This is a genomic window from Acinetobacter sp. XH1741 (genome assembly GCF_041021895.1).
Lineage (GTDB): Bacteria > Pseudomonadota > Gammaproteobacteria > Pseudomonadales > Moraxellaceae > Acinetobacter.
Genome location: NZ_CP157428.1, coordinates 2,995,533 through 3,053,203 on the forward strand (window position 1 = coordinate 2,995,533; position 57,671 = coordinate 3,053,203).

At 39.5% G+C, this 57,671-nt stretch carries 54 protein-coding genes, 1 tRNA gene and 1 pseudogene (2 of these 56 cut by a window edge); 25 read left to right on the forward strand and 31 right to left on the reverse strand.

What is annotated here, in order from left to right; genetic code table 11:
• Positions 1-943: the 5' portion of an ATP-dependent RNA helicase RhlB gene (rhlB, locus tag ABLB96_RS14300; protein WP_348896381.1), read on the reverse strand. The gene continues 209 nt to the left of window position 1, outside the view; 943 of the gene's 1,152 nt are visible here — the first part of the coding sequence; the start codon lies at positions 941-943; its stop codon lies beyond the left edge, outside the window.
• A 109-nt stretch (positions 944-1,052) separates the two neighbouring features.
• Positions 1,053-1,265: a cold-shock protein gene (locus ABLB96_RS14305; protein WP_000126912.1), complete on the reverse strand. Its 213-nt coding sequence runs from the start codon at positions 1,263-1,265 to the stop codon at positions 1,053-1,055.
• 376 nt (positions 1,266-1,641) lie between these two features.
• Here ABLB96_RS14305 and ABLB96_RS14310 point away from each other — a divergent pair, with 376 nt between their 5' ends.
• The 5 genes from ABLB96_RS14310 (at position 1,642) to ABLB96_RS14330 (ending at position 4,374) form a co-directional block, all read left to right on the forward strand.
• Positions 1,642-1,887 (forward strand): sulfurtransferase TusA family protein, encoded by a 246-nt coding sequence (locus ABLB96_RS14310; protein WP_348896380.1) that lies wholly within the window; start codon positions 1,642-1,644, stop codon positions 1,885-1,887.
• Between the two features lie 133 nt (positions 1,888-2,020).
• A complete protein-coding gene (gene rpoH, locus ABLB96_RS14315; protein ID WP_348896379.1) occupies positions 2,021-2,887 on the forward strand; it encodes an RNA polymerase sigma factor RpoH in 867 nt (288 codons plus the stop codon).
• A 111-nt stretch (positions 2,888-2,998) separates the two neighbouring features.
• Complete coding sequence (locus tag ABLB96_RS14320) at positions 2,999-3,364, forward strand: DUF423 domain-containing protein (protein WP_348896378.1); 366 nt, start codon at positions 2,999-3,001, stop codon at positions 3,362-3,364.
• Positions 3,365-3,377: 13 nt separating this feature from the next.
• Positions 3,378-3,575, forward strand: a complete 198-nt coding sequence (gene thiS / locus ABLB96_RS14325) for a sulfur carrier protein ThiS (RefSeq protein WP_348896377.1) — start codon at positions 3,378-3,380, stop codon at positions 3,573-3,575.
• A gap of 13 nt (positions 3,576-3,588) precedes the next feature.
• Positions 3,589-4,374, forward strand: a complete 786-nt coding sequence (locus ABLB96_RS14330) for a thiazole synthase (RefSeq protein ID WP_001154366.1) — start codon at positions 3,589-3,591, stop codon at positions 4,372-4,374.
• A 116-nt stretch (positions 4,375-4,490) separates the two neighbouring features.
• Here ABLB96_RS14330 and ABLB96_RS14335 read toward each other — a convergent pair whose 3' ends face one another.
• Both ABLB96_RS14335 and yaaA read right to left on the reverse strand, forming a co-directional pair.
• On the reverse strand, positions 4,491-5,123 hold the full coding sequence (locus ABLB96_RS14335) for a metal-dependent hydrolase (protein ID WP_348896376.1): 633 nt from the start codon (positions 5,121-5,123) through the stop codon (positions 4,491-4,493).
• A 19-nt stretch (positions 5,124-5,142) separates the two neighbouring features.
• Positions 5,143-5,916, reverse strand: a complete 774-nt coding sequence (gene yaaA / locus ABLB96_RS14340; RefSeq protein ID WP_348896375.1) for a peroxide stress protein YaaA — start codon at positions 5,914-5,916, stop codon at positions 5,143-5,145.
• A gap of 125 nt (positions 5,917-6,041) precedes the next feature.
• On the opposite strand from yaaA, the gene ABLB96_RS14345 reads away from it, so the two are divergent.
• Positions 6,042-6,674 carry a hydrolase gene (locus tag ABLB96_RS14345; RefSeq protein WP_348896374.1) on the forward strand — a complete coding sequence of 211 codons (633 nt, stop codon included), beginning with the start codon at positions 6,042-6,044 and terminating at the stop codon, positions 6,672-6,674.
• A gap of 56 nt (positions 6,675-6,730) precedes the next feature.
• Here the strand turns inward: ABLB96_RS14345 and rtcR are convergent, their stop codons facing one another.
• The gene (gene rtcR, locus ABLB96_RS14350; protein WP_348896373.1) at positions 6,731-8,332 is read right to left on the reverse strand and encodes an RNA repair transcriptional activator RtcR; all 1,602 of its coding nucleotides are present in this window, start codon (positions 8,330-8,332) and stop codon (positions 6,731-6,733) included.
• Positions 8,333-8,399: 67 nt separating this feature from the next.
• Between rtcR and ABLB96_RS14355 the strand changes: the two genes are divergently transcribed.
• From ABLB96_RS14355 to rtcA, 5 genes are all read left to right on the forward strand, one after another.
• Positions 8,400-9,365 (forward strand): ribonuclease Z, encoded by a 966-nt coding sequence (locus ABLB96_RS14355; RefSeq protein ID WP_348896372.1) that lies wholly within the window; start codon positions 8,400-8,402, stop codon positions 9,363-9,365.
• 261 nt (positions 9,366-9,626) lie between these two features.
• On the forward strand, positions 9,627-10,895 hold the full coding sequence (locus tag ABLB96_RS14360) for an RtcB family protein (RefSeq protein WP_348896370.1): 1,269 nt from the start codon (positions 9,627-9,629) through the stop codon (positions 10,893-10,895).
• A 2-nt stretch (positions 10,896-10,897) separates the two neighbouring features.
• On the forward strand, positions 10,898-11,281 hold the full coding sequence (locus ABLB96_RS14365; RefSeq protein ID WP_348896369.1) for a hypothetical protein: 384 nt from the start codon (positions 10,898-10,900) through the stop codon (positions 11,279-11,281).
• A 12-nt stretch (positions 11,282-11,293) separates the two neighbouring features.
• On the forward strand, positions 11,294-11,752 hold the full coding sequence (locus ABLB96_RS14370) for a DIP1984 family protein (protein ID WP_199964505.1): 459 nt from the start codon (positions 11,294-11,296) through the stop codon (positions 11,750-11,752).
• A 259-nt stretch (positions 11,753-12,011) separates the two neighbouring features.
• Complete coding sequence (gene rtcA / locus ABLB96_RS14375) at positions 12,012-13,058, forward strand: RNA 3'-terminal phosphate cyclase (protein ID WP_348896368.1); 1,047 nt, start codon at positions 12,012-12,014, stop codon at positions 13,056-13,058.
• A 35-nt stretch (positions 13,059-13,093) separates the two neighbouring features.
• Here rtcA and ABLB96_RS14380 read toward each other — a convergent pair whose 3' ends face one another.
• From ABLB96_RS14380 to ABLB96_RS14405, 6 genes are all read right to left on the reverse strand, one after another.
• Complete coding sequence (locus ABLB96_RS14380; RefSeq protein ID WP_348896367.1) at positions 13,094-14,554, reverse strand: aminoacyl-histidine dipeptidase; 1,461 nt, start codon at positions 14,552-14,554, stop codon at positions 13,094-13,096.
• 171 nt (positions 14,555-14,725) lie between these two features.
• Positions 14,726-15,109, reverse strand: a complete 384-nt coding sequence (locus ABLB96_RS14385; RefSeq protein WP_348896366.1) for a hypothetical protein — start codon at positions 15,107-15,109, stop codon at positions 14,726-14,728.
• Between the two features lie 127 nt (positions 15,110-15,236).
• A complete protein-coding gene (locus tag ABLB96_RS14390; protein WP_348896365.1) occupies positions 15,237-17,483 on the reverse strand; it encodes a bifunctional prephenate dehydrogenase/3-phosphoshikimate 1-carboxyvinyltransferase in 2,247 nt (748 codons plus the stop codon).
• A 108-nt stretch (positions 17,484-17,591) separates the two neighbouring features.
• Positions 17,592-18,701: a prephenate dehydratase gene (gene pheA, locus ABLB96_RS14395; protein WP_002049199.1), complete on the reverse strand. Its 1,110-nt coding sequence runs from the start codon at positions 18,699-18,701 to the stop codon at positions 17,592-17,594.
• A gap of 351 nt (positions 18,702-19,052) precedes the next feature.
• Complete coding sequence (locus ABLB96_RS14400; protein ID WP_348896363.1) at positions 19,053-20,198, reverse strand: acyl-CoA dehydrogenase family protein; 1,146 nt, start codon at positions 20,196-20,198, stop codon at positions 19,053-19,055.
• 159 nt (positions 20,199-20,357) lie between these two features.
• A complete protein-coding gene (locus tag ABLB96_RS14405) occupies positions 20,358-21,713 on the reverse strand; it encodes a dicarboxylate/amino acid:cation symporter (RefSeq protein WP_348896361.1) in 1,356 nt (451 codons plus the stop codon).
• Positions 21,714-22,212: 499 nt separating this feature from the next.
• Here ABLB96_RS14405 and ABLB96_RS14410 point away from each other — a divergent pair, with 499 nt between their 5' ends.
• Positions 22,213-23,208: a glycosyl transferase family protein gene (locus tag ABLB96_RS14410; RefSeq protein WP_348896360.1), complete on the forward strand. Its 996-nt coding sequence runs from the start codon at positions 22,213-22,215 to the stop codon at positions 23,206-23,208.
• A 38-nt stretch (positions 23,209-23,246) separates the two neighbouring features.
• On the opposite strand, the gene ABLB96_RS14415 is transcribed toward ABLB96_RS14410, so the two are convergent.
• From ABLB96_RS14415 to ABLB96_RS14425, 3 genes are all read right to left on the reverse strand, one after another.
• Complete coding sequence (locus tag ABLB96_RS14415; RefSeq protein WP_348896359.1) at positions 23,247-23,654, reverse strand: hypothetical protein; 408 nt, start codon at positions 23,652-23,654, stop codon at positions 23,247-23,249.
• Between the two features lie 62 nt (positions 23,655-23,716).
• Positions 23,717-23,989, reverse strand: coding sequence for a YeaC family protein (locus ABLB96_RS14420; RefSeq protein WP_004643467.1), 273 nt, complete (start codon positions 23,987-23,989; stop codon positions 23,717-23,719).
• The gene (locus ABLB96_RS14425) at positions 23,986-24,894 is read right to left on the reverse strand and encodes an NAD(+) kinase (protein WP_348896358.1); all 909 of its coding nucleotides are present in this window, start codon (positions 24,892-24,894) and stop codon (positions 23,986-23,988) included. Before ABLB96_RS14425 ends, ABLB96_RS14420 begins: the two co-directional genes overlap by 4 nt.
• A gap of 185 nt (positions 24,895-25,079) precedes the next feature.
• On the opposite strand from ABLB96_RS14425, the gene mrcB reads away from it, so the two are divergent.
• Positions 25,080-27,476 carry a penicillin-binding protein 1B gene (gene mrcB / locus ABLB96_RS14430; RefSeq protein WP_348896357.1) on the forward strand — a complete coding sequence of 799 codons (2,397 nt, stop codon included), beginning with the start codon at positions 25,080-25,082 and terminating at the stop codon, positions 27,474-27,476.
• 20 nt (positions 27,477-27,496) lie between these two features.
• Positions 27,497-28,048: a tetratricopeptide repeat protein gene (locus ABLB96_RS14435; RefSeq protein WP_348896356.1), complete on the forward strand. Its 552-nt coding sequence runs from the start codon at positions 27,497-27,499 to the stop codon at positions 28,046-28,048.
• 22 nt (positions 28,049-28,070) lie between these two features.
• Here the strand turns inward: ABLB96_RS14435 and ABLB96_RS14440 are convergent, their stop codons facing one another.
• Positions 28,071-28,973 carry a thiamine phosphate synthase gene (locus ABLB96_RS14440; protein ID WP_348896355.1) on the reverse strand — a complete coding sequence of 301 codons (903 nt, stop codon included), beginning with the start codon at positions 28,971-28,973 and terminating at the stop codon, positions 28,071-28,073.
• Between the two features lie 136 nt (positions 28,974-29,109).
• Between ABLB96_RS14440 and hemP the strand changes: the two genes are divergently transcribed.
• Positions 29,110-29,280 (forward strand): hemin uptake protein HemP, encoded by a 171-nt coding sequence (gene hemP / locus ABLB96_RS14445; protein WP_000993416.1) that lies wholly within the window; start codon positions 29,110-29,112, stop codon positions 29,278-29,280.
• Between the two features lie 65 nt (positions 29,281-29,345).
• On the opposite strand, the gene ABLB96_RS14450 is transcribed toward hemP, so the two are convergent.
• From ABLB96_RS14450 to ABLB96_RS14460, 3 genes are all read right to left on the reverse strand, one after another.
• A complete protein-coding gene (locus ABLB96_RS14450) occupies positions 29,346-30,704 on the reverse strand; it encodes an ATP-binding protein (protein ID WP_348896354.1) in 1,359 nt (452 codons plus the stop codon).
• Positions 30,701-31,363 (reverse strand): response regulator transcription factor, encoded by a 663-nt coding sequence (locus ABLB96_RS14455; RefSeq protein ID WP_348896353.1) that lies wholly within the window; start codon positions 31,361-31,363, stop codon positions 30,701-30,703. The genes ABLB96_RS14450 and ABLB96_RS14455 overlap by 4 nt, the downstream gene beginning before the upstream one ends.
• A gap of 104 nt (positions 31,364-31,467) precedes the next feature.
• Positions 31,468-33,225 (reverse strand): ATPase, T2SS/T4P/T4SS family, encoded by a 1,758-nt coding sequence (locus ABLB96_RS14460; RefSeq protein WP_348896352.1) that lies wholly within the window; start codon positions 33,223-33,225, stop codon positions 31,468-31,470.
• A gap of 288 nt (positions 33,226-33,513) precedes the next feature.
• Between ABLB96_RS14460 and ABLB96_RS14465 the strand changes: the two genes are divergently transcribed.
• Positions 33,514-34,797, forward strand: a complete 1,284-nt coding sequence (locus ABLB96_RS14465) for a DUF4010 domain-containing protein (protein ID WP_348896351.1) — start codon at positions 33,514-33,516, stop codon at positions 34,795-34,797.
• Here ABLB96_RS14465 and tsaA read toward each other — a convergent pair.
• The gene (gene tsaA, locus ABLB96_RS14470) at positions 34,794-35,525 is read right to left on the reverse strand and encodes a tRNA (N6-threonylcarbamoyladenosine(37)-N6)-methyltransferase TrmO (protein ID WP_348896350.1); all 732 of its coding nucleotides are present in this window, start codon (positions 35,523-35,525) and stop codon (positions 34,794-34,796) included. The two genes, ABLB96_RS14465 and tsaA, sit on opposite strands and share 4 nt — an antisense overlap.
• Before the next feature lie 101 nt (positions 35,526-35,626).
• Here tsaA and ABLB96_RS14475 point away from each other — a divergent pair, with 101 nt between their 5' ends.
• Entirely contained in the window at positions 35,627-36,406 is a 780-nt protein-coding gene (locus ABLB96_RS14475; protein ID WP_004791202.1) for a ferredoxin--NADP reductase, read from the forward strand.
• Between the two features lie 361 nt (positions 36,407-36,767).
• Complete coding sequence (gene abeS, locus ABLB96_RS14480; RefSeq protein WP_348896349.1) at positions 36,768-37,097, forward strand: multidrug efflux SMR transporter AbeS; 330 nt, start codon at positions 36,768-36,770, stop codon at positions 37,095-37,097.
• Positions 37,098-37,170: 73 nt separating this feature from the next.
• Here the strand turns inward: abeS and ABLB96_RS14485 are convergent, their stop codons facing one another.
• The 5 genes from ABLB96_RS14485 to ABLB96_RS14505 form a co-directional block, all read right to left on the reverse strand.
• Complete coding sequence (locus ABLB96_RS14485) at positions 37,171-37,947, reverse strand: ATP-binding cassette domain-containing protein (protein ID WP_348896348.1); 777 nt, start codon at positions 37,945-37,947, stop codon at positions 37,171-37,173.
• Positions 37,948-37,956: 9 nt separating this feature from the next.
• Positions 37,957-38,670 carry an ABC transporter permease gene (locus ABLB96_RS14490; protein WP_348896347.1) on the reverse strand — a complete coding sequence of 238 codons (714 nt, stop codon included), beginning with the start codon at positions 38,668-38,670 and terminating at the stop codon, positions 37,957-37,959.
• Positions 38,667-39,356 carry a histidine ABC transporter permease HisQ gene (locus ABLB96_RS14495; RefSeq protein ID WP_348896345.1) on the reverse strand — a complete coding sequence of 230 codons (690 nt, stop codon included), beginning with the start codon at positions 39,354-39,356 and terminating at the stop codon, positions 38,667-38,669. Before ABLB96_RS14495 ends, ABLB96_RS14490 begins: the two co-directional genes overlap by 4 nt.
• A 91-nt stretch (positions 39,357-39,447) precedes the next feature.
• Positions 39,448-40,233, reverse strand: coding sequence for an ABC transporter substrate-binding protein (locus tag ABLB96_RS14500; RefSeq protein WP_348896344.1), 786 nt, complete (start codon positions 40,231-40,233; stop codon positions 39,448-39,450).
• Between the two features lie 175 nt (positions 40,234-40,408).
• Positions 40,409-41,437 (reverse strand): LysR family transcriptional regulator, encoded by a 1,029-nt coding sequence (locus ABLB96_RS14505; RefSeq protein WP_348896343.1) that lies wholly within the window; start codon positions 41,435-41,437, stop codon positions 40,409-40,411.
• A 197-nt stretch (positions 41,438-41,634) separates the two neighbouring features.
• Between ABLB96_RS14505 and adeF the strand changes: the two genes are divergently transcribed.
• The 3 genes from adeF to ABLB96_RS14520 are packed head-to-tail and all read left to right on the forward strand — an operon-like array spanning position 41,635 to position 47,502.
• Positions 41,635-42,855, forward strand: coding sequence for a multidrug efflux RND transporter periplasmic adaptor subunit AdeF (adeF, locus tag ABLB96_RS14510; protein WP_348896342.1), 1,221 nt, complete (start codon positions 41,635-41,637; stop codon positions 42,853-42,855).
• Positions 42,856-42,861: 6 nt separating this feature from the next.
• Entirely contained in the window at positions 42,862-46,041 is a 3,180-nt protein-coding gene (gene adeG, locus ABLB96_RS14515; protein ID WP_348896341.1) for a multidrug efflux RND transporter permease subunit AdeG, read from the forward strand.
• 12 nt (positions 46,042-46,053) lie between these two features.
• A complete protein-coding gene (locus tag ABLB96_RS14520) occupies positions 46,054-47,502 on the forward strand; it encodes an efflux transporter outer membrane subunit (RefSeq protein ID WP_348896340.1) in 1,449 nt (482 codons plus the stop codon).
• A 40-nt stretch (positions 47,503-47,542) separates the two neighbouring features.
• On the opposite strand, the gene glyA is transcribed toward ABLB96_RS14520, so the two are convergent.
• On the reverse strand, positions 47,543-48,796 hold the full coding sequence (gene glyA / locus ABLB96_RS14525) for a serine hydroxymethyltransferase (protein ID WP_191028968.1): 1,254 nt from the start codon (positions 48,794-48,796) through the stop codon (positions 47,543-47,545).
• A gap of 60 nt (positions 48,797-48,856) precedes the next feature.
• Here glyA and ABLB96_RS14530 point away from each other — a divergent pair.
• Positions 48,857-48,934: pseudogene (locus ABLB96_RS14530) on the forward strand (hypothetical protein); the annotation flags it as partial.
• A 108-nt stretch (positions 48,935-49,042) separates the two neighbouring features.
• Here the strand turns inward: ABLB96_RS14530 and ABLB96_RS14535 are convergent.
• Entirely contained in the window at positions 49,043-50,272 is a 1,230-nt protein-coding gene (locus tag ABLB96_RS14535; protein ID WP_348896339.1) for an alpha/beta fold hydrolase, read from the reverse strand.
• Between the two features lie 246 nt (positions 50,273-50,518).
• On the opposite strand from ABLB96_RS14535, the gene ABLB96_RS14540 reads away from it, so the two are divergent.
• The 3 genes from ABLB96_RS14540 (at position 50,519) to ABLB96_RS14550 (ending at position 52,167) form a co-directional block, all read left to right on the forward strand.
• Positions 50,519-51,205, forward strand: a complete 687-nt coding sequence (locus ABLB96_RS14540) for a 3'-5' exonuclease (protein ID WP_348896338.1) — start codon at positions 50,519-50,521, stop codon at positions 51,203-51,205.
• Between the two features lie 148 nt (positions 51,206-51,353).
• Positions 51,354-51,989 (forward strand): hypothetical protein, encoded by a 636-nt coding sequence (locus tag ABLB96_RS14545; RefSeq protein WP_348896337.1) that lies wholly within the window; start codon positions 51,354-51,356, stop codon positions 51,987-51,989.
• 101 nt (positions 51,990-52,090) lie between these two features.
• Positions 52,091-52,167, forward strand: a tRNA-Arg gene (locus tag ABLB96_RS14550).
• 81 nt (positions 52,168-52,248) lie between these two features.
• Here the strand turns inward: ABLB96_RS14550 and ABLB96_RS14555 are convergent.
• The 5 genes from ABLB96_RS14555 to ABLB96_RS14575 all read right to left on the reverse strand — a co-directional run.
• Positions 52,249-52,440 carry a hypothetical protein gene (locus ABLB96_RS14555; RefSeq protein WP_005119941.1) on the reverse strand — a complete coding sequence of 64 codons (192 nt, stop codon included), beginning with the start codon at positions 52,438-52,440 and terminating at the stop codon, positions 52,249-52,251.
• A 124-nt stretch (positions 52,441-52,564) separates the two neighbouring features.
• On the reverse strand, positions 52,565-53,119 hold the full coding sequence (locus ABLB96_RS14560; RefSeq protein WP_000208715.1) for a lysozyme: 555 nt from the start codon (positions 53,117-53,119) through the stop codon (positions 52,565-52,567).
• Positions 53,109-53,327 (reverse strand): hypothetical protein, encoded by a 219-nt coding sequence (locus ABLB96_RS14565; protein ID WP_001083663.1) that lies wholly within the window; start codon positions 53,325-53,327, stop codon positions 53,109-53,111. The genes ABLB96_RS14560 and ABLB96_RS14565 overlap by 11 nt, the downstream gene beginning before the upstream one ends.
• The gene (locus tag ABLB96_RS14570; protein ID WP_348896407.1) at positions 53,324-53,680 is read right to left on the reverse strand and encodes a hypothetical protein; all 357 of its coding nucleotides are present in this window, start codon (positions 53,678-53,680) and stop codon (positions 53,324-53,326) included. The genes ABLB96_RS14565 and ABLB96_RS14570 overlap by 4 nt, the downstream gene beginning before the upstream one ends.
• A gap of 49 nt (positions 53,681-53,729) precedes the next feature.
• Positions 53,730-57,671, reverse strand: partial view of a phage tail protein gene (locus ABLB96_RS14575; RefSeq protein ID WP_348896336.1) — the 3' portion only. The gene runs 1,869 nt beyond the window's last position; the window shows 3,942 of its 5,811 coding nt (coding positions 1,870-5,811); its start codon lies beyond the right edge, outside the window; its stop codon occupies positions 53,730-53,732.

Here is a 57,671-nt window from a genome sequence, read left to right on the forward strand (position 1 = left end):
TACCACGGCCAGCCACATCAGTTGCAATCATGATGTTATGCTTACCTTGTTTGAACTGCTCTAACATTTTCATACGTTTATCTTGAGCAATTTCACCAGATAACATCCCTACTTTATACCCGTCTTTTTTCAAATGATCGTAAAGACGACGCACTTGATCACGACGATTGGCAAAGATCATGACCTTATCAATCGGTTCTTCGCGCAAAATATCTTGTAAAAGACGATATTTATCTTGTTTAGCCACAACGTAAACACGTTGTTCAACATCGTTATTGGTCTTTTGTTCAGGTTCAATTTCAACAGTTACAGGTTCAAATAACCACTGTCTTGCCAAATTTAAAACATCGTAGCTAAATGTTGCTGAAAACATGAGGGTTTGGCGTTGTTCCTTACGCGCTGAATAACGAACAATACGCTTTACCGAAGGAATAAAGCCCATATCTAATAAACGGTCAGCTTCATCAATGACTAAAAATTCAATTTGATCGAGCCAAACTTCTTTTTGTTCTACAAAATCAATTAAACGTCCAGGTGTAGCGACAATAATATCAACAAAATTAGCATCGAGTTGCTTCTTCTGCTTATCAAAATCAACACCACCCAATAGGGTCACGACATGTAAATTAGAGAATTTCGTGAGAAATTTCGCATCACTTTCAATTTGCAATGCCAACTCACGAGTAGGTGCTAAGATTAAAGCACGAGGCTCGCCACGAAAGCGTTGCTCTTGAACCGGATTATTGAGTAAATCATTAATTACACTAATCAAGAAGGCAGCTGTCTTACCAGTTCCTGTCTGTGCTCGCCCAATTGCATCATGCCCGGCTAATGTATATTTTAAAACCTTTTGCTGAATTGGGGTCATTTGAGTAAACCCTAAAGCATCAATCGCCTTTTTAAGTTGCGGATGTAAATTCAAGGTTTCAAAACCAGATGTCATAAATACGTGCTCTAACAAACAATCTCTCGAATGAGAAGATCATTATAAACAAAAACGCTCCAATTCAAAAATTGGAGCGTCCATGATTCATCAAAAAGATGAATTATTCTTAGTCTAAAGGCTGAACGTTTTCAGCTTGAAAACCTTTTTGACCTTGTACAACGCTAAACTCTACACGTTGACCATCACGTAAAGAACGGTGACCGTCACCTACGATTGCACGGAAATGAACGAATACATCGTCGCCGCCGTTACGTTGAATAAAACCAAAGCCTTTAGTGTCATTAAACCACTTTACTACGCCTTGTTCACGAGCTGTCATAAGTCAATCCTCAGATGATGAAAAAAGGACCTTCCGGTGTTGCAAACAGCAGAGCAAACAAGGTTTTAAAATTTTTATAATCTTAAAGCTTGTAATCATTCTGTAAAACTATCAACAATTTCCGGTTACATCCATTTGTTATAGGTTATTAAAACAATTTAACTGTGTGGTAATCCCTAAAACGGTTCGAGCTTAACACGGGTTTATGACAATTAATAGAATTTTTTTCAAATATTTCCCCTATTTTTTAGCTCTTTTTTTAAACAGCTTATTACAATAATTTTTATAATAATCATTTACCTCTTAATTTTTATAAAACCGGTAGAGTTCATAAAAAAATTTGTTAAAATAATTTTTTTAGTTGTTTTTATAATGAATGAGCACAACCTCTTCTGCTGTAGCGCCTATTGAAATTAATGCCCTTGGTCAACCATGTCCAATGCCATTATTAATGTTGAAACGTGAACTTAAGAAAGTATCAGGAAAGCAGCTATTTTTATTAAAATCGTCTGACCCCCATAGTGAAATTGATGTAACGCGTTACTGCAATTTACATCATTTTATGTGTCAAACTATGCAGATTTCGGAAAGAGAATTTCACTATTTAATTGAAACTCAATGATTCTTTGATAAAATAAAAGATTAGAAACTGCATAAAATTTTACATTTTTCTACCCAATTTTCCTTAATTATGAAGCCGATTCAAATTAAGATGAATTTATTGGTTAATCCATCCTATCCTATAAGGAGAACTCATGAGTGACAGCAGCAATCAATTGATGCCCCTGTCATTGTCTGCGCCCGGTGTAAACCTTGGTGCATATATCAGTACTGTCAATCAGATTCCTATATTAACGGCCGAGCAAGAAAAAGAACTTGCTGAGCGTTATTATTATGACCAAGATCTTGATGCCGCAAAAATGCTGGTAATGTCGCATTTACGTTTTGTCGTTCATATTGCGCGCAGCTATGCAGGTTATGGCCTCCCTCAAGGCGACCTTATTCAAGAAGGTAACTTAGGCTTAATGAAAGCCGTAAAACGTTTTGACCCAAATATGGGTGTACGTCTTGTTTCTTTTGCCGTCCATTGGATTAAGGCAGAAATCCACGAATATGTTATTCGTAACTGGCGTATTGTAAAAATCGCTACAACTAAAGCTCAGCGTAAACTTTTCTTCAACTTACGTAGTTTAAAAAAATCGAGTAAAAAATTAACGCTCGAAGAAGCTAAATCGATTGCTAACGACTTAAATGTAACTCCAGAACAAGTTTTGGAAATGGAAGGTCGTTTAACGGCTTATGATGCTGCTTTTGAAGCTCAAGGTGACGATGATGACGATACGCCACATACTGCGCCTGCGTTGTATCTTGAAGATAACCGCTACGACCCTGCTCGTTTAGTTGAAAATGAAGATTGGGAAGAACAAAGTACATCTGCATTACATGATGCAATGGACCAGTTAGATGACCGTTCACGTAATATTTTGCAGCGCCGTTGGTTAGATGATGATAAATCTACCCTACACGAACTTGCTGCTGAATATAATGTTTCTGCTGAGCGTATTCGTCAGCTTGAAAAAAATGCGATGGAAAAAATTAAAGTCGCAATGTCAGCAAGCTAAACTAAATGAAAAAAATAAAAGGGCGATAAGCCCTTTTGTTTTATCTGGCTATGTTTAGCCAACCTATTCTATGGTAACGTTGCCTTTCATTATTCAGTTGCGTTTTTTGTTATGTGGATTGCCATTTCAGCCCTTAATCTTGCTTTTGCAGTCATGTTGGGTGCTTTTGGAGCACATGGTCTTAAAGCTCACGCGAGTCCTGAGCAACTTACTTGGTGGCATACTGCTACCGACTACTTTTTTTATCATGCTCTAGGCTTATTAGCACTTGGTATTTTAAGTAAAGTTCTTCCTGATTTCCCAATTAAAATGTCTTTCTTGCTTATCCAAATTGGTATTTTCTTTTTTTGTGGTTCGCTTTATATCATGGCATTGGGTTTACCACGAATATTAGGTGCGATTACTCCAATTGGGGGAGCATTGATGATTGCTGGGTGGCTAGTCTTGGCTTGGAATGCTTTCAAATACGCAAAATAATCGGAATGTGATCATGCAAATTTATTTAAATGGCGAATTAACGGACACGCCTAGTCAAAACCTGTTGCAACTCATTCAGGAACTGGCACTTGAAGGAAAACGTTTTGCTGTCGAACACAATCAACAAATCGTTTCTAAAAGCAAATTAGAGCAAATCAATATTGCTCAACATGACCGTATCGAAATTATTCACGCTGTTGGCGGCGGCTAAGTCGGAGTTATCCATGCAAGACACCCCTCTCATTATTGGTTCACGTTCTTTTCAATCTCGTTTATTGGTAGGAACAGGCAAATATAAAGACTTAAATGAAACGGATTTAGCCATTCAAGCCAGTGGTGCAGAAATCGTAACTGTCGCAATCCGCCGTGTGAATATTGGACAAAATCCAGATCAACCAAACTTATTGTCAGTCATCCCACCAGAAAAATATACAATTTTGCCAAATACCGCAGGTTGTTTTGATGCTGACAGCGCGGTACGTACTTGTATGTTAGCGCGTGAGCTACTTGATGGTCATAACCTAGTAAAACTTGAAGTGCTAGGCGATGAGAAAACCTTATATCCAAATGTGACCGAAACTTTAAAGGCAGCGCGTACTTTAATTGATGACGGTTTTGAGATTATGGTCTATACCTCTGATGATCCGATCATCGCTCAAGAACTTGAAAGTATGGGCTGTGTTGCGATTATGCCATTAGGCAGTCTGATTGGTTCAGGTTTAGGTATTTTAAATCCTCACACCATTTCAATTATTAAAGAAAATGCGAAAGTTCCTGTGTTAGTAGACGCAGGCGTTGGTACAGCAAGTGATGCCGCTATTGCGATGGAACTTGGTTGTGACGGCGTACTCATGAATACTGCAATTGCAGCTGCTCAAAATCCTATTTTGATGGCTTCTGCAATGAAAAAAGCTGTTGAAGCAGGACGCGAAGCATTTTTAGCTGGTCGTATGCCACGTAAACGCATGGCAAATGCAAGCTCGCCAGAAACAGGTTATTTCTTTAAATAATCTCTTTCCAAGGAACCACTGTGTCTTCAGTGGTTCCTCTCTCCTCTCGTATAAGCATTTTTTGCTTTTTTAAAGTTGTATCTCTTTATTCAATTCACAGATTTCAATTCTTATATTTAACTTAGGCTATTCAATATCTGTCTTAAATTTTGCTTGGCGTTTAATTCAAAATTCTTTTGGAAATATGCAGTTTGATAAAGTGGCTCAGACTGATAAAAATGCAATAAAACTTCTTTTCTTTTGATTGAATATACTTCTGGATCAACCCACGCATACTCCTGCTGAATTTGTTGTTCATATTGTATGAAACGTTCAGGTGGTGCTGCCAAAATAGCTAAATCGATATCCAACAAAAATTGCAAATCTGTTTCATCGGTTGATGCATGCCTTTGGGTCGCAAGAATCCAGCGCTTTATTTTCTCTAAAGTATCGACCTGTAAATCTTGAGCCATCAATTGTTCAAATAACTCAGCACTTTTAAGCTCATTATCTGGTGCTTGAGGGTTATAGATCGCATCATGAAACCAGAGAGCCAATGCGACAGCAGAAGGATCATTTAATTCGGACTGAATCGATTGGTGCAAACTCAAACATTCATATAAATGCTGCACGCTATGGTAGGCTCGCTGCTTCTCTCCATAAGCTGCAATGAGTTCATCCAAGATTTTTTGAGGCTCAGAAAAGTGATAGTGCCGATGCAGCTCAAACCAAAAATTTTCAAGTTTTGACAAATAAAGCTGCATCATCACCTATTAACCACGTTTAAGATTATTGCTCATCGCGTTTAAATACGAGTTCTTTTGCCGATGAGTTATCTGCATCGAAATAGTAACCTTCGGTATTGAACGCTTTAATATCCTCAGCTTTATTTAATTGGTTTTCAATAATAAAGCGAGCCATTAAACCACGTGCTTTTTTTGCATAAAAACTAATGACTTTATATTTACCATTTTTCTGATCAAGGAAAACAGGCTTCACAATTTCAGCCTTAATTTTCTTTTCATTGACAGATTTGTAATATTCATCCGAAGCTAGATTTACTAGTAATTCAGATTTAATTGCTGCCAAGTCTTCATTAATCTGGTTGGTGATAATTTCACCCCAGAATTCATACAAATTATGGCCACGCGTATTTTTTAATTTAGTACCCATTTCTAGACGATAAGGCATCATCAAATCTAAAGGGCGCAATAAGCCATATAGACCAGAGAGCATACGCAAATGCTGCTGTGCAAAATCTATATCTTTGTCTTTTAAATGATAAGCATCTAAACCGGTATAAACATCCCCTTTAAATGCATAAATCGCTTGGCGAGCATTTGAGAAATTAAATTCGGGATTCCAGTCTCTGAATCGATCTGCATTTAGTGTGGCAATTTTTTCACTCACACTCATTAAACTCGCAATTTCTGAAGCAGAAAGTTTGCGACAAACATCAATTAATTGTGCTGAGTTTTCTAACAAGCGAGGCTGAGTAAACTCATCTGTAGGTAACGCTGTTTCATAATCTAAAGTTTTTGCAGGAGAAATTAAAGCAAGCATAGACAACCTGAAAAAATTATTCTTAATACCAACTATAACAGTAGATATTTTTTAATGCTAACCCGTGTTTTCAATGACGACTATCGGTAAAATAGAAATACGTATTGTTATTTATCGATTCTTATATGTCTGAGCAAATTTTCATTCAGGGTCCAGTAGGTAAAATTGAACTTTTTGTAGACCGCCCTGAAGGTGAAATCAAAGGCTTTGCGGTTGTTTGCCATCCGCACCCATTGCAAGGTGGAACTCCTCAACATAAAGTCCCTGCTCTTTTAACCCAAATCTTTAATGAATATGGTTGTATCGTTTACCGCCCTAGTTTTCGTGGTCTTGGCGGTAGTGAAGGTGTTCATGATGAAGGTCATGGCGAAACTGAAGACATTTTAGCTGTAATTGAACATGTTCGTAATCTTCATAAAGGCTTACCGTTCTATGCAGGTGGTTTTAGTTTCGGTTCACATGTTTTAGCAAAATGTCATGCACAGCTTAGCCCCGAACTACAACCAGTACAGTTAATTTTGTGTGGCTTACCAACAGCGACTGTAGTGGGTTTACGACACTATAAAACTCCTGAAATTCAAGGTGATATATTACTCATTCATGGTGAGCAAGATGACATTACCTTACTTTCAGATGCAATTGCCTGGGCAAAACCGCAGAAGCATCCAATTACGATCTTACCGGGTGCTAACCACTTCTTTACTGGCTACTTAAAACAGCTTCGTCAAATTATTACACGCTTTATTATTATGAAATAAACTGTAATTTGATGGGCATAACTTGAGAGTATGCCCATCATTTTTAAGCCATGTCCTTATTGAAAATTATTCCAACTTAACCCAAAACGAGCTAAATATTTTTTTACTCGGTCACTATCATTTGTTGTATTACGTTGTTGGCGAGATACTGAAAAGAGTTGCCTTCCCGCCTCTGCCATTGATTTTGAATTTTCGCAGACTTTGAGCACACCTCGTAATTGAATCTGATCAAATTCATCTATTTGCTCTAATTGTTCAAAACTCAAATAGTTCAACAAGATATCTGTATTTTTATCATTGTAAGATTCATTCTGAATAAGCCAAAGTTGCTTTAGGCGTTGAATTTCTTTCTCTACAGCTTCACGACGAATTAACTCACCTTGCGATAAAGTTGCTAAACGAGTCACGCTCGCTGCTAAATCTCTAAAATTTCCTTGCCATGAAGCATCTGCTGATTTAGCAAATTTTAAATATATTTCTAAAGCATCACGTTGAAAATGCAGTTGCCTTTGATGCATTGCAGCAAAACGCTGTAGCTCAAAATCAATATTGGGCGCAATATCTTCTACACGATCTTTTAAATTGGGCAAAAAGAACGTCCACGTATTCAAACGAGCCCATAAATCTTCACGGAATCGGCCAGCTTGAACTTCATTACGCAAATCACGATTAGTACCCGCTATTAGCTGAAAATCGGCCTGAATTTCCTTATCACTCCCAACAGGGAAAAAGCTTTTATCTTCTAGCGCTTTTAGTAGCATGGCTTGCTCATCAAGCCCTAACTCACCAATTTCATCTAAAAACAAAATGCCTTGGTCAGCACTTTTTAATAAACCAGCACGAGAAGCAGCCGCCCCCGTAAAAGCACCTTTTATATGACCAAATAAAGTCGACATGGCACTATCACCACGTAAGGTCGCACAGTTAACATCAATAAAACGGCCGCTTAATTGAAATTTATCTTTCTTTAACTGAAAAATTTGTTTTGCCAAATGAGACTTACCAACACCTGTTGCACCCATAATTAAAATAGGTGCGCTAGAACGAGTTGCAACTAACTCAACCTCCTCAATAAGCTGATTAAACGCTTTATTATGAGTAGAAATATTGGCTTTAAGCTGTTGCCAGTTTTGCTTTTGCTCATCATCGAAGCGCTGTTTTAAAACATCGTATCGAGACAAGTCCAAATCAATAATTCTATATTCACCTTCTGGTGTCTTTTGTTGATTAGGTGAACTTTGAATGAGCTGAGCTGGTAAATAATGCGCATCTACCAATAAATACCAACAAATTTGAGCAACATGCGTTCCCGTTGTGATATGCAATAAATAGTTATTTTTTTCCACATCAAACGGATAGGTTTTTACAAAATCATAAAGTGCCCCATAAACTTCAGCAAAATCCCAAGGGTCTTTAATGCTAACTTTATGTCCAGAAACCTGTGTTTGGGGAGAAATTTCTTCTGCGTCTGATGCTATAGATTTAACTAAATTATGATGCTGCCTGTCATGAAGTAACACCAACTCATCTACAAGCAAATCTTCATGCATTAACAAACTAATTGTGGGACGCCAACGTTGCCAACGATCTGGCTTTCTCCCCTGATCAAGCGTAGAACCGACAAAGCCAATAACGACTGTTTTCTTTGCATCCGCCATAATTTCTATAAAATTTTATAAGTGTCTATAATATACAATACGCATTTGATCAAAAAATTCCAAGAATATGCTTCATTTTACTTTTTTAGGCACATCTTCAGGTGTACCGACTCTGACACGTAATGTTTCAGGACTAGCAGTTCGTAACAGCAAAAATAAGGACTGGATTTTAATTGATGCCGGCGAAGGTACACAGCACCGCATTCAACAAGCTAAACTTTCATTACAAAACCTAGTTGCCATTTGTATTACACACGTTCATGGCGACCATTGCTATGGTCTTATTGGTTTATTGGCAAGTGCTGGTATGAATGCCCGTGGCAAACCCTTAATCGTGATTGCACCAAAAGAAATTCAGCAATGGTTTGAAATCACAGCCCAGCTTACAGATTTACACTTACCCTATTCATTGCAATTTATTGATGTGAATGAAGCAATGCAGCCTCAGCAGATCACCAATGAGTTCATCATTCAAGCACATCCACTAAGCCATCGCGTTCCAAGTTTTGCATTTAGCATTTATATCAAATCTATTCAGAAAAAATTAGATACCCAAGCTCTAACTCAGCTTGGCATACCTCAAGGCGATATGTGGGGTCATTTAAAACGAGGCTACGATGTTGAGTTTGAGGGACAAACTTTAAAGGCTCAAGATTTTATTCAAATTCAAACTCAGCAGGTTCATGCAATTATAGGTGGTGATAATGACCAACCTGAACTATTAGCTGATGCTTGCAAAGATGCTCAACTTCTTATTCACGAGTCAACTTACTTGCAAACAGTTTTAGATAAAGTCGGCAAAGGTCCAATGCATAGCTCAGCAAAAATGGTGGCTGAATTTGCAGAACAGCAATCTTTAAGTAATTTAATTCTGACGGATTTTAGCCCTCGTCATCAGGATAAAGCTGGGCAACAGGCTATTGCAGAAGAAGTTCGCCAGTTTTATAAAGGTCATTTTTATTTAGCCAATGATTTTGATGAATTTACTTTAAATGAAGCTGGACAGCTTTTAAAAGTCGAAAAGAAATTTTAGAGTCAACCCAATATATCCAAAAAGATACTTAAATATATTTTTAGATATCTTTTAAATGTTAAAATTTCCAACAGAAATTAGTTACACAGAAAGAATAATTATTTTTATATATTATTTTCAACAACTTATATTCAAAATTAAGTGTATTTTTAAAAGTTGGCACATTCAGTGCAATAGTAAAAAGCACACAACATCATTCGGATGTTATGAATAACACCTGCCTGCAAACGCTTGGCAGGCAGGCTTTGAAAGGAAAAGAAAATGTCTGTCATTGAAGAAATTAACCAACAAGCTCAGTTTGAACAAAAGCAGCAACAACGTTCTTATGAAGTTCTGCAAAATGAAAAAAGTATGCCAGTCAAAATGTGGACTAAAGGCGTGCTTGTTGATGACAACTCAAAACAACAATTATTGCAAACTGCACAAATGCCTTTTATTTATAAATGGATGGCTGTAATGCCAGACGTACACTTCGGTTTAGGAGCAACTATTGGTAGCGTAATTCCAACCAAAGGCGCAATTATTCCTGCTGCGGTAGGTGTAGATATTGGCTGCGGAATGATGGCAACCCGTACCAGTTTAACTGCTTCAGATTTACCAGATAGCTTACATGCTTTACGTACTGAACTTGAACATTTAATTCCACATGGAATGACAAAGCGCGGACGTGATCGCGGCTCATGGGAAACTCCACCAGAAACGGTAGATCAAGCTTGGGCCGATCTGGTTGCAGATTTTGAATACATTTGCGCAAAACATCCACGTTTAAAAAACACCAACAACCGCAAGCATTTGGGAACGTTAGGTACTGGAAACCACTTTGTCGAAATCTGTTTAGATGAGCATGATCATGTTTGGATTATGTTGCACTCAGGTTCTCGTGGTGTAGGAAATGCTATCGGTAATCATTTTATTGAACTTGCACGTAAAGACATGCAAAAGCATTTCATTAACTTACCCAATAAAGATTTAGCATATTTAGTTGAAGGTACCGAACACTTTGATGACTATTGGTTTGCTGTGGGTTGGGCTCAACGCTTTGCCATGAAGAACCGTGAGATCATGATGCAATCTGCAATTAAAGCCTTGGCTACCATTGTACCAAAGCCTTTTCAGGCACGTTTGGAGGCCGTGAACTGTCACCATAACTATGTGGAAAAGGAAGAACACTACGGTGAAGAAGTGATGGTAACTCGTAAAGGTGCGGTTCGCGCACGTTTAGGTGAATATGGAATCATTCCGGGTTCAATGGGTGCGAAGTCATTTATTGTACGTGGACTTGGAAATCAGGAATCTTTCTGTTCATGTTCACATGGCGCAGGTCGTGTGATGAGCCGTACTGAAGCAAAACGACGTTTTACTGTTGAAGATCAGATTGCACAAACTGAAGGTGTAGAATGCCGTAAAGATGCCGCTGTTATTGATGAAATTCCATCGGCTTATAAACCCATTGAAGATGTAATGAAAGCACAAAGCGATTTGGTTGAAGTGGTTTATACATTAAGACAAGTGGTGTGTGTTAAGGGTTAATCATGGAAAAAGATTGTTTAGATATTCGAAGCTATAGAATCAGGGCAAATGAAGAAAAGCATCTTGCTCTACCTGAGCAATCTTATTACATCATCCTGGCTGTCAATACTGATCAAATTCTGTCTCAATGGCGTAATTGGATTTGTAAGCAGATTGTCTATTCCAAACACTGTATTCAAGCGATGGTTACAGGACATGAGAGTTCTATTTGGGATGATGTTTTAGATGAAACGTATCTAGCTTTTTATAACTATCAACCACCAGTCGATCACTGCTTCATGACCACTTGGCATGAAGATGAAACTTTAGAACATATTACTGAATGTGCAAAATTTAGTATGCAATTGGAAGATATTTCGAAATTAGTTATTGTACATATTGAATAAAAGGTAAATAAAATGAAACTCGCAGAAGCACTTTTACTGCGAAGCGATCAACAAAAAAAGCTCGCTTCGTTAAAACAGCGAATCAATACCAATGTATTGGTACAAGATGGCGATGAACCTAGTGAAGATCCAAATGAACTGATCAAACAGGTATTTGCCCTAACCCAAGAAAGCAATGAATTAATTTATTGTATTCATCTAACCAATGCACAAGCAAAGCTAGAAGATGGGAAAACGCTATTATCACTATTGAGCTTAAGAGATAACTATGCCGAACAGCATAAAGTTTTAATCGATGCGATTGCAAATACAAATCGTGAGCCTGATCGTTATAGTTCACGTGAAATTAAGTGGAAGAAAGTTATTCCAGTTTCCAGCTTACAAAAACAGGCTGATGATATCAGTGCGAAACTCCGCGATTTAAATATCAAGATTCAAGCCGCCAACTGGCAAATTGATTTAATCAAATAAACACTAGATTTTGTGAAATCATTTTCACAATCACAGTTTGGGCATACTGGGCGAGTACAAGATCCTGCTTTTCACCGATCTGAGGGATTGAAAATAATTCAGGCGGCTATGGCAGCATGTGAGCCGTGCATCGATATTCACTTATCAGGTTCAGCACCATGCACCTAGCAAACCTTTGTCTAAAGCAAAGTTACACGTTACTTCGCATTACCATGTACTGACAGTATGTTCATTAAATTAAAAAACAAGGAAAATAGAAGTGAATACAGTTTTGGCAAATATGCCAAAAGCCATTCAAATTGATGGATCACAAGGTGAAGGTGATGGACAGATTTTAAGGACTGCCCTTGCCCTTTCAATGATTACGGGTCAAGCATTTGAATTAATCAACATTCGTGCAGGCCGTAAAAAACCGGGTTTAATGCGTCAACATTTAGTTTGTGTACAGGCATCTCAACAAATTAGCCAAGCTTATGTTGAAGGTGCTGAATTACATAGCCAACGTTTATATTTCGCACCTCAACATGTTCAAAATGGAAAGTATCAATTCCAAATTGGTTCCGCAGGTAGTACAACGCTGGTTTTACAAACGCTTCTGCCTGTTTTGTTATTACAAAATGAAGGCAGCGAACTTACTATTTCAGGGGGTACACATAACCCACTTGCGCCAACAGCAGATTTTATTGAACACTGCTTTTTACCTGCTCTAGCGAAAATTGGAATTAACGTCGTTTTTAAATTAAATAAGGCAGGCTTCTTTCCGATAGGTGCAGGTGAAATACAAGTCACCGTTCAGCCATGGCAACATCGAAACCGCTTAAATTTATTAGATCGTGGTGTTTTGCAAAATAATGAAGCTTTTGCAGCAGTATTAAATCTCTCAGAAGAAGCGCAAATTGCACAACGTGAATTAACCACATTAACTAAAAAGCTAAACTTAAGCTCTCAGCAACAATTTCATTTAAATGGAATTAGCCAAGGCAATACCGTTTACGTAAAAGTCACCCATCAACATCACACTCAACTGTTTACGGCTTTGGGTGAAATGCGCAAAAGTGCCGAACAAATAGCTGAACATTTAGCGAAAGATGTAAAGCTATATTTAGCGTCACAGGCTGTAGTAGATGAGTATTTGGCAGACCAGTTACTGCTACCTTTAGCTTTAGGTCAAGGTGGTGAATTCACCGCACAATGTATTAGCGAACACACTCGTACTCAAGCAGCCATGATTGAAAAATTTATTGATTGTGAAATCGAATTGATCGAATTAAAACCAGATCATTTCCATGTAAAAGTAAAAGTTTAAGAAGCTCATGACTGAGCTTCTTATTTCTAAAAAAATTACTCTACAGATGCTAAAGCTGTCACTAACAACTTCCAGCATTTCTCTACAGTGTCTACTTTGACTCGTTCACCTGGCGCATGAGCACCCTGAATATCCGGTCCAAAAGATACCATTTGTAAGTCTGGATAATGCTCAGCAATAATCCCACACTCTAAGCCTGCATGAATCACTTTGAGATTTGGTTCAATGTTAAATGCCTTTTGATAGGCTTGCTGTAAGCACTTTAAAGCCGCCGAATCTGGGTTTGGCGTCCATCCCGAAACCAATGGCGTGAGTGTAGAGCTGATATTAAATTGACTAAAATGTGCCTGAATCTTTTCTGCAAAATCTTGAGCTTCTTGGTTCACCATTGAGCGAACCATTAAGACAGCTTTTCCGCCCTCTCGATTTAGTTTTACAACCCCCAGATTATTTGAAGTCTCAACTACATCCGGGAGAGCTTGACTCATACTTGCAACGCCATAAGGGCTTGTTGCTAAAGCTTGCAACCATTCGTTTTGCTGTTGTTGAGTAATAACTTCAGTCACTTTAGCGCTATTGGGTTGAATAGTTAATTGCAGATTGTCATCTACGCCCTGTAGTTGTTTTTTCCATGCTGTTTGATATTCAGAGAGTAACTTTTCTAGTTCAGTTAACTGGTTAGGTGAAATTGCAATAGTTGCCACTGCTTCTCGCGGTAAAGCATTACGAGCCGTACCACCTGTAAACTCAACAAGATGCCCACTAAGCTTTGCTAAATACTCATTTAAAAAACGAGCTAAAATAACGTTGGCATTACCACGTCCTAAATGAATATCTACACCAGAATGCCCTCCTTTAAGGCCAGCAACCTGAATATTCACAATCGTTAAGTTTTCAGGGATTGGTTCATAAGTAAGTGCTTGTTCGACTTCAACATCAATACTACCAGCACAGCCGAGATATAACTCGCCCCACTCTTCTGTATCAATATTAAATAACCATTTCCCTTTTAGTACGCCAGCCTGTAAAAGTCGTGCACCACTCATCCCTGCTTCTTCGTCCACTGTTAACAGAACTTCAATAGGTCCATGAGCAATATCATTTGAGTCTAAAACTGCCAAAGCTAAAGCCACTCCTATACCATTATCAGCACCTAAAGTGGTGTCTTTGGCAACTAACCAGCCGTCTTCAAGAACTGGGCGAATAGGATCCTTAAAAAAGTCGTGTACTGTGCCTGTGTTAGCCTGCGTGACCATATCTAAATGGCCTTGCAGAATAACTCCCGCTACATGTTCTTTACCCCGAGTCGCATCCTTACGGATAATTAAATTACCGATCTCATCTACGTAAGTTTCCAGATTCCGACTTTCAGCCCAGTTTTGTAAAAAATCACGAAGCTGCTGTTCATGCTTTGATGGACGCGGAATAGTGCAAAGTGTTTGAAAATGCTGCCAAACAACTTGAGGAGATAATGCGGCAATATTAACTTGTGTCATGAAAACTACACTCTAATTTTTTAAATATCGTAATAATTTCAATATACACAATGCATTAAAGATAGGTAGCGATTTCAGAAAAGATTTTGTATTTTTATATTTAATCTAAAGAGATTGTACGACTTTTCTAAAAAGCCGTACTTCATGAATAAGTCTTAACAGTAGCACGCCTTAGTTTTTCCACTCAAATGCTGAAAAACTCTGATCGGCTTTTAAACTATTTTCAACGGCCTGTGCAAGCTGACGAATAATGCTTTGTGTTTCAATTTTCTCAAACCAGTCTTGTTCTTCATCAAGATTGGCAGAGATTTCACACATTAGATGTCCATCGTGATCTGTTTTTTGGCAAGTGATTGACAAGGGTAAAAGATGATTATCAATACTGACTTCTACCTTTTCATGCTCATGCACAATGTGCTGCGCATCAAAACCATAATGCCCCAATTGTTTAAACAGTAAAGCCGCTACATATTCTTGTGTGATATGGCATTCATTTGGTGGATGATCAAACACCCCATGTTGTGGGCAACTGGCAATAAATTGTAATTTTTTCATCCTTTGTCCTAACACTTTTATCATTATCTGCACTTAGCATAAGCAATAAACAAACAGCAGCCAAGCCTTTAGCTCGCTGCTGCCGTTGCTATTGTGTTAGCAATTATAAAATGTGTTGGGTCAAAAGTTATTGGCTAACTTCGATTGTCAAACCTGCACGATTCGCCAACTCAGTGAAAGTTGGAAAACTTGTAGCAACAGTTTCAGTACCCTGAATCGTGATCGGGCCAGAAGTACGAAGACCTGCCATACTAAAACTCATAGCAATACGGTGGTCATGGTGTGATTCAACTTCACCACCAGTAAAGATTGGTGACCAATCGCCTGACTTACCTTTACCTTCGATAATGATGCCATCTTCAGTTGGCGTACAGTCAATGCCCATGATTTTTAAACCATCTGCCATCACCTGAATACGATCAGACTCTTTCACACGAAGCTCTGCTGCACCAGTAAGTACTGTTTGACCTTCAGCACAAGCTGCTGCAATAAACAAAGCTGGGAATTCATCAATTGCTAAAGGTACTTGGTCTTCTGGCATATGGATGCCTTTAAGCGTACGTGAACCTTTAATATGAATATCCGCAATCGGCTCACCACCGGCAATACGTTCATTTTCAACAGTCAGGTCAGCACCCATCTGTTTTAAAATTTCGATTACGCCAGTACGTGTAGGGTTAATCCCTACAGCCTCAAGCACAACGTCTGCACCTTCAGTAATTGCAGCACCCACCATAAAGAAAGCAGCAGATGAAATATCAGATGGCACCTGAATATCAGTACCCACTAATTTGCCGCCACCTACGAGGGAAATTTTATTACCTTCAGTTTTCACATCATAACCAAATGCACGAAGCATACGTTCTGTGTGGTCACGAGTTGGTTCTGGCTCCGTCACTGAAGTTTCACCTTCAGCCCATAAACCAGCCAGTAAAATACCTGACTTCACTTGAGCAGAAGCCATAGGTAAGTCGTATTGAATGCCTTTTAATTGCTGGCTACCCGTAATGCTTACAGGTGGTGTACCTTTCTCGCCTGTGGTTTGAATCTGCGCGCCCATTAAGCGTAATGGTTTGGCAATACGTTCCATTGGACGCTTAGAAAGTGACGCATCACCCGTCATCACTGAATCAAACTTTTGTGCTGATAACATGCCTGAAAGCAAACGCATGCTTGTGCCAGAGTTACCCATATACAATGCACTTGCAGGCGCTTTCAAGCCGTGCATGCCTACACCATGAATGGTCACTTCACCATTTTTAGGGCCTTCAATACTCACCCCCATGTCACGGAAAGCTTGCAAAGTTGCCAAAGCATCTTCACCTTCAAGGAAGCCAGTTACATGGGTAGTGCCTTCGGCAATGGCACCAAACATAATGGAGCGATGTGACACAGATTTGTCACCCGGTACGGTAAATTTACCTTTAAATGCCTTATTTCCCGGTAAGATACTGAATTGCTGTGTCACCTTATTTTTCTCCATTAAAGGTTTTTTGGCTAACATATGATTGAAATGCTGGCGGGCTGCCTGAGCATGGCCGAGTAAACCCATTAATGCATGAGAATCTTCGTCTTCAATCAGTTTTCTGAGTACACTGAGCTGTTTTTCAAAGCCATCTACAGCGTTTAATATAGCCGTTTTATTAGCAAAGAAAATGTCATGCCACATTTGAGGATCACTGGCCGCAATTCGTGAAAAGTCACGAAAGCCACCTGCTGCATAGCGGAAAATATCAAGATTATCTTCACGGTTTGCAAGTTGCTCGACCAGATTAAATGCCATTAAGTGCGGTAAATGACTGGTATGTGCCAAAACTTCATCATGCTTGGCAACATCCATACAAATGACTTCAGCTTTTGCTGCCGACCAGAGTTGAATCAGTTTCTCAACTGCCCATTCTGCACTTGTAGGTAACGGCGTTAAAATTACTTTGTGATTTGCAAACAGGTCAACTTTACCCGCATGAACACCAGTATGTTCACTACCGGCAATAGGATGTCCCGGTACAAAACCTGCTGGTAAATCTTCACCAAATATAGCTTTTGCTGCCTCAACAACATTCCCTTTTGTACTTCCCACATCGGTTACGATCGTAGTTTCTGACAAATAAGGTTTAATTTGCTCAAGCACTTTTTGGGTAGCGCGCACTGGCAAGGCTAAAACAACTAAATCTGCCCCTTTCACGGCTTCAACAGGATCAGAAAATCCTTCTTGTATTAAGCCAAGTGATTTTGCATCTTCTAAAGTTTTATATGATCGTGTAGATGCCACAATAGTTGTCGCCAACTTTTCAGCAACAATAACGCGAGCTAAACTCGACCCGATGAGTCCTAAACCGATAAATGCAACTTTTTTAAATAGGGGTTGTGACATAACTTCAACTTTGCTTTCACTCAAAGTGATTAAAACCTTTGAGCAATTTATTTTTTAAGCATAATGACATGCTCATTTTGATGCATGTCATTATTCCAACATGAGTAATTAAAGAACAGCAGCAGGATAAGAACCTAAAATACGAAGCTCTTTAACCATTGGACGAATATCATTAATTGCCGCAGCAACATTCTCTTGATCGATATGGCCTTCTAAATCGATAAAGAATACATAAGCCCATTTTTCAGGCAATGCTGGGCGAGTCTCAATACTCGTTAAGCTAATATTATGTTTTGCAAACGGCGCTAAAATTTCTAATAAAGCACCCGCACGGTCATGCGCTGAAATTAACAATGATGTTTTGTCATTACCACTTTGTGGAATTTTTTCACGACCAATCACTAAGAAACGAGTGGTATTTTCAGGATTATCTTCAATATTGCTATGTAAAATTTCAAGATTATACATGCCTGCTGCAATATCAGACGCGATTGCTGCCGAATGCCATTCGTTACGAATACGACGTGCAGCTTCTGCATTTGAGTTTAAAGCAACACGTTCAACACCCGGATAATGCGCGTCTAACCACTGGCGGCATTGCGCCAATGTTTGCTGGTGAGCATAAATCTGTTTAATGCTGTCTTTGCGTGTATTTTCAGAGACAAGGAATTGATGATGAATACGTAATTCAACTTCACCAATCACATTTAAATTCGATGTTTTAAAGCAATCTAAAGTATGGTTCACAATACCTTCAGATGAGTTTTCAACAGGAACTACGCCGTAATGTGCGCTACCCGCTTCCACTTCACGGAAAACTTCATCAATTGTTGGTAATGGACGAACAACGGCATCTTTACCAAAATGCTTAAGCACAGCAGATTGAGTAAAAGTACCTTCTGGCCCTAAAAATGCAATGCTTTGTGGAGCTTCTAAAGCAAGGCAAGCAGACATAATTTCACGGAACAAACGCGCCATAGTTACATCAGATAAAGGCCCCTGATTGCGCTCCATGACTTTACGTAAGACTTGTGCTTCACGTTCAGGACGATAAAACAAAGGATTCTCTTCAGAAGCAAATTTAGCTTTCGCAACAGCTTCAGCAAGGCTTGCGCGGCGATTTAATAATTCTTGAATCTGTTGATCAACACTATCAATATCTTCGCGAATTTGTTCTAAACTAAGAGAAGTCGTTTTGTTTTGATCATCGTTGATCATTGGAATGCAGCCTCAGCAAAATCATCTTTTAAACGAGAGTATAACAATAGTCGGCTTTGATTTGTTAGGCAATATCGGTGTATTGGCTTTTTTCGTTAATCGCTCTCGAACCCATCTATAAGATTACTTTATTTGATAATGATTTTCATTTATTATTTTGCTTTGTCTTTTCTTATTCGCTTTTTTAACCCCACTCAGCAACATATTACAAACTAGGATGCGTTCTCCCCTCATGCCTATGTTTGTTCTCTAACAAAACTTGCAAAGCTATAAGTTGTTGCTTGATGAAACATACAATAGCTAATTAAAAACAGCCTGCTCTAAGGCAAGCTGTTTTTAAAACTATTTTGATTAGGCTTTACCAATTAATCCACGAGCTACGATTTCTTTCATAATTTCATTTGTACCACCGTAAATACGTTGAATACGCGCATCTACAAAGAAACGTGAAATTGGATATTCTGTCATATAGCCATAACCACCAAAAAGCTGGAGTAAGTTATCTGCGACTTTCATTTGCATATCACTACTGAAACTTTTCAATGCCGCGGCAGTTTCTACATCTAGCTTGCCTTGTTGATATAACTCAACATTTCTCTCATAAAAAGCAGCTGTAGCAAGCTCATCAATTTTTGCTTGTGCTAGCACAAAACGTGTATTTTGGAATTGAGAAATAGGTTGGCCAAATGCATGACGCTCTTTGACATAAGCCGTTGCTAGATCAATTGCACCACGAATAGCGCCAATCGCAGTAGAGGCAATCGCTGTACGCTCACGTGGTAATTCTTGCATTAAATAAGCAAAGCCTTGTCCAGCTTGACCGAGTAATTGGTTTTTAGGCACTTTGACATTATCAAAAAATAACTCGGAAGTGTCCTGAGAATGCAGACCAATTTTGTCGAGGTTAGTTCCTTTTTTAAAGCCTTCTAAATGCGTATCAGCCAATAATAACGACACCCCTTTTGCTCGAGCTTGAGGATCAGTTTTTACCGCGAGCACAACAAGGTCAGCATGTTGTCCATTTGAAATAAATGTTTTTGAACCATTTAGCAAATAGTAGTCATCTTGCAGAATGGCACTTGTACGCATCGATTGTAAATCTGAACCAGCACCCGGCTCCGTCATACCGATTGCACCGACTACTTCACCTGCTACCATTTTTGGTAACCAGTATTGTTTTTGCTCTTCTGTCCCGATGTGTAAAATATACGGTGCAGCAATTTCAGAGTGACAAGAAATAGCAGTTGATAAGGCACAAAAACCAGCACGGGCAGATTCTTCTACAAGCATCAATGAATAGTATGTTGGAACGCCATAACCACCATATTCTTCAGGAACATCTACACATAAAAAGCCATTTTCGCCCAGTTGATTCCAAACTGAACGTGGCATGATTCCTTCACGTTCCCACTGGTCATAATGTGGAGCAATATGCTCATTCATAAAACGTTTAAAATTATCACGGAATAATTCTAAATCTGCATCATATGCCAACATAATATTTTTCCTTCAGCTTTATTGTTTTATCGAATCTCATTGCCTGCATGCTAATCATTTTTTTCACAGCTGTCATGGCTTAGCCGCTCATTAATACTGTACTTTTCAGTCAGCCAATAAAAAAGGAAGCTTAAGCTTCCTTTTTTATGAATATTTATTTTAGTGAGATGCTTCAGCAGTTACACTTTTCTGCTCAAGCATTTTTCTATCCACTTCTTCTGGATTATTTAACGCTTCATTTAACTTATCTTTATCTAAAGCGCCAACCCATTTAGCAACAACAATCGTTGCTAGAGAGTTACCAACAAGGTTAGTTAAAGCACGTGCTTCAGACATGAAACGGTCAATACCTAGAATCAATGCCAAACCAGCAACTGGAATATGACCAACAGCAGATAGCGTTGCAGCCATAACAATAAAGCCAGAACCCGTTACACCTGCTGCACCTTTAGACGAAATTAAAAGTACCAATAGCAAGGTAATTTGATGCTGGATATCAAGTTGTGTATTTGTGGCTTGAGCAATAAAAATTGCAGCCATAGTCAAATAGATTGACGTTCCATCAAGGTTAAATGAATAACCTGTTGGGATAACCAAACCAACAACCGATTTTTCACAGCCTGCAATCTCAAGTTTACGCAACATACGTGGTAGCACTGACTCAGAAGAAGATGTACCAAGTACAATTAAGAGTTCTTCACGAATCAAACGTACCATTTTAAGAATGCTAAAGCCACTCAAACGACTGATCGTTCCTAATACCAAGAAAATAAAGAGTAGACAGGTAATGTAGAAACAAAGGATGAGCTGACCTAACTGAACCAGTGAACCCACACCATATTTACCGATGGTAAATGCCATTGCCCCGAATGCACCAAGTGGTGCAAGTTTCATGATCATATTCACAATGTTAAAGAACACATGTGCAATTTGATCAACTAACTTTAAAACTGGACGTCCTGCATCACCTAACTTGTGCAGTGCAAAACCAAAGAGAATTGCAAAAAGAAGGACTTGTAAGATTTCACCATTTGCAAATGCACCCACAACCGTGTCAGGAATAATGTGCATTAAGAAATCAATAGTGGATTGTGACTCACCTGAAGTAACGTATTTTTGGATACCTGAAGTGTCCAAGGTTGTAGGATCAATATTCATTCCTACACCTGGCTTTGCGATATTAATTACCACAAGGCCAATCAGAAGTGCGATGGTTGAAACGATCTCAAAATATAACAACGCAACGCCACCAGTTTTTCCAACTGACTTCATGCTTTCCATACCAGCGATACCACTCACCACTGTACAGAAAATAACAGGCGCGATGATCATTTTAATCAAACGAATAAAAGCATCACCTAATGGCTTGAGTTGCTCACCTAAACCTGGAATATGGTGTTCGACACCATTAACAATTTGCGTGGTACTTGGCGAGAAATGTCCTACCAGAACACCCGCGATAATCGCAATAATCACTTGAAAATAAAGTGATTTATAAATCGGTTTTTTAGCCATAACTTTACTTCAATCTATATTTCCAAGTCCGTTGGAAATATCAAAATGAAACGTCTATTCTTTACGAATACACAGCCCTAACCTTTCACATAAACACCGCAAAAGGGAAATGGTTTTTTGGGAACAAAAAACCTTCCTACTACCTCAATGAAAACAAAAAGCTGTTTTCTAAAACAGGAGAATACCTGAAGTTTCCAACCACTTTGAGTAGCTAGAAATAACCTCTTACTTTTTCAATAAAAAGCTGAAGATATAGGAGAATCACAGAAAATTATGATATGAGTGCTCAAAAAAGCACATGAAAGTTTACTCGAATTAAATAACGATTCGGTTAATTTTTTGGCTAATACGCACAAAAAACACTCATGCAGCCTTAAGACTTTAGTAGGAGAAACACTTTTGATATTTTTTCAGCAGCTTTTTATGTCATATTGATAAGTACTTGTAGACATTTCATTTTGAGCTGCCTACCCCCTTATTTTTACTGTTTTGAATTGCCATGAATACTAAACGTAATATCTATAAAGATGCTGAACATCCCTTTGCTCAATATGTCCGTATTTTAGGTAAGGGGAAAACGGGTTCTCGCTCACTGACCTATGAAGAAGCCTATCAAGCTTTTACCATGATTTTAAAAGGTGAAGTTCTGGACGTTCAGTTGGGTGCCTTTTTAATGCTGCTTCGTGTTAAAGAAGAGTCCATTGATGAACTTGCAGGCTTTGTTCAAGCGACTAAAGACCAGCTTAACTTTCAGCCTTTAGACGTTGACTTAGACTGGTCATCGTATGCAGGTAAACGTAAACATTATCCATGGTTTTTACTGGCTGCCCTGACACTTGCTCAGCATGGTTATAAAATCGTTATGCATGGTGCATCAGGTCATACGATTAACCGAGTTTATACGGAACAAGTTTTACAATATTTGGGTTATCACATTTGTCATTCTGAACAAGATGTCCGCACCCAATTGGCAGAACAAAACTTTGCTTACTTACCATTAGATGTAATTTCACCTGTTTTAAGCGATTTAATTTCTTTAAGAAATGTGATGGGCTTACGCTCACCTATTCACACTTTGGCTCGTTTAATTAACCCGTTTAATGCTAAAGCCACCTTACAAGCAATTTTTCATCCCGCGTATAGAACCTCGCATCAGCATAGTGCGCTTCGCTTAGGCTATCAAAACAGTGCTGTCATTAAAGGTGAAGGCGGTGAGTTTGAACGCAATCCAGATGCCAAAACACTCATTTGCGGCATTAAAAATGGTGAACTCTATGAACATGAGTTACCTAAGCTCACACCAGAACGTAGCCCAATTGAGGAAGAGTTAGACTTAGCAACGTTTAAAGCTGTCTGGCTTGGTCTGCAGCATCATGAATATGGTGAAATGGCAGTAACAGAAACCATGGGTATTGCGTTATATACCATGGGTGTTGTTGCTAGTTTTGAAGAAGCAATGGATAAAGCCAAAGCGTTGTGGAATAGTCGTTTCTAAAATACGAATGACCAAGGTTATATCGGATAGCCTTGGTTTTAAGGCTCAACATAATAAAAATCTGGCCAGAATGGATATTCCTGACCTGAAGAATGAATATTTCTTAGTTTCAAGTGATCACCTATTTTGATTGTAATGTTATTAGAATCGTAGGAACCCGAAAGATAAGCATCTCGTTGTTGACCAATAAGTGTCTTACAATATAAATGATGCGCTTTGATCTTTTGAGAGCTTCGTATTGTTTGCGACTCCAGCACCTGAATCCCAATCAATAACATGGGATAACCGTCGTTCTTTATACTGGTATATTTAGCTTGAGGTGAAGTGTATTTCTGACTCGCAACAACCTTCACATTGAGTAAACATTCAATGGGTTGTTTGGCCAGTGCAACACCACTAAACATTATGAGAAATAATAGCACGCAAACAGGTTTTAAACATTTCATATGATTCTTTATTATATTTTGATAAACATAAAAAAAGCCCAGTAATCACTGAGCTTCCTAAATTAAACAAAACGAATCGGTTTAAATTCAGGTTCATGCTTGTGATGATCATCATCACACTCTTCACCCTCTTCTTTCGTTCCACGGTCAATATACCCACTGCGCTGTTCTTCTGGTAAGTTCTTTAACTCCCAAGCAATCACAGCTTGCATACAAGTCTCACGCTGCTCTTTAGTTAAAACAACGCCATTTGGCCATTTACCAATTTCTACTGCTGTTTTTAAACGCTCGACAATTTCAGGGTTTAAAACAGATAGCATTTGTTCAATATTCATGATTCATCTCTTTGAAAAGACTCAAAATCTTGGTTCCAACCCAGTTTGGTACGACAAGCCATATAGAAATCATAACCAGGTGGGTGTAATAAACTTAATTTAAATGGATGTTTACGGATGTGCAAACTATCGCCAACATTGAGGGAGACACTGTGTTGACCATCTGCGCTCACCATCGGTAACACACGATTTTCGCGAATGACGATTTTAATTTCACTTTGCCCACCCACAACAATTGGGCGAGAAGATAATGTATGGGGGTGCATAGGCACTAATGCAATAGCATCCATACTCGGATGTAAAATTGGGCCACCGCCCGATAATGCATAAGCAGTCGATCCAGTCGGCGTCGAAACAATTAAACCATCACTATGCTGACGGTAAACATATTGACCATCAATATTGAGTTCGAAGTCAATCATGTGTACTGACTTACCCGAATGCAGTACAACGTCATTTAATGCAATCGCATCATAAATGACTTCACCATTGGTACGTACTTCCATTTCTAACAAGAAACGGCGGTCAAGCTGGAAATGACCTTGTAACACCTGATCAAGCTTAAAAATGGCTTCTGAAGGCTTAATATCAGTTAAAAAGCCTAAACGACCACGGTTAATACCAATGACAGGTGTATTATAACGTACTAAAGCTCTGGCAGCATGAAGTAACGAACCGTCACCCCCTACTACAATTACCAGATCAGCAACCTCACCTAATAGATGGCGACTGACGACTTGCGCATGATCATAGGGCACTAATTCGGCAGTTTCCTGATCAAAAATGGGGTTTAGGCCTAAACTTAGCAAATGGTCATGAATTAAACAGAGTGTTTCTACAACTGATGCTTTATCTGGTCGACCAATTAACCCGACGTTTCTGAAGGACTTATGTGAAATTTGCACGAATGAGTAAGCTCCGCTGCGATTCTACGCTATCATAACATTAACCAGATTAATTTAAAAAAACATAACAACAAGATACTGTAAAATTCAATCTAAGTTTTCCATTTATTCACAGTTTTATCATTGCAAATTGATGACAAGCTATCGCATCATTAGCGTATTGTTTAGGGTTTTATCTCATTTATATGAAGTTTGAACGTGGTATCGGTTTCTTTGCACTAATTTTTTCCATTTTGGTCATTGGTGCTTTTATTGCTCTTAGTATCTATCTGATTCGTTTAGATAATATTATCCGTGAAAAATTTGAAGGACAACGCTGGGATATTCCTGCCAAGGTATTTGCTCGGCCTTTGGAAATTTATAATAATGCACCCATCACGCAAGCAAATTTCACCCAAGAATTAAAATTATTAGGTTACAAAACTTCAAGTAATTATGACAAGTCAGGAACCTATGTTGCTCAAGGTAGCAACATGTATGTACATACACGTGGTTTCGACTATGGTGATAGTGTCGAACCTGAACAAGTATTAGAACTCAGTTTTGCCAATGACCAAGTTACGGAAGTACGTACAACTAAACCTTCTTCAACTGGTGTTGCGCGTTTAGAACCCTTATTGATTGGTGGGATTTATCCTCAGCATAATGAAGACCGCGTTCTCATCAAACTCAACAGTGTTCCTAAACCACTGATTGAAGCTTTGATTTCTACAGAAGACCGCAACTTCTATCACCATCACGGTATTTCAATTCGCGGTACTGCTCGTGCATTAGTAAGTAACGTGACTGGTGGACGTCGCCAAGGTGGTTCAACCTTGACCCAGCAGTTGGTTAAAAACTTCTATTTAACACCTGAACGAACTTTAAAACGTAAAATTAATGAAGCGCTCATGGCTTTACTCATTGAGTTGCACTACAGCAAAGATGAGATTTTAGAAGCTTATTTAAATGAAGTAAATTTAGGCCAAAATGGTAACTATTCAATCAATGGTTATGGCTTGGCGTCACAGTTTTATTTTGGTTTACCACTTCGTGAATTGAGTGTTGCTCAACAAGCCTATTTAGTTGGATTAGTACAAGGACCATCGTTATATAACCCTTGGAAAAACCCTGAAGGTGCAAAAAATCGCCGTGATACGGTATTAAATAATATGCGTGTAATGGGTTATTTAACTCAAGCAGAATATGAAACTGAAATTGCACGCCCTCTAAATGTTCTAAGTAAACCAAGCTTAGGTCCTGCAAAATTCCCTGACTTTTTAGATTTGGTACGCCGTCAGTTACGTACTGAATATCAAGAAAGTGATTTAACAAATCAAGGATTACGTATTTTTACGACCTTGGACCCAATTGCTCAAACTCAAGTTCAAGATGCATTTAAAGCATCTGTAGAACGTCTTGCTCAAAGCAACCCTGCTCGCCTGAAAAACTTGCAAGGCGCTGTTCTCATTGCTCATCCTGAAAATGGTGAATTGATTGCAGCGGTCGGCTCAACTCAGGACTTTACCGGTTTTAACCGTGCCTTAGATGCAAAACGCCAAGTTGGTTCATTATTAAAACCAGTTATTTATTTAAGCGCAATGGAGTCAGGACGTTATAACTGGGCAAGCCAAATCGAAGATGCGCCAATTAGTGTCCCTGTAGATGGTGGCAAAAGCTGGACACCAAAAAACTATAGTGGTGGTGGACATGGCGTAGTGAGTTTAAGTGAAGCCTTAGCAAACTCTTATAACCTTTCTGCAGTACGCTTAGGTCAAGAGTTTGGACTGTCTACATTTACCAACAACTTAAGAAAATTTGGTGTCGATTCACCAATTCCTGCCTACCCTTCTATTTTCCTTGGTGCAGTTAATATGTCACCAATGGAAGTACTTAGCATTTATGAAAACTTTGCTACAGGCGGCTTTAAATATCCAACTCGTGCGATTCGTTCAGTCGTAGATGCCAATGGTCGTTTGCTTGATCGTTATGGCCTGAATGTTCAACAAACGATTGATCCAGCCGTGGGTTATATCATGAACTATGGTCTACAACAGGTCATGTCTTCAGGTACAGGGCGTGCGGCATACAGCAGTTTGTCTCCAGCTTTAAAATTGGCTGGTAAATCAGGTACAACTAACGATACACGTGATTCATGGTTTGCAGGTTACTCTGGTAACCATGTGGCTGTTGTGTGGTTAGGCTTGGATGACAACAAAGTGACTGGTTTGACAGGTTCATCTGGTGCATTACCTGTATGGATTAATGTGATGAAACAATTACGTCAAACACCAGTAAATCTACGTCAGCCAGACACTGTACAGTGGCAGTGGATTGACCGTGCATCAGGTGATTTATCGGCACAAGGTTGTGAAGGGGCAATGTATATTCCTATGCTAATGCACACTGTTCCTCACCGAGCTACTGCATGTGGAGCGCCTCATTATCAAGTTGACCCAACATACGCACCACAAAGTGATAACACAGCACCAGCTTCTCAGCCGGATAATAGCGACAGCTATATTCGTGAAAGTGAAAACCAGATGCAACAAGATCTGTCGAATAACTCTCACGTAATTTCAAGTGGTAGTTATAACAACTAAGCGTTAACAGGAAATAGGATATGTTAAAGAAAGGTGTTTTTTATATTGGTGCTGTACTTATGGTCGGCTGTACTACTTTACCTGATCATTCAACCCCAAAAGAGAAAACACCACCTGTTGCTGAAAAAAAGAATGTTGAGACGCCATCTGGTGTGAAAATTACACCTTATGATCATCCAGACATTCAACGAAAAAGTTTACAGGTGATTGTACCCCAGCAGAAAAAGCCTCAACGCTTTAATGAGGATGGAAGCCAATTACCTGCTTTTAAAACTTTAATGCAAAAAACTGAGCAAGCCTACAAAAACCAGCAATGGTCCGAAGCTGAACGCTATGCGCTTCAAGCACAGCGTTTAGCACCACAAGCAGCTGAAACTTATTTATTTCTTGCACTCAGTGCAAATCATAAACAGCAATATTCTAATGCTGAGTCTCTTGCAAGACGTGGTTTAAGCTTTGCTCAGAGTCAAGCGATGAAAAAACAGCTTTGGCTCACTATTTTAAAAGCTGGTCAACAACGTAATAATCCAAAAACTGTTCAAGAAGCACAGCAAGCATTAAAAGCACTCTAGCTTTTAATGCTTTTATTTTTCATTAAAAATTACGAATACCTGCTAAGCCATATGCACCATGTTGCTGTGCTATGGCTAAATCATCAGGACTCATTCCACCTAAAGCAAATACCGGAATCTGGCATTTCTCGATTAAATCGGCTAAGCGCTCCCATCCTAATGCGGTTGCTTCTGGATGAGTCTCTGTTACTTTGACAGGACTTACAAAAACGGCATCACAACCAATTTGCTGAGCATGTTGTAAAGACACCGCATCGTGACAAGCAGCAATAAAACGTACTCCTACCTCTAAATCACCTTTATGCAAGCTCATTAATTGGGACTGTTTAAGATGAACAGTCTTTATATGATTTTTTAAATCTGGTTTTAACTTTTGCCAAACATCAACATTAATGATTAATTTTGAAAGCTGATCTGTATTTAAAAGAGCTAATTTTTCTAGATCTGCCTGATCCAAACTATCTTTTTCACTTCGCCAATACAATAAAGTTTCATCATTTTCAGCTAAAGTCAGTGTGGAACTAATTTTAATAAAATGTGGCCAATACAATCTTTTTATGATGTCTTTATTGGCTTTCGGGAAGTTTAAGTGAAGTAGCTGTTCACGTGTGTACCACGTCCAAGGTTGATGAATAAGATTTAATAACTCATCTGGCACATAGCTATGAAATAGATGAAGGTTGACAATAATGTCATCATATTCATGGTGAATATAATCAAATTGATGCCATTCTTTTAAACCAATACCGACTTCTTCATAAATCTCACGGCGACATGCTTCTTCGGGTATTTCACCCTGCTCAACTTTGCCACCAGGAAATTCATGCTTTCCACTTTGATGCTGCTGTTCGCCACGCCATCCGACTAATATTTTTCCGCGATGAATTAAGATGGCTATTGCAACATCGACTACCGGTTTAGGCATTTTTCTACTCACTCAAGTTTTTCACAAGTGTAAGCAAATTTTATCAATTTATAAAATTTTTAAAATCTCATTGACAGATCTATTCGATAATGATTATCATTTAAATCGTTCAAGAATATACCACGGAGCACAACAAATGAACGCACCTTTTAGCTTATTTACTCGTAACACTGATTCAGCTCATACCTTACCAATGCTACATTCTAACAACCTATTTGCATTAGGTCGTGAAATCCGAATTATGCATGCTGGCGAGGAATACCGCTTACGCCTTACTCGCAACAACCGTCTTATTTTAACTAAATAAATACGAGCCTCGCGTTTCAATAATATTCGTGGGAAAACAAAAAATGGATAGCATGGGCAACCATGCTATTTTTGTATTTCACGATTAAAAGGCAGTGTCACTTCAACTTTTAAACCACCTTGGCTTGCATGCATAAATTTCAGTTCCCCACCATGGAGTTGAATAATTTTTTTAGTAATCGACAGCCCCAATCCTGAGCCTTGCTGCTGAGTGCCTAATACTCGAAAAAAACGCTGTCCTAGACGCATTAAAACCTCATCATCTACCCCATTTCCTGTGTCTTCTATAGAAACTTTCAGTTGTTGCTGGTCTTGACTAAGTTCAACATGAATAAATCCTAACGTAGGACTATAGCGAATAGCGTTATCAAATAAATTCCTAAAAGCAATGAACAATAATTCTTCGTTCGCAAACATTTTGGTTTCATTCGCCAAAATATTTGTCTCAATCACCATTTGTTTGGATTGAGCATCAATATCTACGGTTTCAATTGCTCTGGCCAATATATGATTTAAATCAATCACACTCTTAAAGAGTTCTGGCTGCTCAGTCTCATTAGGCTCCAAGCGAGCAAGAAGTAATAAATTTTCAAGAATTTTGGTACTTCTTGAAACATCTTCTTGTATCCGTTCAAAGTCCTGATCAAGCCCGGGAATATGCTGATATTTACGTTGCAAAACTTGAAGACGCATTTGTATGGCAGATAAAGGCGAACGTAACTCATGTGAAGCATCTGCGGTAAAGCGTTGTTCAGCAACGAGTGCCCGCTGCAGCCTTGCAAGTAACTGATTCAATGCATCTATGACCGGTTGAATCTCTGTAATAACGTCTGGGTCTTGAATAGGCTCTAAATTTGATGCAGTTTTTTGAGCAATACGTTTAGAGAGTAGATTTAGCGCAGCCAATTGTTGTTCTGTGCGCCAACTTACAATAACCCATTGTAAAAGCCAGAATAAAACCATAAGACCACTGTATCCGGCGAGCGCTTTGAGCACTTCTTCAATGCGTGTACTCATTGGCTGAAAAACTTCAACTTGTAGCTTTGAATCTTTTTGTTGTGTGGCCAGACTACGCCATAACTGGCCATCGAACCAAAAGTATGAAAAACCTGTTGATAAGTTGCCTTGTTTAAAAAGCTCATACTGATAGGTATGAGAATGGGTTAGCACTTGGCCTGAGTTTAATAATTCATACTGGATATCAAATTCATCACTGAGCTGATCAAACTGCTTCATAGAATGTTTAGAGAGATCAGAAACCAGCAAAGTATCTGAAATTTCATCCATAATTTCATCTTGCACAGACATGTTGTGATAAATCGAAAATATGGTGAGTAAGCTTAAAGCGAGCAGCCCCACCACGATACTGCTCCACATCGTGGTTTTGACTAATTGGGATTGCAAAGAGGAACGCTTGGATTTCATTTTAAATCTCCCATACGGTAGCCTAACCCCCGTATGGTTTTAATACTGCTACTTCCGATTTTTTTGCGAAGTTGATAAATAAAGACTTCTATTGCATTACTTTCAATCTCATCACCCCATGCGTAGAGTGCTTCTTCTAATTGATCACGAGTAATAATATGTTCAGGATGAACCATGAGCTTGCGTAAGATTTGAAACTCTTTTGCGGTTAACTCAATAGAGTTTCCAGCAAATAATACAACTTTCGCTTGAGTATCGAGGTGTAGATTGCCCCATGTTAAAATCGATTGCTGACTTAAAGTTTGATTGCGTAATTGAGCACGAATTCGGGCAGATAACTCTTCTAGACTAAAAGGCTTAATCAAGTAATCATTTGCACCTAAATCCAGTCCCTCTACTCGGTCATGAATGCTGTCACGTGCTGTAATAAAAATTACTGGTACATTTTTTTGTTTATAGCGTACCGTTGTTAAGACTTTTTCACCTGCTAGTTGAGGTAAACCTCGATCAAGCAAAATACAGTCATAGTCGTGCTGCTCAATTGCAGTAAGTGCATAATCACCTCTTTCAACCCAATCGACTTGATAACCATCTAATTCTAACCAAGATTGAATACTTTCCGCTTGAGAGCGATCATCTTCTGCAAGCAAAATTCTCATCTATTTTTCCTGTTATATCCTAATTTGATGTTGCCAAGCCTTTATAAAAAAAGCAAAGCCGCATGATTTAAATGCGGCCAAAAAAAGATAAATCTTAAGAAAATTTAGTTTAATGGTACTACCCGTAATACCTCTTCTAAAGTGGTAAGCCCTTCAATCACTTTATGCGCTCCAGCAATTCTCAAAGGCTCGACACTTTCTTTTTTAGTTTGGTGTCTTAGTTCATTTAATGTCGCATGACTACCAATCAAATGCTTAAGCTCAAGACTAACTGGCATAAACTCATAAATACCAATTCGGCCTTTATATCCCGTATGTCGACACTGTTCACACCCTACTGCTTGATAAACTTGTTCTGGCATTTCCATAATGTAGTCAAATGTTAGATGTTGCCATTCATCCTCATTAATATGAGTTTGTTGCTTACAGTGCGGGCACAGTTGTCGTACTAAGCGCTGTGCCAATACACCTAAAATTGTGGCTGCTGTTAAAAAGGGTTGCACGCCTAAATCATGTAAACGGGTCAAACTAGAGGGCGCATCATTGGTGTGTAAAGTTGATAACACCAAGTGACCTGTGAGTGCAGCTTGAATGGCCATATTGGCAGTATCTTGGTCACGAATTTCCCCAATCATAATAATGTCTGGGTCTTGACGCATAAGCGCACGTACGCCATCAGCAAAGCCCAGATCAATGGCATTATTAACCTGCATTTGGTTAAAACTCGGCTCTAGCATTTCAATCGGGTCTTCAATGGTACAGACATTGACCTGATCAGTTGCAAGCTGCTTTAAAGAAGAATATAGCGTGGTGGTTTTACCAGAACCCGTTGGACCAGTCACCAAAATAATGCCATGACTATTTTGCGTAATACGCTGCCATTGTTGTAATAAACACTGGTCAAAACCCAATTGCTGAAAGGAACGTACTAATACATCTGGATCGAAAATACGCATAACCAATTTTTCACCAAACGCTGTTGGTAAGGTAGATAAACGGAGTTCCGTTTCTTGTCCTTTAGGTGTACGCGTTTTTAATCGGCCGTCTTGCGGCTTACGCTTTTCCGCTACATTTAAGCGCCCTAAAATTTTAATTCGAGAAATCACGGCGGTCAGTGTATTTGAAGGCATGTTATAAATGGTGTGTAAAACGCCATCAATACGGAACCGAACTTTGCCATTATCTTTGCGCGGTTCCATATGAATGTCACTGGCGCTTTGTTCAAACGCAAACTGTAAAATCCAGTCGACCAATTTCACAATATGCTGATCATTAGCATCTGGATTTTGGCTATCTCCCAGTTGTAAAAGTGCTTCTACACCTTTGTTATCACGGTCATGAGCTGCATCTTTCTGAGCTGAGTTTACTGCACGGCTAACTTGATAGTACTCTCGTAAATAACGTTGTAACTGTTCAGGATTAAGGAGTACCCGCTCAATTTTTTTGGGTGCCAAGCTCCGTTCGAGATTGTTTAGCCAATCTGTTCGAAAAGGTTGATCTGTTCCAATCACAATTCGGTCCGCATGAACTTCTACAGCTAAAATATGATTTCGGATCGCAAACTCTTGTGACATGACTTGAGTTAAAGCACTTACATCTGCCTTTAAAGGATCAATCACAAATAATGGTAATTTTGCTCGATCGGCAAACCATTGGCATAGACGGTTTAGACTTAAATGCGCTTGTACGTGCTGTTGGTCTTTTAAATTAAAATGAGCAATCCACTGTAATGGATGCCACTTGAGCTGGTCTTTTTGTCTATTCGTCGTTTGTACCAGTAATTTATCGCGCTCAGTGATACGGCCTTCTTGTAATAATTGTTCTAGACACCAATGTGTATCTATTTCTACATGTGCATTCATGTGTTATCCCCAATATATTTTTATAATATAGCAGAGATATTTTAGATTTGAGGTTTGTGGCAATCGACAAAATCAGCTTTTAAATACCTTTTAACATCAAACAATTAAACCACTTCTCAACTTATAATTATTTTGTGTCCTACATCATATTTATAAAGATATTTATTCAGTTAGTTTGACTAAAAAAGAGACTATGATCTAGACAATAAAAAGCATAAACTGAAAAGTAATACATGGTTTCAAATTGATTTATATCCACATATAACAATAAACCCAAGAGGAAGTAATATGGAACTTCCAATGACAATGTCATTACAAACTGCATCATTTGAAGAATTTATCACTGTTATTGCTGCTGCATTGGGCTGCGGATTGTTAATTGGCTTGGAACGTGAACGCAGCAAGCTCAAACACGAATATAAAACTTTTGCAGGTTTTCGTTCTTTTGCAATTAGTTCCCTACTCGGCGCAATTTGTTTCTTATTCGGAACTGAAATTGGCATTGTAGGCGCTTTGCTTATTGGGGCAATTAGTATTGTCTCTCTTAAAAACCAGCCGAATGACCCAGGTGTAACCACTGAACTTGCCTTTATTATGACTTACTTCATAGGGGCACTTTGTATTTGGAATATTTCACTGGCTGCGGGACTAGCAGTCATCATGACCATTATTTTATTGGCAAAGCAGTCCATGCATGGGATTGCCAGTCAGTGGATTACCGAATCCGAATTACGTGACGGGATTTTTTTACTGGCCTTACTTTTAATTGCCTTACCCTTAGTACCCAATAAACTCTTTTGGGGACCTGTTTTAAACCCACATGTCATTTTAAAACTACTGACTTTAATTTTATTTGTACAAGCGCTCGCACATATTGCAAAGCGACTGCTATCCTCTAAAAATGCTTTGCTACTTTCTTCTTTAGCTTCTGGTTTTGTTTCCAGTACAGCGACCATAGCAAGCCTAGGTTTAGAAGTACGCTCTGGTCGTGCCAATGCCACCACAAATGCAGGCGCTGCATTGATGTCATGTGTTTCTACACTTATTCAAACCTTAATTATTGTAATCGGGATCAGTTTTGCTTGGTTCAAATTCATTCTATTTCCAACGCTGATTGCATTAACAGTTCTAGCCGTATGGGCATTCATTTTATTAAGAAAAGCAGAACCGAATACAACTTCAACTGAAGTCGACTCAAGGATGTTCAGCTTAAAAGAAGCAGTTATTATTGCAGGAACACTCACCCTCATTCAGGTCAGTGTTTATGGCCTAAGCCTATATTTGGGAGATGCGGGCTTAATCGCCGGAACTCTATTTGCCTCTTTATTTGAAATACATGCAGCTATTGCAGCCGTGATTGTACAAGGTGAGCCAAATAACGCACACACTTCACTCTTAATTGCTTTTATGGGTGGTTTTGCTGTCCATGCGATTGCTAAGAGCATTAACTCGGCGATTTCGGGTGGAATGCGCTATGCCCTTGCGTTTATACCTGCCCAACTTATTCATATGGCAATATTAATTAGCTTGCTATGGATGAATATAGAGGGGTTTTTAAAACTTCCCATTTAAATGAGCGAAGTATCTTCTACCATATCAACAATTGTAATTACATTATCATTCACTCTAAAATGAATATCAAAATTAGAAAACTTCATTTTATAGACTCGCTTAGGGTCTTCTTGATAGGCAGGTCTTGGGTCTAAAGCCAATACTTGTTCTAATTCATCAAGATATTGTGGAGTAATGGTTTTATGTTTTAAAAAACCTTGCTGAACATTAAGTGCATTTGCAGACCATATAACAGTTTTTCGTTCTGGTTCAGCCTGTGCATAACCACTTTGTGCATTAACAATTGCATCAGAATATTGAATGTAAGGTTTAATATCTAAAATTGGTGTGCCGTTTAGTAAATCGCTGCCTGAAACATAAACTCTTAAAGATTTTCCTACTTTTTCAACCTTCTTTAAATTTACAACTGATAAACCCACAGGGGCTGGACGATACATACTACGAGTCGCAAATACTCCAATTTTTTCATTCCCCCCTAAACGAGGTGGGCGCACCTGAGGCCGAAACTTAGCGGCCGTTTCCTGATTTTTATTGTCATGAAACTGCCAGATAAGCCAAAGATGAGTAAATTGTTCAATTCCTTCAAAAGCCAATAAGTCATTATAAGGTTCTAGCATCTCGATATAAGACTCGACATTCACCAGATTAGGCTGACGTGGAATACCAAATTTCTCTCGAAAAGGTGAGCACATGTGCCCGATCACTGGGAGGGTGATAGAATTGATCATCACTTTTTCTTATAAACACAATTAAATATATTCAGTTTATCGGGAATGAAATTAGATTAGAATAGCAATCTGTTTTCTTTTAATCGTGATCGAGACCTTTAATGGCTGCTTTTAACGTCGAACGCATTACTCATGTTCACCACTGGAACGATACTCTTTTCAGTTTTAAAACTACACGCGACACCAGCTTACGTTTTAAAAATGGTCAGTTCGTAATGATCGGACTTGAAGTGAATGGCAAACCGTTAATGCGTGCATATTCGATTGCAAGTGCAAACTATGAAGAAGAATTAGAGTTCTTCTCAATTAAAGTACAAGACGGTCCTTTAACTTCAATTTTACAAAAAGTACAAGTTGGTGATGAAATTTTAATTTCTAAAAAACCAACAGGTACTTTAGTTCATGATGACCTTTTACCGGGTAAAAACTTGTACCTTTTATCTTCTGGTACAGGTCTTGCTCCATTCTTATCAATTATTCGTGACCCAGAAACTTACGAACGCTTTGAAAAAGTAATCGTTGTTCATGGTACACGCTATATTTCTGAATTAGCTTATCAAGACCTTATCCTGAATGAATTACCAAACCATGAATTCTTTGAAGAATTAGGTATTAAAGACAAGCTTGTTTACTACCCTACTGTTACTCGTGAACCTTTCCATACTCAAGGCCGTGTAACAACTGCAATTGAAACTGGTGCTTTATTTGAAAAAATCGGTTTACCACGCTTCAACCGTGAAACTGACCGTGCCATGCTTTGCGGTAGCCCAGCATTCTTAAAAGACGTTGCTGCATTACTTGACCAACACGGTTTAGTTGAATCACCTCGTATGGGTGAAATGGGCGACTACGTAATTGAACGTGCGTTCGTAGAAAAATAAGTTTTTCTAAATAAAAAAACCGAGGCAAAGTCCTCGGTTTTTTTATATCTCTTTTATACAGCGATCATACGAACAATATAAATAATCGCGATTCTACCTACTCGGGTTTTATCTTGATGTATGAGGGAGGCTTAAAGAATTCATTTAAAATCAGCTCCTCTATTTATTATGACTATGCTAATCAGTTATTAAGTAAACGAATAAATGGCTTAGATGATATAGCTAGTGATAAAATGAATTTATCAGTTCAGTTTGATTTACTGGTATTTTTGTACCAGAAAAATTAGACAAACGTTAAAACTGCCACCCCTTTTCAACATTTCATGTAGATTGATTAAAACTCATTCTGGCGCAGCTCCCCATGTCTTATCTTTATTTAGCAATTGCGATTGCTTGTGAAGTTATTGCAACTTCAGCCTTAAAAGCATCTCAAGGTTTTACTGTTCCGATTCCTTCTATCGTTACGGTAGTAGGCTATGCAATTGCTTTTTATCTATTGTCTCTCACCCTCAAAACGATACCAATCGGGATTGCATATGCCATTTGGTCAGGTGCAGGTATTATTTTAATTTCAGCAATTGGCTGGATATTTTACAAGCAACATTTAGACTTGGCAGCCTGTATTGGTCTCACATTTATGATTGCAGGCATTATCATTATTAATGTGTTTTCTAAAAATACGCATCTATAAAATATAACTAGAAAATAACCGAGTATGGTGAAAGTCCTTTTTTGAAAATTTCACCTTACTCGGTATGAACAGCTTATTTTAAACTGCCCGTTAGAAATTGCTTTAAACGTTCACTTTTCGGGTTGTTAAGTACTTCATCAGGATGACCCTGCTCCTCAATTTTCCCTTGATGCAAGAAAATCACTTGATTAGACACATGACGTGCAAAGCCCATTTCATGTGTGACCACAATCATGGTTCGCCCTTCTTCAGCCAAGCCTTGCATTACTTTTAGGACTTCACCCACCAACTCTGGATCAAGCGCACTGGTTGGTTCATCAAACAACATCACTTCCGGTTCCATCGCCAAAGCACGAGCAATTGCTACACGTTGTTGCTGACCACCAGATAAAAATGCTGGGTATTTACTTTCAACGCTCTCAGGTAACCCAACTTTACGCAGATATTTCCTTGCGCACTCTTCTGCCTCAGCACGTTTTACCCCAAGTACATGAATTGGCCCTTCAATGACATTTTCTAGCACTGTCATATGTGACCATAAATTAAAATGCTGAAACACCATCATCAGTTGAGTACGCATTTTTTGTAGTTGCTTTGGATCAACCACTTTTAAATTGCCTTTTTTATCAAAGACTGTGCGTAGTTTTTCACCATTAAGCTTAATACTGCCATTGCTCGGTTGCTCTAAAAAGTTAATACAACGCAGCAAGGTACTTTTACCTGAACCAGATGAACCGATAATACTAATTACATCCCCAGCATTTGCATCAAGTGATATCCCTTTAAGTACTTCATGATCGCCAAATGTTTTGTGTAAATCACGAATCACTAGTTTTGCAACGTGTTCCATTTATGTCTCCTAATGATTCGATGGCTTTAAAAATGCCAACCAACGTTTTTCCAACTTACGAAATATCCAAATCAAAATAAATGCCAACACTGCATATAAAACCGCAGCAATTCCAAAAGCATTGAAAGTGTCATAAGTTGCTGCATTTACATCACGTGCAATTTTTAAAATGTCTGGAACTGTTGCTGTAAATGCAATGGTTGTCGCATGCAACATTAAAATGACTTCATTGCCGTAAAACGGTAAAGCACGGCGCAACATCGATGGAATGATAATACGTGTGTAGAGTTTCCATTTCGACATTCCAAAAGCTTGAGCTGCTTCAATCTCACCATGTGGAATGGAACGAATCGCTCCAGCGAAGATTTCAGTGGTATATGCACCAGTATTGAGCGCGAATGCCAAAATGGTGCAATTTATGCCCTCTCGAAAGAATGCATCGAGCGCCTGATGCTCATGGACATAGTCAAAGCTATAAATGCCCGAGTAAATAATTAACAGTTGGATGTACAGTGGTGTGCCACGAAAAACATAGGTAAACAGCCAAACTGGTCCACGCAACCAGATATTTTCTGATACTCGTGCAAGTGATAAAGGCACAGCAAGCACAAACCCAATACCAATAGAAAGCACCAATAACCAGGCAGTCATCGCGACACCCGTCATTTGTAAGCCATCTGTCCAAAGGTATGACTGCCAATACTGTTGAAGGATTTCAATCATAATTGTCCCTCTCTCACACCAGCAGAATAACGACGTTCAAGCCACATTAAAATCAGGTTTGACACGGTAGTAATTACCAAATAAATGGCAGCAGCGACGATGCTGAAAAAGAACAATTGCATGGTACTTCTACCCACATCTTGCGTAATTTTTACAATATCAGTGAGACCAATAATGGAAACCAGCGCAGTTGCCTTAATCAAAACTTGCCAGTTATTACCAATACCGGGCAACGCAAAACGCATCATTTGAGGGAATAATACACGGTGAAAAACCTGCCATGGTGTCATACCATAAGCCATTGCGGCTTCAATTTGTCCCGTTGGAACCGATTGAAATGCACCACGAAAGGTCTCGGTAAAATATGCACCGTAAATGAACGCTAAAGTAATCACACCAGCCACAAATGGGTTGATATCAATTTGCTCCATTTGCAGTGCTTCAGTAATTTGGTTTAGACCCAACTGCAAGCTATAAAATAACAGCAGCATAATTACCAAATCAGGTACACTACGAATAAGCGTGGTATAAGCAGTTGCAATATAACGTAAAGCTTTAATATTAGAGAGTTTTGAACTCGCACCAATTAAGCCAATAATGACAGAAAGCAAGAGTGATAACAGCGCAAGCTGTATGGTCATCCATGTTCCGCTGAGAAGGAGTGGCCCGTAGCCAGAAAAAGACATGACTCCTCTTCTCCTTAAAAACAATATCTAATATTGATGAGATGAGAAAAGATTTAAAAATGTCGGCACTCGGCCGACATTTTTCACATCATTAGTAAATGCTAAAAGAGAAGTATTTTTTCTCGAGTTTTTTGTATGTACCATCAGCAATGATTGCAGCAAGTGCTTTATCAATATTTGCTTTCAAGTCTGCATCTTCTTTGCGTAAACCAATGGCCGCACCTACACCCAATGTTTTAACATCAACGACATTGCCGCCGGCAAAAGTGAAATTTTTGCCTTTTGGTTGTTTTAAGAAAGCGCCATCAACCATGATTGCATCTTGTAAAGTTGCATCCAAACGACCAGATATCATGTCTTGGTAAATCAAGTCTTGAGTTGGATAAGGAACAACACTTACACCTTTTGGAGCCCAATAGGTTTTAGCGTAAGTTTCTTGAATTGTGCCCTGTTGTACACCTACACGCTTACCTTTTAATGAAGTAGGTGTTGGCAATAAAGGTGAGCCTTTTTTTGCGACCATACGCGTTGGCGTATTGTAGATTTTGCTACTAAATAAAATCTGTTTCGCACGTTCATCAGTGACGGTCATTGATGAAAGAATACCGTCAAATTTTTTCGCTTTAAGTGCCGGAATCATTCCGTCAAAAGAGTTTTCAACCCAAACACATTTTGCTTTGAGTTTTGCACAAATGGCATTCCCCAAATCAACATCAAAACCAGTTAACTTGCCATCTGGTGTTTTATATTCAAACGGCGCATAAGACGACTCAGTACCAAAACGAATCACCTTCCAATCCTTTGCCTGAACATTCGTTGCAACAGCAGCCAAAACTAAGGTTGTTGAAACGAACATTTTTTTCATAAAGCTTGCCATCTTGAAGCTTCTCCTTAAAATCCAAATAAGGTGATAAAAACTTGAGCAATTTCTAAATTACTCTTCTGCTGAAATAATTGCAATTTCTATACCAGTAATTTAAGGATTTATGAATGTGACTAAACAATGGATTGTATTAACGGTTTAAATGTTGAAAAATCACTCAAATTTTAAGTTAATTTTTGAGTGTATAAGCTTCTGCCATATTTTCATTTTCAACCAATGTCCGAATGGTGTATTCATGGTTATATTCTTTGGCACTGGCAAACTCACATTTTTGATCTAGTGACATAGAGCAACCACTCAACAATGGACAACCTGCAAATAATTCGGCCACCCAGTCTACAAATACACGGACTTTAGGCGATAAATGACGGTTTTGTAGATAAACGACTGATATTGGCATAGGTGCAGGTAACCATTCAGTCAACACTTCCCTAAGTGCACCAGACTCTAAGTGTTTTGCTACCATGTAATATGGACATTGAATGAGGCCAAAGCCTTGTACTGCCAAATCAATATATGAGTCGCCATCATTGACAGAAACACGTCCTTTCACACCGACACTATGAATTTCACCGTTCACCATGAAATCCCAGTCGATATTGCGTCCGGTACGGCTATTAAAATAATGCACGACCTGATGTTTTTGTAAGTCTTCAATGGTTTTCGGCTCACCATGTTCCATCAAATAACGTGGTGCAGCAACCGTCACACACTGAATTGTCCCGATACGACGTGCAACTAAACTTGAATCTTTCAATTGACCAATACGAATGACACAGTCCACTGCATCTTGAACTAAATCGACCGGGCGATCACTCATACCAATCACCAAATCAATATCAGGATACTTGGCATGAAAATCACAAAGCATCGGAATCAGGATTAACCGCCCGATTGAAGCTTTAACATCAATGCGTAGTCGGCCTCGTGGCCCACGTTCAGAATCATGAAAATTCGATTCTACGTCTTCGACATCGGCTAAAATTCGCGCAGAACGTTCATAATAAACTGCACCATCTGGTGTCAAACTCAGTTTACGTGTGGTTCGGTTCAATAACCGAACTTGTAAATGTTTCTCTAAACCCTGAATGGTAGTCGTCACAGAAGCACGCGGTAGGCCTAAACTGTCAGCCGCTAAACTGAAACTATTTGTTTCGACAACTTTGTTAAATACTTTCATCGCATGAAATAGATCCACACGCACACTCCTATCAATGCATTCAATTATTCAAACACATCAATTGTTATAAAAATACGAATAGTGTTATCGAATTTAATATATTTATTCGTGATTGACAAACTTTTATGCTCCGTCCATCCCATAAACCCTGTTTCTCCCATACGGACCAAAACTAAAAGTCTGAAAACAGGTATCCAAATAACTAGGAGCACCTCATGTCATTTTCTCGCAAACAGTTCGCACTGTCTGCCATCTTTGTCGCCATTTTGGCTACAGGGGGCAGTTTTATGTTTTTACATGAAAATGCCGATGCAAAAGCTGCACCGACCAGTGCCCAACAAGCTACAACTGTTGATATTTCTAATGTCATCAGCAAAACCATTACCGATTGGCAAGAATATTCCGGTCGCTTAGAAGCGATTGATCAAGTCGATATTCGCCCCCAAGTTTCAGGAAAACTCATTTCTGTACACTTCAAAGATGGCAGTCTTGTTAAAAAGGGCGACTTACTTTTTACAATTGACCCTCGCCCATTTGAAGCAGAACTGAATCGTGCCCAAGCTCAACTCGCTTCGGCTGAAGCACAAGTGACTTATACGGGTTCTAACCTTTCTCGTATTCAACGTTTAATTCAAAGTAATGCTGTATCCCGCCAAGAGCTAGATTTAGCTGAAAATGATGCTCGTTCGGCAAATGCCAACCTGCAAGCCGCTAGAGCCGCCGTTCAATCTGCACGTTTAAATCTTGAGTACACTCGTATTACTGCACCAGTCAGCGGTCGTATTTCACGTGCCGAAGTAACTGTTGGTAATGTCGTTTCTGCAGGTAATGGAGCACAGGTTTTAACAAGCTTAGTGTCCGTATCTCGCCTTTATGCATCTTTCGATGTTGATGAACAAACTTATCTGAAATACATCAGTAATCAACGTAATTCAGCACAAGTTCCTGTCTATATGGGGCTTGCTAATGAAACTGGTTTTTCTCGTGAAGGAACGATCAACTCAATCGACAATAACCTGAATACCACTTCCGGTACGATCCGTGTTCGTGCGACTTTTAGCAATCCAAACGGAGTTTTATTACCGGGTTTATATGCGCGAATCCGTTTAGGTGGCGGTCAACCGCGCTCAGCTATTTTGATTAGTCCAACCGCTGTTGGGGTCGATCAAGATAAACGTTTTGTTGTAGTCGTCGATGCTAAAAATCAGACTGCTTACCGTGAAGTAAAACTGGGTACACAACAAGATGGACTGCAAATCGTGAATAGCGGATTACAAGCGGGTGACCGCATTGTGGTAAATGGTTTACAACGAATTCGTCCGGGTGACCCTGTGACTCCGCATCTTGTTCCTATGCCAAATGCGCAAATCACTGCGAGCAGCACTACTCCTCAACCTCAGCCAACAGATAAAACATCAACTCCGGCAAAAGGTTAATCCGATATGAATATTTCTAAATTTTTTATTGATCGGCCGATCTTTGCTGGTGTGTTATCAGTACTGATTTTACTTGCCGGTCTACTGTCGGTATTTAAATTACCGATTTCTGAATATCCAGAAGTTGTTCCGCCATCTGTGGTGGTACGTGCTCAATATCCGGGTGCAAACCCGAAAGTGATTGCCGAAACTGTTGCCTCTCCACTTGAAGAGTCAATTAACGGCGTAGAAGACATGCTGTATATGCAATCTCAAGCAAACAGCGACGGCAACTTAACCATTACGGTGAACTTTAAGCTCGGTATAGACCCAGATAAAGCTCAGCAATTGGTTCAAAACCGTGTATCTCAAGCCCTACCTCGCTTACCAGAAGATGTGCAGCGTTTAGGTGTTACTACTTTAAAAAGCTCACCTACCTTAACCATGGTTGTACATTTGACCTCACCAGATAATCGCTATGACATGACCTATTTACGTAACTATGCGGTACTGAACGTAAAAGACCGTTTAGCGCGTTTACAAGGTGTCGGTGAAGTCGGTTTATTTGGTTCCGGTGACTACGCGATGCGTGTATGGCTCGACCCACAAAAAGTGGCACAGCGAAACCTCACAGCAACTGAAATTGTGACTGCCATCCGTGAACAAAACATTCAGGTAGCAGCGGGTACAATCGGTGCATCACCAAGTAATTCACCTTTACAGCTTTCAGTAAATGCTCAAGGTCGTTTAACCACTGAGCAAGAGTTTGCCGATATTATTTTAAAAACGGCTCCCGACGGTGCGGTCACCCGATTGGGTGATGTTGCTCGTGTTGAACTTGCAGCTTCACAATACGGCTTGCGTTCATTACTCGATAATAAACAAGCAGTCGCGATTCCAATTTTCCAAGCACCGGGTGCTAATGCTTTGCAAGTTTCTGATCAAGTGCGTAGCACAATGAAGGAGCTTTCAAAAGATTTCCCATCTTCAATTAAATACGACATTGTATACGACCCGACTCAGTTCGTACGTGCCAGTATTAAGGCAGTAGTTCATACCTTACTTGAAGCAATTGCACTGGTTGTTGTGGTTGTTATTTTATTCTTACAAACATGGCGTGCCTCAATCATTCCATTGCTTGCTGTACCGGTTTCAATTATTGGTACATTTGCACTCATGCTTGCTTTTGGTTACTCCATCAATGCACTATCACTGTTCGGGATGGTACTTGCCATCGGAATTGTGGTGGATGACGCGATTGTCGTCGTCGAAAATGTCGAGAGGAATATTGAAGCCGGCCTAAACCCAAGGGAAGCAACTTATCGTGCCATGCGAGAAGTAAGTGGACCGATTATTGCCATTGCTTTAACGCTCGTTGCCGTATTCGTACCTCTTGCCTTTATGACAGGCTTAACCGGCCAATTTTATAAACAATTTGCCATGACCATTGCCATTTCAACGGTTATTTCGGCATTTAACTCCCTTACGCTATCTCCGGCCTTAGCTGCCATGTTACTAAAAGGACATGATGCTAAGCCTGATGCATTAACACGCATTATGAACCGGGTATTCGGACGTTTCTTTGCACTGTTTAACCGCGTATTTACACGCGCGTCAGACAACTATGGTAAAGGCGTAAGTCGTGTCATCTCTCATAAAGCATCGGCAATGGGTGTCTATGCTGCACTTTTAGGTTTAACAGTAGGTATTTCTTATATTGTTCCGGGTGGTTTCGTTCCCGCACAAGACAAACAATATTTGATTAGCTTTGCTCAACTACCAAACGGTGCGTCATTAGATCGTACTGAAGCTGTCATTCGTAAAATGAGTGATACAGCACTTAAACAACCTGGTGTAGAAAGTGCGGTTGCCTTCCCTGGTCTATCAATTAACGGTTTCACCAATAGCTCAAGCGCTGGTATTGTCTTTGTGACCTTAAAACCATTTGATGAACGTAAGGCAAAAGACCTATCTGCAAATGCAATTGCAGGAGCTTTAAACCAGAAATATTCAGCCATTCAAGATGCCTATATTGCGGTTTTCCCACCACCACCAGTGATGGGCTTAGGTACCATGGGCGGCTTTAAACTCCAACTTGAAGACCGAGGTGCCTTAGGCTATTCAGCGCTGAACGATGCTGCACAAAACTTTATGAAAGCAGCAAAATCAGCTCCTGAACTTGGTCCAATGTTCTCAAGCTATCAAATTAATGTACCTCAGCTAAATGTAGATCTGGACCGTGTAAAAGCCAAACAGCAAGGTGTTGCTGTGACAGATGTTTTCAACACGATGCAGATTTATTTAGGTTCTCAGTATGTTAATGACTTTAACCGCTTTGGTCGTGTTTATCAGGTTCGAGCGCAAGCCGATGCACCTTTCCGTGCTAATCCAGAAGATATTTTGCAGCTTAAAACCCGTAACAGTGCCGGACAAATGGTGCCGTTATCTTCACTGGTCAATGTGACTCAAACTTATGGTCCAGAAATGGTAGTGCGTTATAACGGCTATACCTCAGCGGATATTAACGGCGGCCCTGCACCGGGCTATTCATCTAGCCAAGCTGAAGCTGCGGTTGAACGTATTGCTGCACAAACTCTACCGCGTGGTATCAAGTTTGAGTGGACAGATTTAACTTATCAAAAAATCTTGGCTGGTAATGCAGGACTTTGGGTATTCCCAATTAGCGTATTGCTCGTGTTCCTAGTCTTAGCCGCTCAATATGAAAGTCTAACTTTGCCGTTAGCTGTCATTTTAATTGTACCAATGGGAATCTTGGCTGCTCTGACAGGGGTTTGGCTCACCAGTGGAGATAACAACATCTTTACCCAAATTGGTCTGATGGTTCTAGTTGGGCTGGCCTGTAAAAACGCCATTTTGATTGTTGAATTTGCAAGGGAACTCGAAATGCAAGGTGCAACTGCCTTTAAAGCAGCTGTTGAAGCAAGTCGTCTACGTTTGCGCCCAATTTTAATGACGTCTATTGCATTTATTATGGGTGTAGTTCCATTGGTTACTTCAACGGGTGCAGGTTCTGAAATGCGTCATGCTATGGGTGTTGCCGTATTCTTCGGCATGATCGGGGTAACATTCTTTGGTTTATTCCTCACCCCTGCCTTTTATGTCCTGATTCGCACATTGAACAGCAAACATAAATTGCATTCAGCGGCAGTTCATGAAGCGCCTTTATCTACCCCACATGATCACTAAGGAGGACATTTAATGGCTACAGCAAGACAAAGCTTATTACTGTCCTCACTCATGGGAAGCCTGCTGCTTGCAGGCTGCTCTTTAGCTCCGGAATATCAACCTGCAAAAGTGATCGTTCCAGTCAAATTTAAAGAGTCAAACCCTAAACTTGAGGATAACAATTGGAAAATTGCCCAACCTGCCGATCAGCAGGTTCGAGGTGAATGGTGGCGTGTTTTTAATGATGCTCAATTAAATGAGCTAGAACAACAAGCAATTGCCGGCAACCAAAATCTTAAAGCTGTGGCAGCCAATATTCAGGCCTCACGTGCAATACGTTCAGCAGCACAAGCCGAACGCTTGCCTAGCATTAGTGCTGGCTTTGGGCCGACTCGTCAAAAACCCTCTCCTGCTTCATTGGGGTTAGATGACAATGCCCATACATCCGCACAAACCTTATGGCGTGCTCAAGCGAATGTCTCATATGAGCTGGATTTATTTGGTCGTATTACCAGTAGTGTTAATGCAGCAACAGCTGATGTACAGCAACAAGAAGCTCTATATCAGTCGGCACTTTTAGCCTTACAAGCCGATGTTGCCCAAGGCTATTTTCTCATTCGCCAGCTTGATGCTGAACAAGCAATTTATAATCGCACTATTAAGTTACTGGGCGAAACCCGAGATCTTGTTCAAACTCGATTTCGTAATGGTTTAGTCAGTGAATTAGATGTTTCTCGCGCACAGACTGAACTTGCTACAGCACAAACCAATGCATTAAATATTGCTCGTAATAGAGCAAATACCGAACATGCGCTTGCTGTATTGCTAGGAAAAACACCGGCTGATTTCGATCTAACTGTTCAACCTTTAGCAACAAACAGTATTCGTCTTCCAGCGGGTTTACCTTCGACTTTACTTGAAAGACGTCCTGATATTGCTGCTGCCGAACGTGCAATGGCAGCAGATAATGCGCGTATTGGAATTGCACGCGCTGCTTTCTTTCCAAAACTAGACCTGACAGGTGCACTCGGTTATGAATCGTCGAGTTTAAGCGAGTTAGGTAAATGGTCGAGCCGAACATTTTTACTTGGTCCAGTCGCAGGTACTATTTTATCTTTGCCATTATTTGATGGCGGACAACGTAAAGCAGGCGTTGCTCAAGCAAGAGCAGCCTATGAAGAAAGCGTTGCCAACTATAGACAAACTGTCCTAAACGCATTTCGGGAAGTTGAAAATGGTTTATCTGATCAAAGAATACTTGATCAACAAATTCAGGCTCAAAACCAAGCACTCTCATCTTCTCGTCATGCAAATCAACTGTCACACTTACGTTATCGAGAAGGTGCGATTAGCTATCTTGATGTGATCGACTCAGATCGGACTATATTGCAACAAGAGCAACTTTCCGCACAGCTGAAAGGCAGCCAAATCATTGCAAGCGTCAATTTAATCCGTGCTTTAGGTGGGGGTTGGAAGAATTAATAAAAAAAGCGCCTTACGGCGCTTTTTTTATACACACAAATTATTTTGCATATACAGGGAATTTTGCACAAACAGCTTCAACTTTCGCTTTTACATCAGCAATAACTTTTTCGTCACCTTTGCTGTCAATCACGTCAGCGATCCAACCAGCAAGTTCACGAACTTCAGCTTCACCAAAACCACGAGTTGTTACTGCTGGAGTACCGATACGGATACCAGAAGTCACGAATGGAGAACGTGGGTCATTTGGAACTGAGTTTTTGTTCACAGTAATGTGAGCAGCACCTAACCAAGCATCTGCATCTTTACCAGTTACGTCTTGCTTGATTAAAGATAACAAGAATAAGTGGTTGTCTGTACCGCCAGAAACAACGTCATAACCACGAGCGATTAATACTTCAGCCATAGCTTGAGCATTTTTCACAACTTGTTGTTGGTAAGCTTTAAAGTCATCAGACATTGCTTCTTTGAAGCAGATTGCTTTAGCAGCAATCGCATGCATTAATGGACCACCTTGGTTACCAGGGAATACAGCTGATTGAAGTTTTTTCTCGATTTCTTCATTCGCTTTCGCAAGGATTAAACCAGAACGTGGACCACGAAGTGTTTTGTGAGTCGTAGTTGTAGTTACGTCAGCAATTTGCACTGGGTTTGGATATACACCAGCAGCAACAAGACCTGCAACGTGAGCCATATCAACAAAAAGATAAGCGCCAACTTTGTCCGCGATGTCACGGAAACGTTGCCAATCTACAACACGGCTATAAGCAGAGAAACCAGCAACGATCATACGTGGCTTGTGCTCTAATGCTAAACGTTCAACTTCTTCGTAATCGATCTCGCCAGTTTCAGAGTTTAAACCGTACTGAACAGCGTTATAAGTTTTACCAGAGAAGCTTACTTTCGCACCGTGAGTCAAGTGACCACCGTGAGCCAAGCTCATACCCAAAACTGTATCGCCTGGGTTAAGAAGTGCTAAATAAACAGCAGAGTTAGCTTGTGAGCCAGCATGTGGTTGAACGTTTGCATAATCGGCACCAAAAAGTTCTTTAGCACGGTCAATCGCCATTTGCTCAATAACGTCTACATACTCGCAACCGCCATAATAGCGTTTGCCTGGATAACCTTCTGCATATTTATTCGTAAGTTTTGATCCTTGCGCTTCCATCACCGCAGGAGAGCAATAGTTTTCAGATGCAATTAACTCGATATGTGCTTCTTGACGCTCACCTTCAGAAGCAATTGCTTGAGCTAATTCTGGATCAAATTCAGAAATGGAAATATTGGCAAACATTAGCGGGGGTCCTATAAATTAGGGCTTTTAAGCCGTGCTAAGATTGCGGCATATTGTAGCATGAACTTTATAATTAAACAGAATCAAGTTAGCTCAGTTTTAAATAAAAATGGCTCAATTTTTATAAAAAATGAGCCATCAAATCTAAAATAATTTATAAACACTTTAAAAACTTTTATTTAATACTTTTCTAAAGTTAAATTTAGCTTTTTATAGCAACAAAAAAACTTTAAATATCAAATACTCTTATTGAGCTGACAATAAGTTTTGTACATTCCCAACAATGTTATCTACATTACTGCTCATCGCCGTTTCATGGTCCCAGTTACCCGTTACATAGCTATTAATTTTTGTGCCCACGACAGTGGCATTAGATATCAAAATATCAGTCGCTACTTTAGGAACTGTAGTATCTGCTTGCCCCTGATAAATGATAATCGGTGTAGATACTTTTACCTGTAGCGGTTGAGAATCTTTATCTAAGAACGTTTTTACAATGGGTACACCCATAAAGTTGGTTTGTGTACGAGTATAACCATCAAGCGTTCCGCCATGTGTTGCTGCGTAGGTTTGCATATTCCCCACAAAAGTTTGTGCTAATGGCCCAGCACAAATTGTTTCTGCCTGCTGTGCGGTACTTGCTGTTTGTGAAGTAAATACCTGTGAGTAATCAAAATTTGGCTGTGTATTTCGAATGCCAGCTGTAACTAGAGCCGTATAAGTATCAAGCTGTGCATACATTGGAATTTTTTGATCCAAGGTTGCATTAGCAACAGCCTGTTCACCTGCAAGTAAAATGAAGCCTAGATTAGAAGCAGGTGCTACTGCTACTGTACCTTTATAGTTTAGCTGTGCACGACTTGCATATTGAGCAGCGCCCAAAGCAGCATGCCCACCCTGCGAATGTCCTACAGTGACCCATTTGTTCGAAGTTAATAAATTACGTTGAGATAAATAATTGCGGGTTGCAACCACCGCATCTGTAATTGAATAAGCTTCACTTTTAACATTTAAAAATGGATGTATGCCCGGTGTTCCTAAACCTTCATAATCAGGTGCAACGACGACATAACCTGCTGCAAGTAATTTACTAATTAAATCTTTGGTACTGTCTTCTAAAGCAGATTTACTTGGTGCACATGCATCTGCAACCCCTGTTGTTCCATGTGCCCAAACGACAATTGGCCAACCACCTGCTGGCGGTGGTGTCGTTGGTGTAAATACTAAACTGGTTGCCTGTACCTCTTGTCCACTTTGCCCTAACATTTTATAAGTCAGAATACTACTTTCAGCAGCAACCGACCCTAAGTTAGTGCTTGTATAAGCATCTACTTTAACGACAGGGTTTTGAATATTATTGGCTGGAGTACCAGATGGATCAGTAGTTGCTGGGCTATCATCACTACTTCCTCCTCCACATGCCGTCAACAATAAACTTGTGCTAAGAACACTGGTCATGAACAGTTTCATTTTCATTGATATATCCCTTAAATTCAATTTTTGTTGTGCTTTAGTTTTTAATGAACATTTTAAATGTCTTACAAACAATTACGCCTAAACTTAATTTTTCGCAAGTGATATTTCATCAAAATTAACACCCAAATCTGCTAATTTTCAACATAAATTGAATTTCTTATTCACATCTAACCCTACTCCATGTTTTAAAGTAGTTAGTCAACTGTTAACATTCATCATTACTTGGGATTGTTCAAAGGGTCAGATATGCAAGCCATTATTTTAGATACAGAAACTCATACACTAAATGGTTTACCTATTGAAATTGCATATGCTCCAATTGAACTGAATGCAGGTAAACTCACATTAGATAAAAGCAAGTTGTTTGATCAGCTCTATCAGGTTCGCGCACCGATCTCTTATGCGGCTATGGCAGTACATCACATATTAGAGTCTGATTTAGAAAACCAACCCCACTATAAAACGTTTCAATTACCTGAGAGCACAACTTATATTATTGGTCATAACATTGATTATGATATTGCCGCAATTGCGCGTTGTGGTGTCGATGTATCTCATATTAAACCGATTTGTACTTTAGCTTTAGCTCGTAAAGCTTGGCCAGATGCTGAAGCACATAATATTTCGGCACTCATCTATATGATTTCTCAAGGCAGTGGTAAAGCTCGAGAAATGCTTAAAGGTGCTCACCGTGCCGATGCTGATATTATTTTAACTGCCAATATTTTGATGCATATTATCTATCATTTAAATATTCAAGATATTGAAGAGCTTTATCAAGTTTCTGAAGAAGCTCGTATTCCGCATACGATTAATTTTGGTAAGCATACAGGTACGGCAATTGCCGAATTGCCTAAAGATTATATTCAATGGCTTCTTCGCCAAGACGAGTTAGATGTCTATTTACGTAAGGCTTTAGAAAACGCATTTTAAATACTTAAATAGATGATATTCATAAATTCTTCATCATATTGTCATTTTTAGGTTTTATCTTAAACCCCATTTATATTTTATTAAGAACAGTACTGTTTGATAGAGAAAAATCAAACAGGCTGTTTCATTTTTATATTGGGGAAATACAATGTCTGGTTTTTATAGAACCAATTTGGGAAGAGTTGCACTTCAACAACGGAATATTGCTCTAAATGCAAAACAAAGACGCTTACTTTTACTCATCGATCATGAAGATTTTGTAAATCTCGATACCGAATTCAAAAAGCGTATTGCCCCACCAGAGTTGATTCAGCAACTTATTGACTTAAAACTTATTGCTCGTACTCACGAAAACGATTCAGACGTAACTGAACAAATAGCTACTTCAAAATCCTCTTCAACGGCTAAAGAAATAGATGTACCTCAAAAAAATACAATAGATGACAATAAAGGTCATGATCTTGTCGGAGAAATTCAGGTTCCTCAGCAATTATCTTCACATCCTTCAAATATTGAATCCCAGCTGCCGCTCTCACTTCCAATTGAACAACTTAGTTTCGAAGAAATACAACAATTAATGAAAAAAAGCTTGAATATGTACTGCGGACTTATGGGTAAACCACTGATTCAAAAAATAGAGCAGATCAAAACTATTCAGGAGCTTAAAATGTGCCAAATGCAATGGATTACCAGTTTACAGGAGTCACGTATTCCACCTCATGAGCTAGCACATACGCTTCATTCTATTAATTATTCAATTCAGCTCATTCAACAAAGGATCTGAAATAGATCAAGTTGCTGTTTAATTAAGCATAAAAGCCTCTTGCCACGTATTTCGTGCTTTACCTATCAGTGTTTTTTTCCTATGATGTGCCCCACACATGTGCGCTCGTAGCTCAGTTGGATAGAGTACAGGTTTCCGAAGCCTGGGGTCGTGGGTTCGATCCCCGCCGAGCGCACCAATTCATTATATTAAATCAACTACTTAACTATATTTTGGCGTAGATTTGGCGTAATGCGCTTTTTATCCACAGGTTTTTGACCTAATTTTGCTTCTTATCAAAGGTCCATCTTTTGCCATTGTAAGTCACAGTGCCATCTAAATTAATGGTCAACTCTTTTAATGAGTAGTCATAGATTTTAAGAACATTCCCGTTCTTATCTAAATCAGCGGGTAGATTGCAAGTATTTTCCATCCTGCCCGCTTCCGAAACCATGATCATGACTTGCGACATCACAAAGCCCTTACACAAATCGAGACATTCACATTACTATTAATTGTGTGAGCTGTGCAACCTGAGAATAGGAGGCACAGCAGTGTGATGATTGATGCAACTTTAGTGCGTTTACACATATAAGTTACTTCTTTAAAAAGAGTGCTCGTTCTGCTTCTCGGCGACGAACTAGGCCCTTCATAACCTTGCCACCTGCTTTGTTCCACACAAGGAATTGATCAGCAGCGCCTTGATAGTCACCTTTATTCAGTTTTTTTAATAAGGTTGAATTATTAAATGCACCTGAGCCAATGTTGTAAGTCAGCGATACCAAAGCATCAAATTGGTTTTGAGTTAAAGGCACAGTAACCGATTCATTTACAGTCTTTTCAAATTTGGCTAAGTCGTGTTTGAAGTAGGCTTTAGCTTGCTCAGGTGTACAAGTATCCCCTTTTTTTACCTTCACGCCATTAGGATAAACTGTTGTGCCAGTACCAATGGTCCAGATGCCCACACCATCGTCATAGGCTGTGAATCGTGTGCCTTCAAAACTAGAAATTAGGTCAACGCCAACATCACTTGTAGTTTTTCCACCTGGTGCAAGTTTATCGACTACTTTATTTAAATCGTCTACTTGTGCCTGTGTAAGCTTGCCGCCTGCGATCACTCGGGCAGCGTCGAAGAATGGTTTAGTTGTCATTTGATTCACCTTTCTTTTTCTCTAACTCAGAGCTACCAAAATAAAAGCCACATGCAGTTGTCATAGCCCCTGCAATGAAACCCAATGCCGTATTGATCAGATTGCTGTTTTCTCGCGGCATATCCACAAAAAATAAAGCAATCACTAAAACAAACATCAGTCCCACTAATGCGAAAGCTAGATAAGCTCTTGTGTTTTCACTATTCATCGTCCTGCTTCCTCTAACCGTGAAACCTTCTCTTTAATTAAAGATTGATCTTGGCTTAATTGAATAATTGAAGATCCAACCCAAGCGCACAGCGAAAATACGATTCCTGCAAAGATGCCAAGCAGTACACACAATACAGAAATTCCACCATCTTGCGCTGCTGTGCGGTTTTCTAAATTGGCGACTTTGATATCCAATGTATCGATATCCTTTTTGTTCTGTTCGCTAGTCTCTTTGTGTGCTTCATTAATAAAAGTCAGTCGAGTAACATGATCTGACAACATGCGAATATCACTCTGAATTGAGTCAATTTTCTTTTCAAATCTCAACCCGTATGATTCATTTTCAGTCATGCCTTCCCCCTTTCGTTTAGGCAATAAAAAAGCACCCGGTTGGGTGCTGTTACTTTTTCATTTCAATAACACTTAACGTTCTCGAAGTAATCATAAAGTTGCTTCTTGATTCCACATTTAATGGAATATTAACGCCCTCCTGTCGAGCAAATCCTGCTTTAAGTGTGTAGGTAACATTGCCAATAGTACTGTTATCATCAATAGCTGAAACGATAACCGCAGTCCCGTTGAAATTGACATTAATAGTACCAGTTTCAAGATTTGCACCTAATGAACCCCGTCCAATTAAATTTCCATTCCGATATATAGAAATATAAAAAGAAGCCATGGCCCTGTCATTTGCTGCAATTGGATTACCTCGTCCGTCACTTACACTAAAAGCGCCAAAAGTAGGTGTGCAAATATTTACTGAAGCATCAATTCTAACTTTTCCACCACTTCTATTTAACGTTACTTGTAAAAGTGTACCTATATGATTTTCCCACGCTGATAGGTGGTTGTTAAAATCATTATTAGGCTGTCCACTTGTAACTCCACCTGCAAAAGTAGTGATAGTCTTTACATCAATTGCTTTTACACCTATTGGAACTGTTACAGCTTCATCTTTAATTTTTAAAGTATCAATTGCGCCATCTTCAATATTCGCAGTTTTGACTTTAATTGTCCCCAAGTCTGCACTAATAACGCTTAAGTTTTCAGCCCAGATCCTATTCGCATTGATATATCCAAAACTACCATTGTCGACATACAATCCACGCGGAATAACAGTACCGTTTGGCAAAGTAACTGGAGTATTTTGCAGTGTCATTAATGGTTTAGGTTCTACATCATCAACACCGACAGGCGTACCAAACTGAATTGCATCATAATTGAATATGAAAGTTGAAGTCGTACCATCATTCATTGATCCATGACCAGAAACATGGCCATTTACATCGAACTTAGTAAACTGCTGAGCATAGATGCCATCAACACTTTCACTGACATTTTGAATAGACGCACTATTCTCACCGACTTTTGTTTGCAACGTTTCCGTTACTTTTATCGTTGAAGAAATAGCACTAGCATTTGCATTGATTTGTTGCTGAAACAAAGCATTATTTGCGTTCATCTGTGCAGATACTTGATCAGTAAGTTTAGCTTGCGCCAAATCACCTTCAATACGTGCTGACTGCTCAGACCATACACCAGCATAACCTCCATCACTGCCGATTAAATCAGATTCCGAGCCAATCAACGGCGGGTTTAGCTGAGCATAAACCCCATCGATTCTGGTTGTTTGGGCAATGATCTTGTTGTCAACGTCTTTAACATCAGACTTAACTTGATCAAGCGCACCTGTACTTGCTTTGCCAGACAAATCAAGTTGAATTGATTGTATTTGTTCAGCATTTGCAGCAGAGCGAGAAGCCGCAACGTTTGCAGTTGATAAAGCAGTTGCTGAGGTTGATTTCGCTTCATTTGCATTATCTGCTGCATTATTTGCAGTAGTAGTCGCTGTCGATGCCTCTGCATGTGCTTGCTGCGCCATAGAAGCTGCTGAGCCTGCTTGTGTTGCAGCAGTATCAGCTTTGCTTATTGCAGATGCAGCATTCTGTTTAGCTTCATTTGCATTTGTATCAGCAGTATTTACCCTGCTATCTAATACAGTTAAAGCCTGAGCATTACTTTCAGATTTAGACACAGCAGATTCAGCACTTTGTCGTACATTCGCAAGAGCACTATCGTTGCTTGCAATATAAGTATCAATCTTTTGAACTGTTACTTTATCGCCTTCAATACGCGCCTGCACCTCTTGTTGAGCGTAAGCCTGTAACCCATTTAACTCAGCAGTAGTCGAATCAACACGCTTACTTACTGCAAGATCACCTTCGATACGTGCTGACTGCTCAGACCAGACACCAGCATAGCCGCCATCATTGCCGATTAAGTCAGATTCCGAGCCAATCAACGGTGGGTTTAACTGAGCATAAACTCCGTCAATTCTGGTCGTTTGAGCAATGATCTTGTTATCAACATCTTTAACATCAGACTTAACTTGATCAAGCGCACCGGTACTTGCTTTGCCAGACAAATCAAGTTGAATTGACTGAATCTGTTGCGCATTTGCAGCAGATTGAGATGCCGCAACGTTTGCAGTTGATAAAGCAGTTGCTGAGGTTGATTTCGCTTCATTTGCATTATCTGCTGCATTATTTGCAGTAGTATTTGCCGTTGAAGCCTCTGCATGTGCTTGCTGCGCAAGTGATGCTGCTGAGCCTGCTTGTGTTGCAGCAGTATCAGCTTTGCTTATTGCAGATGCAGCATTCTGCTTAGCCTCATTTGCATTTGTATTAGCAGTATTTACTCTGCTATCTAATACAGTTAAAGCCTGAGCATTACTTTCAGATTTAGACACAGCAGATTCAGCACTTTGTCGTACATTTGCGAGAGCACTGTCATTACTAGCTCTATAATCAGTCAATGCTTTAGCAACAACTTTGTCACCTTCAATTCGGGCAATTTGCTCTGAATTTATGCTTGCTGCATTTTCATTTACAGAAACAACTACTTGATCTGTACGTTTTGCCTGTAATAAATCTCCTTCTTGTACAGCAGATAGAATTGACCAGACACCAGCATAGCCAGCATCATTACCTATTAAATCGGACTCAGAACCTATTAATGATGGCTTTGTAACGACTTCAACGCCCGTTACTCGTTCTGCTAAAGCCTTATCTGCATCTATTCGTGCATTACTTTCATCTGTAACTAATGCACGAGTTTGCACGTCATTATTAACCGACTCAGCTCGAACAGACTCAATCAACGTTGCACTTGCAGCATCTGCTTCAGCACGAGCTTGAGCTTCCTGTTGAATTGCTGCTTTGTTGTTACCAGTTTGTGCAACTACAGTGTCAATTCTCAGTGATAATGCACTATCAGCATCGGCACGAGCTTCGGCTTCCTGCTGAATTGCAGCTGCATTATCCGAAGAACTTGCGCTGACAGTATCAATTCTTTGAGAAAGATGATCATCACCACTAATTCTTTCTTCTTTTTCAGTAGTAATAGCTGTATCGCGTGATCTAGCTTCATTAAGAATTGCAGCTTCACGCGCTTGTTGCTCTGAAAAATCGGCATTAATACGGTTTTGCACTTCTTGATCAATTAAACGTTTTGCTGAATCAACATCACTAATTCGAGCTTCACGCTCTAATGCAAGATTACTATTTGCTTGATCTACTGCCTGTTGAACTGAGTTTTTCCGATCACTAACCTCTTGGGCAATCTGATCTTTCGTAATTCGAATATCTTGAATGATGCCCGGAATCTGAACATCAATAGCCTCAATTTGATCAATCTTAGTTTTTAAATCCTGACTAAGTTGGGTTTCACTGATTTGATCATTCAAGAGCTCAAGAACATCTGTTGCATCGGCAGAAGTTGTCGCATGAGTCCAGTCCGACCATGGTCCCACATTTCCGATACGGTCGATCAAACGAGCTTGATAAAATTGAGTTAGGTTTGGCTGCAAACCTTGAATCGTATGTGTAGTAGTTGGATAAGCAAATAAGCCCAATTGAGCAATATTGCTGGTACCATCGGGCGATACACGAATTTCAGTATAAGCAGTATCAAGCGCACCTGTGGCTGGGAAGCCCCAGTTGAGTTTTATACCGAACAAAATCCCTGTCGCTTGGATAAAAGCCAGTTTAGGCGGCAAGCCTTGCTTACCTGAGAGTTCAGTCAATACCGAATAAACTGGTAAAGAAGCTATCTCAAAAGCTGAAATTGCCGTTACACGTGCTTGATATTGACCCGCATAAATACCAGGTACTTCGACTGAGTTATTGCCAGTGATTGGTAATTTAATCCAACTCCCGTCATCTTTGCGCCATTCAACTAGATACTTAACGGCCCCTTTAGCCTGCGCCCAAGTCACAATCATTGTTGCTACATTGATGCCCTGATCAACTCGGTTTTCACTAGTAACAACGACATCAGTTAC

Bases quoted from the DNA above. Each gene is read 5' to 3' on its own strand.
- hemP (WP_000993416.1), top strand. From the start codon at position 29,110: ATGAACGCACCTTTTAGCTTATTTACTCGTAACACTGATTCAGCTCAT.
- ABLB96_RS14565 (WP_001083663.1), bottom strand. From the start codon at position 53,327: ATGAATAGTGAAAACACAAGAGCTTATCTAGCTTTCGCATTAGTGGGA.
- ABLB96_RS14390 (WP_348896365.1), bottom strand. From the start codon at position 17,483: ATGTCACAACCCCTATTTAAAAAAGTTGCATTTATCGGTTTAGGACTC.
- abeS (WP_348896349.1), top strand. From the start codon at position 36,768: ATGTCTTATCTTTATTTAGCAATTGCGATTGCTTGTGAAGTTATTGCA.
- ABLB96_RS14540 (WP_348896338.1), top strand. From the start codon at position 50,519: ATGCAAGCCATTATTTTAGATACAGAAACTCATACACTAAATGGTTTA.
- tsaA (WP_348896350.1), bottom strand. From the start codon at position 35,525: ATGATCAATTCTATCACCCTCCCAGTGATCGGGCACATGTGCTCACCT.
- ABLB96_RS14495 (WP_348896345.1), bottom strand. From the start codon at position 39,356: ATGTCTTTTTCTGGCTACGGGCCACTCCTTCTCAGCGGAACATGGATG.
- ABLB96_RS14520 (WP_348896340.1), top strand. From the start codon at position 46,054: ATGGCTACAGCAAGACAAAGCTTATTACTGTCCTCACTCATGGGAAGC.
- ABLB96_RS14345 (WP_348896374.1), top strand. From the start codon at position 6,042: ATGTCTGAGCAAATTTTCATTCAGGGTCCAGTAGGTAAAATTGAACTT.
- ABLB96_RS14360 (WP_348896370.1), top strand. From the start codon at position 9,627: ATGTCTGTCATTGAAGAAATTAACCAACAAGCTCAGTTTGAACAAAAG.
- ABLB96_RS14420 (WP_004643467.1), bottom strand. From the start codon at position 23,989: ATGAATATTGAACAAATGCTATCTGTTTTAAACCCTGAAATTGTCGAG.
- ABLB96_RS14450 (WP_348896354.1), bottom strand. From the start codon at position 30,704: ATGAAATCCAAGCGTTCCTCTTTGCAATCCCAATTAGTCAAAACCACG.
- ABLB96_RS14330 (WP_001154366.1), top strand. From the start codon at position 3,589: ATGCAAGACACCCCTCTCATTATTGGTTCACGTTCTTTTCAATCTCGT.
- ABLB96_RS14545 (WP_348896337.1), top strand. From the start codon at position 51,354: ATGTCTGGTTTTTATAGAACCAATTTGGGAAGAGTTGCACTTCAACAA.
- glyA (WP_191028968.1), bottom strand. From the start codon at position 48,796: ATGTTTGCCAATATTTCCATTTCTGAATTTGATCCAGAATTAGCTCAA.
- rpoH (WP_348896379.1), top strand. From the start codon at position 2,021: ATGAGTGACAGCAGCAATCAATTGATGCCCCTGTCATTGTCTGCGCCC.
- ABLB96_RS14460 (WP_348896352.1), bottom strand. From the start codon at position 33,225: ATGAATGCACATGTAGAAATAGATACACATTGGTGTCTAGAACAATTA.
- ABLB96_RS14560 (WP_000208715.1), bottom strand. From the start codon at position 53,119: ATGACAACTAAACCATTCTTCGACGCTGCCCGAGTGATCGCAGGCGGC.
- ABLB96_RS14535 (WP_348896339.1), bottom strand. From the start codon at position 50,272: ATGAAAATGAAACTGTTCATGACCAGTGTTCTTAGCACAAGTTTATTG.
- ABLB96_RS14370 (WP_199964505.1), top strand. From the start codon at position 11,294: ATGAAACTCGCAGAAGCACTTTTACTGCGAAGCGATCAACAAAAAAAG.
- ABLB96_RS14465 (WP_348896351.1), top strand. From the start codon at position 33,514: ATGGAACTTCCAATGACAATGTCATTACAAACTGCATCATTTGAAGAA.
- ABLB96_RS14435 (WP_348896356.1), top strand. From the start codon at position 27,497: ATGTTAAAGAAAGGTGTTTTTTATATTGGTGCTGTACTTATGGTCGGC.
- ABLB96_RS14305 (WP_000126912.1), bottom strand. From the start codon at position 1,265: ATGACAGCTCGTGAACAAGGCGTAGTAAAGTGGTTTAATGACACTAAA.
- ABLB96_RS14455 (WP_348896353.1), bottom strand. From the start codon at position 31,363: ATGAGAATTTTGCTTGCAGAAGATGATCGCTCTCAAGCGGAAAGTATT.
- rtcR (WP_348896373.1), bottom strand. From the start codon at position 8,332: ATGGCGGATGCAAAGAAAACAGTCGTTATTGGCTTTGTCGGTTCTACG.
- ABLB96_RS14405 (WP_348896361.1), bottom strand. From the start codon at position 21,713: ATGGCTAAAAAACCGATTTATAAATCACTTTATTTTCAAGTGATTATT.
- mrcB (WP_348896357.1), top strand. From the start codon at position 25,080: ATGAAGTTTGAACGTGGTATCGGTTTCTTTGCACTAATTTTTTCCATT.
- ABLB96_RS14475 (WP_004791202.1), top strand. From the start codon at position 35,627: ATGGCTGCTTTTAACGTCGAACGCATTACTCATGTTCACCACTGGAAC.
- ABLB96_RS14415 (WP_348896359.1), bottom strand. From the start codon at position 23,654: ATGAAATGTTTAAAACCTGTTTGCGTGCTATTATTTCTCATAATGTTT.
- ABLB96_RS14410 (WP_348896360.1), top strand. From the start codon at position 22,213: ATGAATACTAAACGTAATATCTATAAAGATGCTGAACATCCCTTTGCT.
- pheA (WP_002049199.1), bottom strand. From the start codon at position 18,701: ATGATCAACGATGATCAAAACAAAACGACTTCTCTTAGTTTAGAACAA.
- ABLB96_RS14380 (WP_348896367.1), bottom strand. From the start codon at position 14,554: ATGACACAAGTTAATATTGCCGCATTATCTCCTCAAGTTGTTTGGCAG.
- adeF (WP_348896342.1), top strand. From the start codon at position 41,635: ATGTCATTTTCTCGCAAACAGTTCGCACTGTCTGCCATCTTTGTCGCC.
- ABLB96_RS14400 (WP_348896363.1), bottom strand. From the start codon at position 20,198: ATGTTGGCATATGATGCAGATTTAGAATTATTCCGTGATAATTTTAAA.
- ABLB96_RS14440 (WP_348896355.1), bottom strand. From the start codon at position 28,973: ATGCCTAAACCGGTAGTCGATGTTGCAATAGCCATCTTAATTCATCGC.
- ABLB96_RS14485 (WP_348896348.1), bottom strand. From the start codon at position 37,947: ATGGAACACGTTGCAAAACTAGTGATTCGTGATTTACACAAAACATTT.
- ABLB96_RS14310 (WP_348896380.1), top strand. From the start codon at position 1,642: ATGAGCACAACCTCTTCTGCTGTAGCGCCTATTGAAATTAATGCCCTT.
- ABLB96_RS14355 (WP_348896372.1), top strand. From the start codon at position 8,400: ATGCTTCATTTTACTTTTTTAGGCACATCTTCAGGTGTACCGACTCTG.
- ABLB96_RS14320 (WP_348896378.1), top strand. From the start codon at position 2,999: ATGTGGATTGCCATTTCAGCCCTTAATCTTGCTTTTGCAGTCATGTTG.
- ABLB96_RS14490 (WP_348896347.1), bottom strand. From the start codon at position 38,670: ATGATTGAAATCCTTCAACAGTATTGGCAGTCATACCTTTGGACAGAT.
- yaaA (WP_348896375.1), bottom strand. From the start codon at position 5,916: ATGCTTGCTTTAATTTCTCCTGCAAAAACTTTAGATTATGAAACAGCG.
- ABLB96_RS14555 (WP_005119941.1), bottom strand. From the start codon at position 52,440: ATGTCGCAAGTCATGATCATGGTTTCGGAAGCGGGCAGGATGGAAAAT.
- ABLB96_RS14500 (WP_348896344.1), bottom strand. From the start codon at position 40,233: ATGGCAAGCTTTATGAAAAAAATGTTCGTTTCAACAACCTTAGTTTTG.
- thiS (WP_348896377.1), top strand. From the start codon at position 3,378: ATGCAAATTTATTTAAATGGCGAATTAACGGACACGCCTAGTCAAAAC.
- adeG (WP_348896341.1), top strand. From the start codon at position 42,862: ATGAATATTTCTAAATTTTTTATTGATCGGCCGATCTTTGCTGGTGTG.
- ABLB96_RS14365 (WP_348896369.1), top strand. From the start codon at position 10,898: ATGGAAAAAGATTGTTTAGATATTCGAAGCTATAGAATCAGGGCAAAT.
- ABLB96_RS14385 (WP_348896366.1), bottom strand. From the start codon at position 15,109: ATGAAAAAATTACAATTTATTGCCAGTTGCCCACAACATGGGGTGTTT.
- ABLB96_RS14570 (WP_348896407.1), bottom strand. From the start codon at position 53,680: ATGACTGAAAATGAATCATACGGGTTGAGATTTGAAAAGAAAATTGAC.